53 protein-coding genes, 2 tRNA genes and 1 pseudogene (1 of these 56 running past the window's edge) are annotated in these 56,414 nt (G+C 70.8%); 37 read left to right on the top strand and 19 right to left on the bottom strand.

All coding sequences use genetic code 11. The annotated features are described in order from the left end of the window. Window positions 1-931 carry the 5' end (the start) of a transglycosylase domain-containing protein gene (locus ACLQ23_RS29045; RefSeq protein ID WP_355593936.1) on the bottom strand. It extends 1,202 nt beyond the left edge of the window, so the window shows 931 of its 2,133 coding nt (coding positions 1-931); its start codon is at window positions 929-931; its stop codon lies off the left edge, out of view. A gap of 122 nt (window positions 932-1,053) precedes the next feature. Here ACLQ23_RS29045 and cobC point away from each other — a divergent pair, with 122 nt between their 5' ends. From cobC to cobA, 3 genes are read left to right on the top strand one after another with little or no spacing between them, the layout of a single operon-like run. After that, window positions 1,054-2,151: an Rv2231c family pyridoxal phosphate-dependent protein CobC gene (gene cobC / locus ACLQ23_RS29040; protein ID WP_355630388.1), complete on the top strand. Its 1,098-nt coding sequence runs from the start codon at window positions 1,054-1,056 to the stop codon at window positions 2,149-2,151. Then, window positions 2,151-3,239: a nicotinate-nucleotide--dimethylbenzimidazole phosphoribosyltransferase gene (gene cobT, locus ACLQ23_RS29035; protein ID WP_355594018.1), complete on the top strand. Its 1,089-nt coding sequence runs from the start codon at window positions 2,151-2,153 to the stop codon at window positions 3,237-3,239. The genes cobC and cobT overlap by 1 nt, the downstream gene beginning before the upstream one ends. Window positions 3,240-3,267: 28 nt before the next feature. Then, window positions 3,268-4,500 carry a uroporphyrinogen-III C-methyltransferase gene (gene cobA, locus ACLQ23_RS29030; protein ID WP_355593938.1) on the top strand — a complete coding sequence of 411 codons (1,233 nt, stop codon included), beginning with the start codon at window positions 3,268-3,270 and terminating at the stop codon, window positions 4,498-4,500. Between the two features lie 317 nt (window positions 4,501-4,817). Here cobA and otsB read toward each other — a convergent pair whose 3' ends face one another. Beyond that, the gene (gene otsB / locus ACLQ23_RS29025) at window positions 4,818-7,379 is read right to left on the bottom strand and encodes a trehalose-phosphatase (protein ID WP_355594020.1); all 2,562 of its coding nucleotides are present in this window, start codon (window positions 7,377-7,379) and stop codon (window positions 4,818-4,820) included. Window positions 7,380-7,420: 41 nt separating this feature from the next. Next, a complete protein-coding gene (locus tag ACLQ23_RS29020; protein ID WP_053653015.1) occupies window positions 7,421-8,821 on the bottom strand; it encodes an alpha,alpha-trehalose-phosphate synthase (UDP-forming) in 1,401 nt (466 codons plus the stop codon). Window positions 8,822-9,185: 364 nt separating this feature from the next. Here ACLQ23_RS29020 and ettA point away from each other — a divergent pair, with 364 nt between their 5' ends. From ettA to ACLQ23_RS29000, 4 genes are all read left to right on the top strand, one after another. Further along, window positions 9,186-10,862: an energy-dependent translational throttle protein EttA gene (gene ettA, locus ACLQ23_RS29015; protein ID WP_355594022.1), complete on the top strand. Its 1,677-nt coding sequence runs from the start codon at window positions 9,186-9,188 to the stop codon at window positions 10,860-10,862. A 12-nt stretch (window positions 10,863-10,874) separates the two neighbouring features. Next, a complete protein-coding gene (locus ACLQ23_RS29010; RefSeq protein WP_053653013.1) occupies window positions 10,875-11,321 on the top strand; it encodes an acyl-CoA thioesterase in 447 nt (148 codons plus the stop codon). After that, on the top strand, window positions 11,318-12,049 hold the full coding sequence (locus tag ACLQ23_RS29005) for a hypothetical protein (RefSeq protein WP_425735707.1): 732 nt from the start codon (window positions 11,318-11,320) through the stop codon (window positions 12,047-12,049). Before ACLQ23_RS29010 ends, ACLQ23_RS29005 begins: the two co-directional genes overlap by 4 nt. Window positions 12,050-12,180: 131 nt before the next feature. Next, window positions 12,181-12,765, top strand: a complete 585-nt coding sequence (locus tag ACLQ23_RS29000; protein WP_355593940.1) for a YbjN domain-containing protein — start codon at window positions 12,181-12,183, stop codon at window positions 12,763-12,765. A gap of 33 nt (window positions 12,766-12,798) precedes the next feature. On the opposite strand, the gene ACLQ23_RS28995 is transcribed toward ACLQ23_RS29000, so the two are convergent. The 3 genes from ACLQ23_RS28995 to ACLQ23_RS28985 all read right to left on the bottom strand — a co-directional run bounded on the left by ACLQ23_RS28995 (window position 12,799) and on the right by ACLQ23_RS28985 (window position 16,197). Next, window positions 12,799-13,185: a globin gene (locus ACLQ23_RS28995; RefSeq protein WP_425735706.1), complete on the bottom strand. Its 387-nt coding sequence runs from the start codon at window positions 13,183-13,185 to the stop codon at window positions 12,799-12,801. 137 nt (window positions 13,186-13,322) lie between these two features. Beyond that, entirely contained in the window at window positions 13,323-14,783 is a 1,461-nt protein-coding gene (locus ACLQ23_RS28990; protein ID WP_425735705.1) for an MFS transporter, read from the bottom strand. 247 nt (window positions 14,784-15,030) lie between these two features. After that, window positions 15,031-16,197, bottom strand: coding sequence for a mechanosensitive ion channel family protein (locus ACLQ23_RS28985; RefSeq protein WP_355593943.1), 1,167 nt, complete (start codon window positions 16,195-16,197; stop codon window positions 15,031-15,033). A 158-nt stretch (window positions 16,198-16,355) separates the two neighbouring features. On the opposite strand from ACLQ23_RS28985, the gene ACLQ23_RS28980 reads away from it, so the two are divergent. Beyond that, window positions 16,356-16,892 carry an HNH endonuclease gene (locus tag ACLQ23_RS28980; protein ID WP_053653125.1) on the top strand — a complete coding sequence of 179 codons (537 nt, stop codon included), beginning with the start codon at window positions 16,356-16,358 and terminating at the stop codon, window positions 16,890-16,892. Window positions 16,893-16,931: 39 nt separating this feature from the next. Here ACLQ23_RS28980 and ACLQ23_RS28975 read toward each other — a convergent pair whose 3' ends face one another. The 3 genes from ACLQ23_RS28975 to ACLQ23_RS28965 all read right to left on the bottom strand — a co-directional run bounded on the left by ACLQ23_RS28975 (window position 16,932) and on the right by ACLQ23_RS28965 (window position 18,906). After that, window positions 16,932-17,708: a class F sortase gene (locus ACLQ23_RS28975; RefSeq protein ID WP_355594026.1), complete on the bottom strand. Its 777-nt coding sequence runs from the start codon at window positions 17,706-17,708 to the stop codon at window positions 16,932-16,934. Between the two features lie 75 nt (window positions 17,709-17,783). Further along, window positions 17,784-18,257, bottom strand: a complete 474-nt coding sequence (locus ACLQ23_RS28970) for a hypothetical protein (RefSeq protein WP_053653124.1) — start codon at window positions 18,255-18,257, stop codon at window positions 17,784-17,786. A gap of 184 nt (window positions 18,258-18,441) precedes the next feature. Beyond that, on the bottom strand, window positions 18,442-18,906 hold the full coding sequence (locus ACLQ23_RS28965; protein ID WP_053653008.1) for an Lrp/AsnC family transcriptional regulator: 465 nt from the start codon (window positions 18,904-18,906) through the stop codon (window positions 18,442-18,444). A 144-nt stretch (window positions 18,907-19,050) separates the two neighbouring features. Between ACLQ23_RS28965 and ACLQ23_RS28960 the strand changes: the two genes are divergently transcribed. From ACLQ23_RS28960 to ACLQ23_RS28895, 14 genes and pseudogenes are all read left to right on the top strand, one after another. Next, window positions 19,051-19,953, top strand: coding sequence for a tryptophan 2,3-dioxygenase (locus ACLQ23_RS28960; RefSeq protein WP_425735704.1), 903 nt, complete (start codon window positions 19,051-19,053; stop codon window positions 19,951-19,953). Between the two features lie 74 nt (window positions 19,954-20,027). Then, window positions 20,028-21,329 carry a kynureninase gene (gene kynU, locus ACLQ23_RS28955; protein ID WP_425881380.1) on the top strand — a complete coding sequence of 434 codons (1,302 nt, stop codon included), beginning with the start codon at window positions 20,028-20,030 and terminating at the stop codon, window positions 21,327-21,329. Further along, on the top strand, window positions 21,326-22,663 hold the full coding sequence (locus tag ACLQ23_RS28950) for an FAD-dependent oxidoreductase (protein WP_425735703.1): 1,338 nt from the start codon (window positions 21,326-21,328) through the stop codon (window positions 22,661-22,663). The genes kynU and ACLQ23_RS28950 overlap by 4 nt, the downstream gene beginning before the upstream one ends. Window positions 22,664-22,686: 23 nt before the next feature. Beyond that, the gene (locus ACLQ23_RS28945) at window positions 22,687-24,168 is read left to right on the top strand and encodes a 2-hydroxymuconic semialdehyde dehydrogenase (RefSeq protein WP_355594030.1); all 1,482 of its coding nucleotides are present in this window, start codon (window positions 22,687-22,689) and stop codon (window positions 24,166-24,168) included. 22 nt (window positions 24,169-24,190) lie between these two features. Next, on the top strand, window positions 24,191-24,988 hold the full coding sequence (locus ACLQ23_RS28940) for a 2-keto-4-pentenoate hydratase (RefSeq protein ID WP_425735702.1): 798 nt from the start codon (window positions 24,191-24,193) through the stop codon (window positions 24,986-24,988). Then, the gene (locus ACLQ23_RS28935) at window positions 24,985-25,980 is read left to right on the top strand and encodes an acetaldehyde dehydrogenase (acetylating) (protein ID WP_425735701.1); all 996 of its coding nucleotides are present in this window, start codon (window positions 24,985-24,987) and stop codon (window positions 25,978-25,980) included. Before ACLQ23_RS28940 ends, ACLQ23_RS28935 begins: the two co-directional genes overlap by 4 nt. Beyond that, window positions 25,977-27,029: pseudogene (gene dmpG / locus ACLQ23_RS28930) on the top strand (4-hydroxy-2-oxovalerate aldolase); the annotation flags it as partial. The gene ACLQ23_RS28935 and the pseudogene dmpG, both read left to right, overlap by 4 nt. A 125-nt stretch (window positions 27,030-27,154) precedes the next feature. Next, the gene (locus ACLQ23_RS28925; RefSeq protein WP_355593953.1) at window positions 27,155-27,928 is read left to right on the top strand and encodes a 2-keto-4-pentenoate hydratase; all 774 of its coding nucleotides are present in this window, start codon (window positions 27,155-27,157) and stop codon (window positions 27,926-27,928) included. Next, window positions 27,925-28,347, top strand: coding sequence for a RidA family protein (locus ACLQ23_RS28920; protein WP_053653000.1), 423 nt, complete (start codon window positions 27,925-27,927; stop codon window positions 28,345-28,347). The genes ACLQ23_RS28925 and ACLQ23_RS28920 overlap by 4 nt, the downstream gene beginning before the upstream one ends. Then, on the top strand, window positions 28,344-28,868 hold the full coding sequence (locus tag ACLQ23_RS28915) for a 3-hydroxyanthranilate 3,4-dioxygenase (RefSeq protein WP_355593955.1): 525 nt from the start codon (window positions 28,344-28,346) through the stop codon (window positions 28,866-28,868). The genes ACLQ23_RS28920 and ACLQ23_RS28915 overlap by 4 nt, the downstream gene beginning before the upstream one ends. Further along, entirely contained in the window at window positions 28,868-29,869 is a 1,002-nt protein-coding gene (locus ACLQ23_RS28910) for an amidohydrolase family protein (protein ID WP_355593957.1), read from the top strand. Before ACLQ23_RS28915 ends, ACLQ23_RS28910 begins: the two co-directional genes overlap by 1 nt. A 154-nt stretch (window positions 29,870-30,023) precedes the next feature. Further along, complete coding sequence (locus tag ACLQ23_RS28905) at window positions 30,024-31,490, top strand: amidase (protein WP_355593959.1); 1,467 nt, start codon at window positions 30,024-30,026, stop codon at window positions 31,488-31,490. A 72-nt stretch (window positions 31,491-31,562) separates the two neighbouring features. After that, window positions 31,563-31,853 (top strand): hypothetical protein, encoded by a 291-nt coding sequence (locus tag ACLQ23_RS28900; protein WP_425881379.1) that lies wholly within the window; start codon window positions 31,563-31,565, stop codon window positions 31,851-31,853. Further along, window positions 31,840-32,247, top strand: a complete 408-nt coding sequence (locus ACLQ23_RS28895) for a DUF5130 family protein (protein WP_167943004.1) — start codon at window positions 31,840-31,842, stop codon at window positions 32,245-32,247. Before ACLQ23_RS28900 ends, ACLQ23_RS28895 begins: the two co-directional genes overlap by 14 nt. A 70-nt stretch (window positions 32,248-32,317) precedes the next feature. Here ACLQ23_RS28895 and ACLQ23_RS28890 read toward each other — a convergent pair whose 3' ends face one another. Together ACLQ23_RS28890 and pepN are read right to left on the bottom strand one after the other, a co-directional pair. Then, window positions 32,318-32,881, bottom strand: coding sequence for a Uma2 family endonuclease (locus tag ACLQ23_RS28890; RefSeq protein ID WP_355593961.1), 564 nt, complete (start codon window positions 32,879-32,881; stop codon window positions 32,318-32,320). Between the two features lie 81 nt (window positions 32,882-32,962). Next, complete coding sequence (gene pepN / locus ACLQ23_RS28885) at window positions 32,963-35,512, bottom strand: aminopeptidase N (protein ID WP_355593963.1); 2,550 nt, start codon at window positions 35,510-35,512, stop codon at window positions 32,963-32,965. 220 nt (window positions 35,513-35,732) lie between these two features. On the opposite strand from pepN, the gene ACLQ23_RS28880 reads away from it, so the two are divergent. From ACLQ23_RS28880 to ACLQ23_RS28865, 4 genes are all read left to right on the top strand, one after another. Further along, window positions 35,733-36,359 carry a disulfide bond formation protein DsbA gene (locus tag ACLQ23_RS28880; protein WP_355593965.1) on the top strand — a complete coding sequence of 209 codons (627 nt, stop codon included), beginning with the start codon at window positions 35,733-35,735 and terminating at the stop codon, window positions 36,357-36,359. Between the two features lie 181 nt (window positions 36,360-36,540). Then, on the top strand, window positions 36,541-37,149 hold the full coding sequence (locus ACLQ23_RS28875) for a hypothetical protein (protein WP_425881375.1): 609 nt from the start codon (window positions 36,541-36,543) through the stop codon (window positions 37,147-37,149). Between the two features lie 89 nt (window positions 37,150-37,238). Beyond that, window positions 37,239-38,438 carry a DUF1015 family protein gene (locus ACLQ23_RS28870; protein WP_355593969.1) on the top strand — a complete coding sequence of 400 codons (1,200 nt, stop codon included), beginning with the start codon at window positions 37,239-37,241 and terminating at the stop codon, window positions 38,436-38,438. A gap of 88 nt (window positions 38,439-38,526) precedes the next feature. Beyond that, window positions 38,527-38,994: a ribose-5-phosphate isomerase gene (locus ACLQ23_RS28865; RefSeq protein ID WP_355593971.1), complete on the top strand. Its 468-nt coding sequence runs from the start codon at window positions 38,527-38,529 to the stop codon at window positions 38,992-38,994. 51 nt (window positions 38,995-39,045) lie between these two features. Here ACLQ23_RS28865 and ACLQ23_RS28860 read toward each other — a convergent pair whose 3' ends face one another. Further along, window positions 39,046-39,393 (bottom strand): hypothetical protein, encoded by a 348-nt coding sequence (locus ACLQ23_RS28860; protein WP_355593973.1) that lies wholly within the window; start codon window positions 39,391-39,393, stop codon window positions 39,046-39,048. Window positions 39,394-39,531: 138 nt separating this feature from the next. On the opposite strand from ACLQ23_RS28860, the gene ACLQ23_RS28855 reads away from it, so the two are divergent. Next, the gene (locus ACLQ23_RS28855) at window positions 39,532-40,080 is read left to right on the top strand and encodes a hypothetical protein (protein WP_425881374.1); all 549 of its coding nucleotides are present in this window, start codon (window positions 39,532-39,534) and stop codon (window positions 40,078-40,080) included. Window positions 40,081-40,241: 161 nt separating this feature from the next. On the opposite strand, the gene ACLQ23_RS28850 is transcribed toward ACLQ23_RS28855, so the two are convergent. From ACLQ23_RS28850 to ACLQ23_RS28840, 3 genes are all read right to left on the bottom strand, one after another. Beyond that, window positions 40,242-40,508 carry a hypothetical protein gene (locus tag ACLQ23_RS28850; protein WP_355593977.1) on the bottom strand — a complete coding sequence of 89 codons (267 nt, stop codon included), beginning with the start codon at window positions 40,506-40,508 and terminating at the stop codon, window positions 40,242-40,244. A gap of 95 nt (window positions 40,509-40,603) precedes the next feature. Further along, window positions 40,604-42,742, bottom strand: a complete 2,139-nt coding sequence (locus tag ACLQ23_RS28845) for a M14 family zinc carboxypeptidase (RefSeq protein WP_425881373.1) — start codon at window positions 42,740-42,742, stop codon at window positions 40,604-40,606. Window positions 42,743-42,832: 90 nt separating this feature from the next. Further along, complete coding sequence (locus ACLQ23_RS28840) at window positions 42,833-43,468, bottom strand: hypothetical protein (RefSeq protein WP_425881372.1); 636 nt, start codon at window positions 43,466-43,468, stop codon at window positions 42,833-42,835. Window positions 43,469-43,591: 123 nt separating this feature from the next. On the opposite strand from ACLQ23_RS28840, the gene ACLQ23_RS28835 reads away from it, so the two are divergent. Both ACLQ23_RS28835 and ACLQ23_RS28830 read left to right on the top strand, forming a co-directional pair. Then, window positions 43,592-44,134 (top strand): hypothetical protein, encoded by a 543-nt coding sequence (locus tag ACLQ23_RS28835; protein ID WP_355593983.1) that lies wholly within the window; start codon window positions 43,592-43,594, stop codon window positions 44,132-44,134. A 107-nt stretch (window positions 44,135-44,241) separates the two neighbouring features. After that, complete coding sequence (locus ACLQ23_RS28830) at window positions 44,242-44,688, top strand: hypothetical protein (protein WP_425881371.1); 447 nt, start codon at window positions 44,242-44,244, stop codon at window positions 44,686-44,688. 595 nt (window positions 44,689-45,283) lie between these two features. On the opposite strand, the gene ACLQ23_RS28825 is transcribed toward ACLQ23_RS28830, so the two are convergent. Next, complete coding sequence (locus ACLQ23_RS28825; RefSeq protein WP_425881370.1) at window positions 45,284-45,976, bottom strand: SIMPL domain-containing protein; 693 nt, start codon at window positions 45,974-45,976, stop codon at window positions 45,284-45,286. Window positions 45,977-46,118: 142 nt separating this feature from the next. Between ACLQ23_RS28825 and ACLQ23_RS28820 the strand changes: the two genes are divergently transcribed. Continuing rightward, window positions 46,119-46,991, top strand: coding sequence for a hypothetical protein (locus ACLQ23_RS28820; RefSeq protein WP_425881369.1), 873 nt, complete (start codon window positions 46,119-46,121; stop codon window positions 46,989-46,991). 1,263 nt (window positions 46,992-48,254) lie between these two features. Here the strand turns inward: ACLQ23_RS28820 and ACLQ23_RS28815 are convergent. Then, a tRNA-Gly gene (locus ACLQ23_RS28815) sits at window positions 48,255-48,328 on the bottom strand. A gap of 308 nt (window positions 48,329-48,636) precedes the next feature. Here ACLQ23_RS28815 and ACLQ23_RS28810 point away from each other — a divergent pair. The 5 genes from ACLQ23_RS28810 to clpX all read left to right on the top strand — a co-directional run bounded on the left by ACLQ23_RS28810 (window position 48,637) and on the right by clpX (window position 53,190). Beyond that, a tRNA-Pro gene (locus tag ACLQ23_RS28810) sits at window positions 48,637-48,710 on the top strand. Window positions 48,711-48,827: 117 nt separating this feature from the next. After that, window positions 48,828-50,174 carry a trigger factor gene (gene tig, locus ACLQ23_RS28805; protein ID WP_355593991.1) on the top strand — a complete coding sequence of 449 codons (1,347 nt, stop codon included), beginning with the start codon at window positions 48,828-48,830 and terminating at the stop codon, window positions 50,172-50,174. A 194-nt stretch (window positions 50,175-50,368) separates the two neighbouring features. Then, on the top strand, window positions 50,369-51,010 hold the full coding sequence (locus ACLQ23_RS28800; protein WP_053652979.1) for an ATP-dependent Clp protease proteolytic subunit: 642 nt from the start codon (window positions 50,369-50,371) through the stop codon (window positions 51,008-51,010). A 10-nt stretch (window positions 51,011-51,020) separates the two neighbouring features. Continuing rightward, a complete protein-coding gene (locus ACLQ23_RS28795) occupies window positions 51,021-51,683 on the top strand; it encodes an ATP-dependent Clp protease proteolytic subunit (protein WP_053652978.1) in 663 nt (220 codons plus the stop codon). Window positions 51,684-51,894: 211 nt separating this feature from the next. Next, entirely contained in the window at window positions 51,895-53,190 is a 1,296-nt protein-coding gene (clpX, locus tag ACLQ23_RS28790) for an ATP-dependent Clp protease ATP-binding subunit ClpX (protein WP_053652977.1), read from the top strand. Between the two features lie 25 nt (window positions 53,191-53,215). Here clpX and ACLQ23_RS28785 read toward each other — a convergent pair whose 3' ends face one another. Then, the gene (locus ACLQ23_RS28785; protein WP_355593994.1) at window positions 53,216-53,839 is read right to left on the bottom strand and encodes a helix-turn-helix domain-containing protein; all 624 of its coding nucleotides are present in this window, start codon (window positions 53,837-53,839) and stop codon (window positions 53,216-53,218) included. 41 nt (window positions 53,840-53,880) lie between these two features. Between ACLQ23_RS28785 and ACLQ23_RS28780 the strand changes: the two genes are divergently transcribed. Beyond that, a complete protein-coding gene (locus ACLQ23_RS28780; protein WP_355593996.1) occupies window positions 53,881-54,714 on the top strand; it encodes a DMT family transporter in 834 nt (277 codons plus the stop codon). Between the two features lie 39 nt (window positions 54,715-54,753). Further along, window positions 54,754-55,551 (top strand): carbon-nitrogen hydrolase family protein, encoded by a 798-nt coding sequence (locus ACLQ23_RS28775; protein ID WP_355593998.1) that lies wholly within the window; start codon window positions 54,754-54,756, stop codon window positions 55,549-55,551. Window positions 55,552-55,555: 4 nt separating this feature from the next. On the opposite strand, the gene ACLQ23_RS28770 is transcribed toward ACLQ23_RS28775, so the two are convergent. Further along, window positions 55,556-55,780 (bottom strand): hypothetical protein, encoded by a 225-nt coding sequence (locus tag ACLQ23_RS28770; protein WP_355594000.1) that lies wholly within the window; start codon window positions 55,778-55,780, stop codon window positions 55,556-55,558. Window positions 55,781-56,414: the final 634 nt, after the last annotated feature.

The raw sequence follows: 56,414 nt of genomic DNA, 5'->3' as shown, positions 1-56,414 counted from the left end.
AACTCCACCAGTTCTTCAGGTAGTCGCAGGCGAAGCCCCAGCTGTTGTACTTCTCCGGGATCGCCGCGCAGTCGTGCGGCGGGGTGGTCAGCTTCAGTCGGATCGGCTCGGACTTGGCGGCGGCGGCCGAGTCGGGGGAGAGGTAGCCGAGTTGGCTCATCCGGTCCAGCACGTAGTTGCGCCGCCCGGTGGCCTCCTTCTGGTCGGAGTCGGCGGGGTCGTACTCGGATGGGGACTTGACCAGGCCGGCGAGGGTGGCCGCCTCGACGGGGGTGAGGTCCTTCGGGGTCTTGGAGAAGAAGATCTCGCTTGCCGCGTAGATGCCGTACGCCCGGTGACCGAAGTACGCCGAGTTCAGGTACCGCTCCATGATCTGTTCTTTGCTCAGCTCCTTCTCCAGGTCCAGCGCCATCCGCATCTCCTTGACCTTGCGCAGGCTGGTCTGCTGGGTGGCTTCCTGGACCTCCTTGGGCGTTGTCGCGCTGTCCCGCAGGGCCATCCGGACGTACTGCATGGTGAGCGTGGAGGCACCCTGGGAGACCCCGCTGGAGCGGGCGTTGGACACGAAGGCGCGGGCCACGCCCTTCGGGTCGACGCCGTGGTGCTGGTAGAAGCGGGAGTCCTCGGCGGCGACGATCGCCTGCTGGATGTTCGGCGACATGTCCGACAGCTTCGTGTACTGCCGGTACTCCTCGTAGAACATGGTCAGTACGGTCTTGCCGTCCGGGGCGTAGAGGTAGGAGGTCTCGGCGGGCAGGGCGGTGGCCAGCAGCTTGGTCTTGTGCTCCACGGCGTGTGCGGTGGCCTTCGCGCCGAGCCCGGTCAGGGCGACGAGCGGGTACGCGGCGGCGGCGATCACGATGCCGGCGATGAGCCCGGCGCGCAGGAGAGGAACGAGTCGACCAGCGGCAGCAAGGGGTCGGTTGCTCACATGGCCAAGTTATGACATTTCAGAATCGAACATGAGAAAAACTCATAAACCAGCGCTGTGGTGATGTGCCTTACGCCGGGATCGACTGTCCCGCCGGCCGCCTTCCCGGCAGGATCGCGGGCATGCGTGATCAGCCGAGCGACGTACCGCCGGTCGCCGCGGCCGACCCGGCGCTGGCGCCCGAGCCGGATCTGGCACACCACGGGGACGCGGAGGTCGGCAACGGCCTCATCGACCTCGCCGTCAACGTCCGCCAGGCACCACCGCCTGCCTGGTTGGCCGAGCCGATCGCCGCCACCCTCACCGACCTGGCCCGCTACCCGGACCCGACGCAGGCCCGTGCCGCCGTCGCCGCCCGGCACCGGCGTCCCCCGAACGAGGTAGTGCTCACCGCCGGGGCCGCCGAGGGCTTCGTGTTGATCGCCCAGGCGCTGCGCGGCATCCGCCGACCGGTGGTCGTGCACCCCCAGTTCACCGAACCGGAGGCGGCGCTGCGGGCCGCCGGTCACCGGGTCGAGCGGGTGCTGCTCGACCCGGCCGACGGCTTCCGGCTCGACGCCTCCCGGGTACCCGCCGACGCCGACCTGGTGATGATCGGCAACCCCACCAACCCCACGTCGGTGCTGCACCCGGCCCAGACGGTGGCCGCGCTGGCCCGCCCGGGTCGGGTGCTCGTTGTCGACGAAGCGTTCGCCGACACCACCGGCGGGCACAGCGGCGAGCCGGAATCACTCGCCGAGCGGCGCGACCTGCCCGGACTGCTCGTGGTGCGCAGCCTCACGAAGACCTGGGGGCTCGCCGGCCTGCGGATCGGCTACCTGCTCGGCGCCCCGGAGCTGCTGTCCCGGCTGGCCGCCGTCCAGCCGCTCTGGGCCGTCTCCACGCCCGCGCTGGCCGCCGCCGCGGCGTGCGCCACGCCCGTCGCCGTCTCCGCCGAGCGCGCGATCGCCGTCGACCTCGCCGCCGACCGCGACCACCTGGTGGCACGCCTCGCCAGCATCCCCGGTGTACGCGTCGCAGGCCGCCCCGCCAGCGCGTTCGTGCTTGTGCACCTGCCCGGCGCGATGCGGGTGCGCTCGGCCCTGCGGGACCGGGGCTGGGCGGTGCGTCGCGGTGACACGTTCCCGGGTCTCGGCCCGGACTGGCTGCGCCTGGCGGTACGTGACCGAAACACCACCGACGCGTTCGTCGAGGTGCTGCGCGAGATCATGGAGGCATGATGCTGGAGACCACGATCGCGGCCATCGCGCCACTGGACGAGTCGGCGATGGCCGCGGCCCGGGAGATGCACGGCCGCCTGACCAAGCCGCCGGGCTCGCTCGGTGCGCTGGAAGACCTGTCGGTACGCCTCGCGGGGCTCGCCGGGGTCTGCCCACCGCCGTTGCCCGAGCCGGCCGCAGTGGCGATCTTCGCGGGAGACCACGGGGTGCACGCCCAGGGGGTGACCCCGTGGCCGCAGGAGGTCACCGGGCAGATGATCGGCAACTTCCTGGCCGGCGGCGCGGTCGTCAACGCGTTCGCCCGGCAGGCCGGCGCCTCGGTCACAGTTGTCGACGTCGGGGTCGCCAACCCGCTGCCCACCCCGGACGAGGTACCCGACCCGGCCGTGCACGATCCGGCCACGCCCCGGCTTGTCACCGCGTCAGTACGCAGGGGCACCCGGGACTTCACAGTGACCGCCGCGCTCACCCGGGACGAGGCGCTCGCGGCGGTGTGCACCGGCATCCGGATCGCCGACGAGTTGATCGATGCCGGCGCCGGCATCCTGCTCACCGGCGACATGGGCATCGGCAACACCACCCCGGCGGCCACCCTGATCGCCGCGTTCACAGGCGTCGACCCGCTCGACTCCACCGGCCGGGGCACCGGCGTCGACGACCCGACGTACGCCCGCAAGGTGGCAGTGGTGCGTGCCGCGCTGGCCCTGCACGAGCCCGACCCGGCCGACCCGCTGGGCGTGCTGGCCGCCGTCGGTGGCCTGGAACACGCGGCGCTGGCCGGGCTGATCCTGGGCGCGGCAGCGCGCCGCACACCTGTGCTTCTGGACGGCGTGATCGCTGTCTCCGCCGCGCTCGCCGCCGCCGCGTTCGCGCCGAACGCGGTCTTCGCCATGGTCGCCGGGCACCGCTCAGCCGAGCCGGGTGCCACGGTGGCGCTGCGCAGCCTGGGCCTTGACCCGCTTATCGACCTGGGGCTGCGTCTCGGCGAGGGCACCGGGGCGCTGCTGGCGCTGCCGGTGGTCACCGGCGCGGTGCGGGTGCTGCACGAGGTGGCCACGTTCGACTCCGCAGGGGTGGCCGAGAAGTGACAATGCGCGTCCGGCTCGGAGGTGCGCTGTGAGCGCCAGCCCGTACCCCCTCGGTCTGCGGCTCGACGGGCGTCGGGTGGTCGTGGTGGGCGGCGGCGCGGTCGCCACCCGGCGCGTCCCGGCGCTGCTGGACGCCGGCGCGGACGTCCTGCTCGTGGCACCGGAGCTCACCCCGGCGTTGCGTGCGCACGCCGACGCGGGGCGGCTGCACTGGGTGCCGCGCCGGTTCACGCCCGACGACCTGGACGGGGCGTGGCTGGTCCAGGTGGCGATCGACGATCCCCTCGCTGCGGCGTCGGTGAGCGCCGCCGCCGCCGAACGGCGGATCTTCTGCGTCCGGGCCGACGACCGGACGGCTGCCACCGCGTGGACCCCGGCGGTGACCCGGCACGGCCCGGTCACAGTAGCGGTGCTCGGCGGCGGCGATCCGCGACGGGCGATGAGTGTCCGAGACGCGATCCGCGACCTCCTCGGTGTAAGGAAGGGCCCCCTGTTAACGCCTGCGGTAGAGGAAGGGGCCCTTCCTAACGCGGGCGGCGGGCGGGTGGCGCTGGTCGGGTCCGGTCCCGGTGACCCGGAGCTGATCACTGTGAAGGGCTGGCGGCTGCTCACCGAGGCTGACGTGGTCGTCGCCGACCGGCTGGTGCCCGGGCTGCTCCTGGACGAGCTACGTCCCGATGTCGAGCTGGTAGACGCCTCGAAGATCCCCTATGGCCCGTCCCGGGCACAGGAGGAGATCAACCAGATCCTGGTCGACCGTGCCCTGGCTGGCGCCTTCGTGGTGCGGCTCAAGGGCGGCGACCCGTACGTCTTCGGCAGGGGCGGCGAGGAGTTGCTGGCGTGCGCGGCGGCGGGCGTACCGGTGACCGTGGTCCCCGGGGTGACCAGCTCGATCGCCGCTCCTGCGGCGGCCGGGATTCCGGTCACCCACCGGGGGGTGGCGCACGAGTTCACAGTGGTCTCCGGGCACCTGGCACCCGACTCGCCGGCGTCGCTTGTGCGTTGGGACGCCCTTGCGGGTCTGCGTGGAACCCTTGTGATCCTGATGGGGCTGAAGAATCTCGCCGCCATCACGGCAACCCTGATCGCGCACGGCCGACCGCCGCAGACGCCGGCCGCCGTCGTCCAAGAAGCCACCACGGGCGCCCAGCGGGTGCTGCGGTCGACGCTCGACGCGGTGGCTGCCGACGCGGTGGCGGCCGACCTCCGTCCGCCCGCCGTCGTGGTGGTGGGTGACGTGGTGGGTGCCCTCGACGGGTGACCGGTGGCACGGGTCCACGCGGACCGGAGCGGCCCTGGGCGGTGCGGGCGCGGAGCGGCCCCTGGGCGGTGCGGGCGGCAGAGACCGGCCGGTCCCTGCGGGCCCTTTGCTCTGCTTCAACCGACGCAACACGGAGACGTCGTTTGTGTTGCGTGGAGTGAAGCAGAGCAAAGGACGCGCGGAGGGCCCATGGCGAGGGCGGTGACGGCGGCGCTCGGGTGGCCGCTACCGCCGGTGCGGTCCACCGACCGACGCCGGCCGGAGCGACGACGGGCCGGAGCAGCGCTGCTCCGGCCCGTCGTCGAACTGCCTGTCGGCTACTGCTTGAGCATGTTGTCCAGCAGCAGGGCGCAGCGGATCAGCCCCAGGTGGCTGTACGCCTGCGGGTGGTTGCCCAGGCCCCGCTCGGCGAGCGGGTCGTACTGCTCGGGGAGCAGCCCTGTCGGGCCGGCCGTGAGCACCATCTGCGCGAACAGTTCCTCGGCGTCGGTGCGGCGGCCGGTGCGCAGGTACGCCTCGATCAGCCACGCCGTGCAGATGTGGAAGCCACCCTCACGGCCGGGCAGGCCGTCGTCCCAGTGGTAGCGGTAGACGACCGGCCCGCTGCGCAGGTCCGCCTCGATCCGCAGGACTGTGGACAGGAAACGCGGGTCGTCGCCCGCGAGCAGGCCGGAGAGCCCGATCCAGAGCGACGAGGCGTCCATGTCCTCGTCGCCGTAGGCGACGCTGTACGCCTCCACGTCGGAGTGCCAGCCGTGCTCCAGCACGTTGGCGCCGATCCGGTCGCGCAGGTCCGTCCACTCCGGCCGGTCCTCGCCGCCGTGCTGGCGCATCACGTGCAGCGCCCGGTCGACGGTCATCCAGCACATCACCTTGGAGAAGACGTGGTGCCGAGGTGGGAGCCGAGCCTCCCAGATGCCGTGGTCGGGCTCGTGCCAGCGGCGGCGGACCGCCTCGACCATGTTCTCCAGGACCCGCCACTCGTCGTCACGCACCGAACCGCGGGCGTCGGCGACGGCCGCGATGAGGTCGGCGATCGGGCCGAAGACGTCCAGTTGCAGCTGGTGGTTGGCGAGGTTGCCGACCCGGACCGGCCTGGAGCCGGCGTACCCGGGCAGCGTGTCGATGACCGCCTCGGCACCCAGCTCGTAGCCGTCGATCGTGTAGAGCGGGTGCAGCCGCTCCGGGTGACCGCCGGTGCGTTCGATGCAGCCGTCGACCCAGAGCAGCAGCGCTTCGGCCTCCTCGATGGAGCCGAGGTCGACAAGCGCGCGGGCGGTTAGCGCCGCGTCCCGTAGCCAGCAGTAGCGGTAGTCCCAGTTGCGGACGCCGCCCAGCTCCTCGGGGAGCGAGGTGGTGGCCGCGGCCAGGATCGAGCCGGTCGCCTCGTGGCAGAGCCCTCGCAGCGTGAGGGCGCTGCGGGCGACCAGGTCGCGGGCGGTGGACGGCAGCCGCAGCGAGGCCACCCAGTCCTTCCACGGCTGCTCGGCAGCGGCCTGCCGCTCGTGGACCGGCACCCGGTGGTGCTCCAGGCTGTTCGTGCCGAAGCGAAGCTCCAGCACGATCTGCCCGCCGGCTGCCGAGAGGTCGACGATCGCCTTGGCGGTCTCGTAGCCGCCGTCGTTCGTGACGTCCCACTCCACCCCGGGGGAGTAGAGGGCGATCGGCTCGTTCGAGCCGAGCACCAGGAGGCCGTCGCCGAGCGGTTGCAACTGCACGGCGACCTGACCGAATTCGGGTCGCGGCGCGAAATCCACCCGGACCCGGCCACTGCCGGTCAGCACCCGGACCAGCGTCGAGTCACCCGTGATCACCGCGGCGCCGTCCGGGATGGTCTCCCTGGTCGGCTTGTCCAGCCAGTCGGTGACGGTGAGCCCGGACCACCGGGTCTCCACTGTCATCGTGCCGGAGCGGTAGCGCTGGCCCAGAGGAATACCGCCGCGTTCCGGGGCGACGCTGAAGTGGCCGGCGGGGCTGCCGCCGACCAGGTCGGCGAAGATCGCCGCCGAGTCCGGCTTGGGGTGGCAGAGCCAGCTGACCTTGGCCTCGGGGGTGAGCAGCGCGACGGTACGGCCGTTGGCCAGCATGGAGTGCCGTTCGATAGGCACCGCCCGCTCACCGAACAGCCAGTGCCGACGGGTCTCCAGCAGCAGCCCGAGCGCGCGGGCCGCCTCGATCGGCTCGGCCACCCGGTAGTCGGCCTGCGTCTCGCCCGGACCGATCTTGATGCCGAGGTCCGGTCCGTGCAGGTTGCCGAACGCGTTCTCGTCGGTGACGTCGTCGCCGATGAAGAGCACCGCGCTTGCCGCGAGCTGGGTCCGGAGCTGGTCGATAGCGGTGCCCTTGTGGGTGGCCACCACTGACAGCTCGATGACCTCCTTGCCCTGCGTGACCGTGACGCCGTCGAAGGTCGCCGGGCCGCTCAGGGCCGCTTCGATTGCCGAGGCGGCGACCTGCGGGTCGACTCCCCGGGTGTGCATGGCGACGCTTGCCGGCTTGCGTTCCAGCCGGATGCCGGGGTGCTCGGCGGCGATCTCCCGCAGCGCGTTGCGCACCTGCTGGCGTACTGCCACCAGCTCGGGGGAGAGCCGCTCGACGAAGCCGATGTCGAACTCGGAGCCGTGGCTGCCGACGAGGTGCACCTCGCTGGGCAGCCGGGAGAGCGCGGCCAGATCGCGCAGCGCCCGGCCGGAGACCACCGCCACGGTGGTCTGCGGCAGCGCGGCGAGCGCGCGGATCGCGGCCACCGCCTCGGGCAGCGGTACGGCTGTGCTCGGATCCTCCACGATCGGCGCGATCGTGCCGTCGTAGTCGCAGGCGATGAGGAGTTGGGGAACCCGGGCGATCCGGCCGATGGCGGATCGTAGTTCCGGGTCCATCACTGCGGCGGCGATCGCCGCTCCGTCGGTGACGGACGTGTTCACGCGGCCTCCGCCTCGGACACTCCGAGCTCGGAGAGGAAAGACTTGGCCCAGTGCCCCACGTCGTGGGTGCGCAGGTGGCGTTGCATTGTCCGCATCCGGCGGCGTGCCTCGGTTTTCTCCACGTGCACTGCCCGGAGCAGGGCGTCCTTGACCGCGTCCGGGTCGTGCGGGTTACACAAAAATGCCTGGCGCAGCTCTGTTGCGGCGCCGGCGAATTCACTGAGCACGAGCGCGCCACCCTGGTCGGCGCGCGATGCGACGTACTCCTTGGCCACCAGATTCATTCCGTCTCGCAGCGGGGTCACCATCATCACGTCGGCAGCGACGTACATCGCGGCCAGTTCACTGCGACTGTACGACTGATGCAGATAATGCACCGCCGGCACGCCGACCCGGCCGAATTCGCCATTAATCCGACCAACCTCGCGCTCAACCTTGACTCGAAGTGCCTGGTAGTGCTCGACGCGCTCGCGGCTCGGCGTGGCCACCTGCACCATAACCGCATCCGGAACTGTCAACTTTCCGTCAGCAAGCAGTTCGCGGAAGGCCTTCAGGCGCAACTCGATGCCCTTGGTGTAGTCGAGCCGGTCCACACCCAGGATGATCGTCTTCGGGTCGCCCAGTTCGGCGCGGATCTGCTTGGCCCGGGCCTGGATCGCCGGGTCCTCGGCAAGCCGCTCCATCTCCTTGGTGTCGATCGAGATGGGGAACGCGCCCGCCTTCACCTGCCGCCCGTCGACCTGGATCATCTGACCCTCGTAGCGCAGGCCGAGCAGGTGCCGGGCCAGCCGGACGAAGTTCTGCGCGGCCAGCCGCTGCTGGAAGCCGACCAGGTCGGAGCCGAGCAGGCCGCGCAGGATCTCCGTACGGAACGGCATCTGCATGAACAGCTCGATCGGCGGGAACGGGATGTGCAGAAAGAAGCCGATCCGCAGGTCCGGTCGCAGCTCACGCAGCATCGCCGGGACCAGTTGGAGCTGGTAGTCCTGCACCCAGACCGTCGCGCCCTCGGCGGCCACGTCCGCCGCGGCCTCCGCGAACCGGGCGTTCACCAGGCGGTACGCCTCCCGCCAGCGACGCTTGTACGCAGGTGTCTCGACAGCGTCGTGGTAGAGCGGCCAGATCGTCGCGTTGGACTGGCCCTCGTAGTAGCGCTCCAACTCCTCGGCGCTCAGCGGCACCGGGTGCAGTCGGATGCCCTCAAGGTCGAAGGGCTCGGGGGCGGCGCCGGTGCCACCGGCCCACCCGACCCAGGTGCCCTGGTGTTCGGCGAGCACGGGGTGCAGCGCGGTGACCAGCCCGCCGGGGCTGCGTCGCCACTGCCGTCCCTCGGGTGTGCTCACCTCGTCGACCGGCAGACGGTTCGCCACTACGACAAAGGAGCTACGGACGGTCACGATCGGCCACCTCCGGGTACTGACGGGTCCACCGCGATGAGCGTACTGAGCGTAGCTGCGGTGTCTGGGCCCCCGTGCCGGAGTCTCCTACCCGCTCACGCTTCGGCGAATCCTCAAGGTGATCTTGTCGACAACCGGCAGGTCCAGAGGTCCGGCGAGCGGCTCGCGGCAGCCGGCAGCGGGTCCGGCCGGCGGCGCGCCGCGTACCCCGGAGGCGGGGTGATGTGGGCGAAGCGCGCCGTACCTGTCAGGATTGAGGGTGGCGTGCGCGTGGCCGGCTCCCGGCCGGCGGCGGCGGGTGGAGATTCGAGCCCGCGCCGCGCCGCCGATCAGCGACAGCAAACCGACGGAGGTAGCCCGCACCGTGGCCCAGTACATCTACGTCCTGGAAAAGGCGCGCAAGGCGCACGGCGACAAGGTCGTGCTCGACAACGTGACGCTGAGCTTCCTGCCGGGGGCCAAGATCGGTGTGGTCGGCCCGAACGGCGCCGGTAAGTCCAGCCTCCTCAAGATCATGGCAGGGTTGGACAAGCCGAGCAACGGCGAGGCCCGGCTCATGCCCGGTTACACGGTCGGCATGCTCGCCCAGGAGCCTCCGCTCAACGACGCCAAGACCGTGCTCGGCAACGTCGAGGAGGCGGTCGCCGAGACGAAGGCCAAGCTGGAGCGGTTCAACAAGATCGCCGAGCAGATGGCGACCGACTACTCCGACGAGCTGATGGAGGAGATGGGCCGGCTCCAGGAGGAGCTGGACCACGCCGACGCGTGGGACATCGACTCCAAGCTCGAACTGGCAATGGACGCCCTGCGCTGCCCGCCGCCGGACGCCGACGTGACCCAGCTCTCCGGTGGTGAGCGGCGCCGCGTCGCGCTCTGCAAGCTGCTCCTGGAGGCCCCCGACCTGCTGCTGCTCGACGAGCCCACGAACCACCTGGACGCGGAGAGCGTCTCCTGGTTGGAGCAGCACCTCGCCAAGTACGCCGGCACCGTCATGGCGATCACCCACGACCGGTACTTCCTGGACAAGGTGGCCGGCTGGATCCTGGAGCTGGACCGGGGCCGGGCCATCGGGTACGAGGGCAACTACTCCACCTACCTGGAGAAGAAGGCCGCACGGCTGGCCGTCGAGGGCCGCCGCGACGCCAAGATGAAGAAGCGCCTCACCGAGGAACTGGAGTGGGTGCGCTCCAACGCCAAGGCCCGGCAGACCAAGTCCAAGGCCCGCCTGGACCGGTACGACGAGATGGCCACCGAGGCGGAGAAGACCCGCAAGCTGGACTTCGAGGAGATCCAGATCCCGCCGGGCCCGCGTCTGGGCAGCACGGTGATCGAGGCGTCGCACCTCAGCAAGGGCTTCGGCGACCGGCTGCTGATCGACGACCTGTCGTTCTCGCTGCCCCGCAACGGCATCGTCGGCATCATCGGCCCGAACGGCGTCGGCAAGACCACGCTCTTCAAGACCATCGTCGGGTTGGAGGAGCCGACCAGCGGCGAGGTCCGGGTCGGCCCCACCGTCTCGCTGTCGTACGTCGACCAGAACCGGCAGGGCCTCGACGGCGACAAGACCGTCTGGGAGGTCGTCTCCGACGGTCTGGACTACCTGATGGTGGGCAAGGTCGAGATGCCGTCGCGGGCGTACATCGCCGCGTTCGGTTTCAAGGGACCGGACCAGCAGAAGCCGACGAAGGTTCTCTCCGGCGGCGAGCGCAACCGGCTCAACCTGGCGCTGACCCTGAAGATCGGCGGCAACGTCATCCTGCTCGACGAGCCGACGAACGACCTGGACGTGGAGACGCTGTCCAGCCTGGAGAACGCCCTGCTGGAGTTCCCCGGCTGCGCCGTTGTCATCTCCCACGACCGGATGTTCCTCGACCGGGTCGCCACGCACATCCTGGCCTGGGAGGGCGACGACCAGAACCCGGCGAAGTGGTTCTGGTTCGAGGGCAACTTCGAGGCGTACGAGAAGAACAAGATCGACCGTCTCGGCGCGGAGGCCGCCCGTCCGCACCGGGTGACCTACCGCAAGCTGACCCGCGACTGACCGGCCGAGAAGGTGTCTGACCGGTTCGTCTACCACTGCACACTGCGCTGGTCCGATCTCGACGCGTACGGCCACGTCAACAACTCGCGCTTCCTCACCCTGTACGAGGAGGCGCGGGTGGCGTTGATGTTCGCCGGCGGTCGGGCCTGGGGAGTGGGCTCGTTCGCCGACGGCGTCGTGATCCGTCGGCACGAGGTCGACTACCTGCGCCCCGTCGACTACGCGCTGGGTCGGGCCACCGCGGAGGCCGCGCCCACGGTCCGCATCGAGCTGTGGGTGGAGGAGATCAGGCCCTCGCGGTTCACCGTCGCCTACGAGCTGTACGACGGCGACGTGCTGGCCAGCCGCGCCCGCTCGGTGCTGGTGCCGTTCGACCTGACCCGCCAGGTGCCCCGGCGGATCACCGCAGAGGAGCGGGCGTTCCTGCTCACGTACGCCCCGCAGGGCGGTGACGGGTGACCCGGCCGGACACGGCGGGGCCGGACCGGGCGGCGGCGTCGCAGCCCGGTCACGGCCTGACCGGGGTGGCCGACGCGGGCGCGTTCCTGGCCCGCCTGGTCCGACTGGACCCGGGTGCGCTGGTCCGGCTGCGGCCGGGTGGCGCGCCCGGCCGGGTCGCACTCTGGGCCCGGTTGCCGTGGCAGGCGCTCGTGGTCCGTACGGTGGCCGGCGGTCCGACCGACGGCACCGCCGTGGACGTCACCGTGAGCGCCGCGCAACTGCTGGCGGAGCTGGAACGCGGTGGCGTGACGTTGCCGGCTCCCAGGGACGCGCAGTGGCAGTGGCCGTTGCCGCCGGCACGCAGCCAGCCGGTGGAGGTGTTGCCCACCGCGGAGCTGCGGCGGATCGCGGACGCGGCGGCAGGCGCTCTGCGTGCCGCGAGCGAGCAGGGTGTCGCAGGTCGTGCGGTGGGTCAGCGTGCCCTGCGTGACGCGCTTCTCGACCACGTGGCAGTGCTCGTCACTCCGGACGACCCGCCGGGCCCGCCGGTGGAGGTGTCGCAGCGGTTGGTGCAGGGGCTGGTCCGGATGGGCTTTCTCGGCCCGGCCGACGGCGCCGCGCGGTCGCAGGTGCAGGTGCGTGTCGCCGGCCGATGGGTCGGCCTGGTGGGACCATATGGAGCCACTTGGTTGCAGAAGGCCACCGATCTTGGCCTGACCCCCCTCAACACTCGTACGAACGGATGACCCTGGCTCATTCTTCTGGGTCGGTGCGGTCGTTGGGGGGGTGCTTCAACTCGGCTGTCCGGGTACCGTCCATCCTCGGATCCAACGCACCGTAGGCGGCTGGATCCGCTGGGGAGTGAGGTGCGCGAGCGATGCCGTGGTGGTCATGGCGCCCCGGTCCCGCCGACGGCGGGAATCCGGAAACCGGAAGCGGGATCACAGTCGACAGCGCGGTCCGGGTCGGGCCGCCCAGCCCTCGCCAGCCGGGGGACGACTGCCCGGGCAACGACAGGCCCGCGCTGGCCGACATGTCGGTCACCGTCGAGCCGGTGAGCCTGGGGCGGGTCTGTGACGCGCTCGATCTACTCGACGTGCGTTACCTGGCAGACGGCGACGGCAATCTCCTGGCCATGTGGGAGCGGCACGCGGTGCTGGTGACCCTCGAAGGCCCGGAGGACGAGATCCTGGTCATGCGGGCCCGCCCGCACGCCACGGTCCCGCCGGACTGGGCTGACCGGGCCTACCGGGTCGTCAACGAGTGGAACCACACCCGTCGGTTCTGCAAGGCGTACATCGGTGACCCGACCGAACGCGGTCAACTGCCGATCTACGCCGAGCTTCAGGTGCCGCTCGGCGCCGGCACCCACGACGCGCTGCTTGTCGAGATGCTCGACTGCGGCGCGGCGGTGGCCACCAGCTTCGTGGACTGGCTGCACGACGAGGGCGCGCTGCTCTGAGCCTCGCGCCTGCCGACGGCCCGGTGCGGGCCGTCAGGCGGGCTCGGCCGGGTCTTCCATGGCGTTGACCATGAAGTACGCGGCCCGCTCCAGGTAGTCCCAGAGGGCGGTGGCGACCTGCGGCTCCAGATCGAGCTTGTCCACCGCGTTGCGCATGTGCCGCAGCCAGGCGTCCCGTTCGGCAGCGCCGATCCGGAACGGGGCGTGCCGCATCCGCAGCCGCGGGTGCCCACGCTGGGTCGAGTACGTGTTCGGGCCACCCCAGTACTGCATCAGGAACAGGGTCATCCGGTCGGCAGCCGGGCCCAGGTCCTCCGGATACATCGGCCGTAGCAGAGGATCGCCTGCCACGCCGACGTAGAACTCGTCCACAAGCCGGCGGAAGGTGGGCTCGCCGCCGACCGCTTCGAAGAGGGTCATCGACGCACCGGGACGGTCGGATTCACCTGCGGGGTTCACCGTTCCATCCTGCCAGGTGCGGCCCGGCCCGGCCGGACCCGTAGGCCGTGCGTCGGGTCACGGCAGCTGGGCGCCGGCCCCCGGGGCTGGACCGACGGTCAGGTGACCGCCTGCCGGTGACGGTCGTCACCTGAGCGTGGATCGGTGCTCCGCGCCATGTCGCCGGCTGCGGGGCTACGCGGGCCGGGTGCGGGCGCGGCGCCAGACGAGGTGCCTGCCGCCGACGTGGCCGGTGCGGGGGTGGCCGGTGCGGGGGTTGCCGGTGCGGGGGCGGGCGTGGCATTGGCCGCGGTGGCCGCCGCGATCGTCGCGTCGATGGTCTGCTTGTCCGGCCAGCGCAACGCGGCGATCGTCATCAGCACCACCCCGACGGCGCTCCACACCCCGACCACCATCGGAATGGAGAACCGCTCGGAGAGCATTCCGGTGATCAGCACCGCGAGGCCCTGGATGACCTGGACGCCTGTCGCCATCACGCCGAAGGCGCGCGCCCGGAAGCCGGCGGGCAGCGCCTGGACGAACAGCCCGTTGGCCATCGGCAGCATGCCGGCGACCGCGAACCCGCAGAGGGCGGCCAGCAGCGCCACCACCAGCGGAGACGGATTCAGTAGTGCCGGCACCAGCACCAGCGGTGAGAGCACCGCGAGCGGGCGCATCAGGGCCAGCCGGCGGGCCGGGCCGAACAGCCGGCTCACCAGCAGCCCGCCGAGGATGAAACCCACCGGATTGGCGACCATGATCACCGCTTGCGCCGTGCCGGGGTTCATGTTGACGTTCGGGTGCTCGTTGGCCCAGGCGGCGGCCAGCCCTTCCGGAACGATCGAGAAGAGCATCGCGCTGAACACCAGCACCGCGATGGCCCGCAACACCGGTGTGCCGAACACGATCTGGAACCCCTGCGCGGTCTCCCGGAGCAGGTGGCTGCGGTGCGCGCTTGTCATCAGCGCCGGTCGGTTGCGCACCCCGAGGCGGACCAGCAGCGCGGAGACACCGAACGTGACCGCGTTGAACAGCAGCGCGGCCCTCGGATCGATCGAGGCGATGGCCGCGCCGAACAGATAGCCGACAACCTGGGCTGCCTGCCCGATGCTGCTGTTCAGCGACAACCCGACCACCAGCCGGTCCCCGGTGAGGATCTGCGGCATCAGCGCGGACTTCGCGGCCTGACTCGGTGGGTTGGCGAGCGTCGTGGCGAAGATGAGCACCAACAGCGCCGGGACCGGCAGGTTCGGAAGGGCGATGAGCAACATCAGCGCCATCCGGATCAGGTCACACAGCACCATCACCCGCCGGTACGGGTAGCGCTCGGCCAACGCCGCGAGCAGCGGGCCACCGACCAGCCACGGCAGGTAGCTGATGGCGAACGCGGCGGCGGAGAGCGCGACCGACTCGGTCTGCCGGTAGACGAGGAGGGTGACGGCGGCCTTGGCGACGTAGTCGCCGATCCAGGAGAGGGCCCCGGCTGCGAAGACAGCTCGGAACTCGCGCTGGGCGAACACTTCGCGAAAAGTGGCCGGGCCCTCCGCGGAAGGTCGCTCGTCAGGCACCGTCGCCTCCATCGGCCCCCGGAACAGCCGCTCGTGACAGCCCGGCCGGGAACACTCGTCAGATCTACGGGTCAGCGAGGATGTGACCACGTTCCGGCGGGAACGCGTGTTTCGGATTCTGCCCGATCGTCTGACAACTAGCTAGGGCGAACGGCTCGTTCGTCGCATCCCCGACTGAACGAACGGACGATACCTGAGGGGCCGGGCGGCTCGCGACCCCTGCATCGGCGGCCAGCGCTGCCGGGCCAGATCGCCGAGGTCAGGTGGCACCACCCTGACCCGTCTCACCTTCGGCCAACGGTCGGCTCGGCGCACCCTGATAGATGCGGGAGGCGGCGATCTGCGCGGTGATCCCCGAGTTCTCCAGCGCCTCCGCCAGCCTGCGGCGCAGCTCCCGGCCCACAGCGAACTGGCCGTCCGCTGTCGTCTTCACCACCGTACGGATCACCGCACCATCCACTGTCATCTGCTCGACACCGAGCACCTCGGGCGCCTCCACGATCTCCGGCGACAGCTCCGGGTCGAGCGCCACCGAGGCTGCCGCCGTCCGCAGTACGGCGCTCGCCTCCTCGGTGCCGCTGAACCCGATCGGCAGGTCCACGACCACAAGCGCCCATCCCTGGCTCTTGTTGCCCACCCGGATGATCTCGCCGTTGCGGATGTACCAGAGCACGCCCCGGCCGTCGCGGACCGTGGTGACGCGGAGCCCGACCGCCTCGACGACACCTGTCGCCTCTCCCAGATCGACGTTGTCGCCCACGCCGTACTGGTCCTCGATGAGCATGAACAGCCCTGCCAGCAGGTCCTTGACCAGGCTCTGCGCGCCGAAGCCCAGCGCGACGCCGGCGATGCCGGCGCTGGCCAGCAGTGGCGCGAGGTCGAAGCTGAACTCGCGCAGGATCATCAGCAGCGCGATGCCGAAGACGAACGCGGTGGTCAGGCTGCGCAGCACCGAGCCGATCGCCTCGGCCCGCTGCCGACGCCGTTCGGGTACGAACTCGGCCGGGTCGACAGCGGCGGTGGGCACCCGCTCGCGCAGCGGCCGCAGCATCGTCGGCACAGCGCCCTCGGCTGTGGTCCGGACCAGACGGTTGATCGTCCGGTGCAGCGCCCAGCGGGCCACCATCGCCAGCACCAGGATCAGCAGCACCCGCAGTGGCTTGAGCAGGATCCAGTAGCTGCCCTCCGCGAACCATTCCGACCTGGTCATGCGGTAGAGGAATTCGCAGGAGGTGCTGCCCTGGCAGTTCACCGATCCGACGGTGGGCAGGGCGAAGGGGGTCACGCTGGCGGCACTCACACTGCCTTCGTACCGCAAGGGGCCCGGCCGCCCATCGGCGACCCACCGGCCGGGTGAGATCCCGCCGAGGGCTGGGTCGGACCGGCCTGAACCGGCCATCGTGACAGGTGCGGTAAGGAGCTTCATGTCCGACCCCGGATTAGTACGTGCAATCCGGGGTCCGATCAGGGACGATTGGCGCAACGGACGTCGGTGATCGGACGGGCGTCGACCGTTCGGGCCGTCATGCCCGACCTCGGTCGGCGGTCCTCCGCAGCAGCCGCTGAACCGGGAGGGTGACCGCGATGCCTGACATACGACCCACTGTGGGCTCCGGCGCGCTTGTCCTCAACGCCACCTACGAGCCCCTGTGTGTCGTGTCGGTGCGTCGTGCCGCGATCCTCGTGCTGACCGCCAAGGCTGTCTGCGTGGCCGACGGCGACGGCATCCTGCACAGCGCCCGCGACGCGCTCCCGGTGCCGTCAGTGGTTCGGTTGACCCGCTTCGTCCGGGTGCCGTACCGCACTCATGTGGGGTTGTCCCGGCGGGCGATCTTCGCCCGGGACGGTTGGCGCTGCGCCTACTGCCGCGGGCCGGCCGAGACCATCGACCACGTGTTCCCGCGTAGCCGGGGCGGCCGGCACGCCTGGGAGAACGTGGTCGCCGCGTGTGCCAGGTGCAACCACACCAAAGGTGACAAGACGCCGGCGGAGTTGGGCTGGCGGCTGCACGCGCTCCCGGCCGCTCCGAAAGGCACCGCCTGGCGGGTCCTCGGGCACCGCGCTCCGGACCCCCGCTGGGCGGACTGGCTCGACCTGCGGGAGCCCGAAGCCGCCGCCTGAGCCGAGGCCTGGTCGCGGCAGGGCCTGCGTCTCCCGCCGTCAAGCGCCACGGGCCTTGACCAGCGACGCGAAGACCACCACGTTGTCCGAGTAGCCGGTCTCACCGCCGACCCATCGGCCGCCGCAGGTGATCAGGCGTAGGCCGGGGCGGCTGAAGTCGCCGTACACCTCGTCGACGGGCAGTCGCCCCTTGTCGAAGTGGTCCACCGAGTCCACCTCGAAGACCGCCACGCTGTGGTCGGAGCGGGTCACCTCGATCTCGTCGCCGGAGCGCAGTTCGCCGAGCTGGTGGAAGACAGCAGGCCCGCTCGTGGTGTCCACGTGTCCGACGATCACCGCCGGGCCGTACTGGCCGGGGGTGGGGCCCTGGTCGTACCAGCCGGCCTCCTGGGCGCGGGCGGCGTCCGGCACGGCGATGGTGCCGTCGGCGGCGATGCCCACGTCATGCACCGGAGCCCGTACGTCGATCTTGTTGATGGCCAGGTCGGTTGGTCGACTGGCCGGCAGCACCGGGAACTTCTTCGGCGGTGGCCGCAGGCCGGCGCTGAGACTGTCCGGCAGGACGTTGATCCCAGTGACCTGTTCGATGCCGAGCATCGTGACGATCAGCACCATCACGGCAGCGACGGCAAGCACCGGCAGCCCCGGCCCCGGGCCGAACCGGCGACCCGCCAGCGGCGACCCGACGGGACGACGGCGCGGCGGCAGCGGGCGGGCATCCGGGTCGGTGGTGGCGACGCTCGCTGCAACCGCCTGGCCGGCGACCCGACGCAGTCGGCGCGAGGCGCCGGCCACCAGCCGACCGGAGGCGCGCAGCGCCGTCCCGGCCCGCTGTCGGGCACGGCGCTCCGGCCGCGTACGCGCGGATCTGCGGGTCATGGCCTGCCCGGCTCAGGAGCCGGCTCCGGTCCGACGCCGGCTGCCCGCCATGCCCAGCGCGACTGCGACGCCCACCACTGCCACGCCGCCGAGCACGAGCATCGAGCCGGTGCCCCGGCCGCCGGCGGTGCCGCCACCACCGGTCGCCGGTCCCTTGCTGGGCGATGCCATGTTCAGCACTGTCAGCATGGTGGAGGCCGTCTGGTTGTTCTGGCACTTCAGGTCGACCGGGTAGTCACCGGGCTGCTTGTTGGCCGGCACTGTGACCTCCCCCTTGAGGAAGCCGTTGTCCGGCCTGAGCATCACGTGCCCGAACGCGTCGGAGTGCACGTTTGCCTGCCGGTCGTTGTTGTTGTCGCAACTCGCCTTGATGCTCACCCGGCTGCCGGCCTGGACGCTGTTGGGCGTCACCTCGATGAAGGTGTTCTCACCGGCTCGCGCCGGTGCCACCGACAACAGGACGAACGCCCCGACCAGCCCCAACAGTGTCAGTGCGGACGAGAGCGCGCGGTTGATCGTGCGAAGTCCCTGCATGATTTCCCCCTCCCGGCGTCGACCGCCGGAACCCTCCCCTGGGCACGCCGCTGAGTTCCCGCTGGCCCGGGGGCAAACCCGCGAACGAGCAGGGTCAGCGGCGGGGACGGCAGGGTCAGCGGCGGGGACGGCAGGGTCAGCGGCGGGGGACGGCGGGGTCGGCGGGCGGGAGTGGGTGGATCGGCTGCCAGTGCAGCGGCGACGAGAGGACCATCGTGCTCGACGGCTGGCCGTACGGGGCGAGCCGGTCGATGACCCCCTCGAAGTCGTCGATCGAGCCGGCGGCCACCTTGAGCATGCTGCACGCGTCCCCGGTGATCCGGTGGATCTCCAAGATCTCGGGCCAGCCGGCCACCTCCGGGTCGTGCAGGATGCAACGCGCCCCATAACAGGACATTCGGATCAGCGCGACCACCGTACGACCGGCCCGGGTCAGGTCGACGTGGGCGTGATAGCCGACGATCACCCCGGTCTCCTCCAGCCGGCGGACCCGCTCCGCAACCGCTGGTGGGGACAGGTGCACCCGTCGCGACAGCTCGCTGAAGGAGAGCCTCGCGTCGGCCTGCAACTCGCGCAGCAGCGCCCAGTCCATGTGGTCCACGCTGCGACCTTACTTTCGTGAAGCCGATTCGCCCACCTGCCTTTCGTTCGCCATCTCAGGCCGGGAAGTGCCGTTGATCAGGCATTCCATCTGCCGATCCAACCGCGGGATCATGTTGTCGGCACATCCGGAGGGAGACGACTGGTGGATCAGACGGAGCAGCGGGCGCCTAACCGCGGCGTCACGGTACGACCGGTGACCCCGCGTCAGCGGGCCGCGCGGGCCGCACGCAACGGCGGCGAGCCGACGCTGGAGTTCGCCGAGCTGGTGCCGTATGACGCCTACGTGCGGGCGAGCGCACTGCACCAGTTGCAGCAGCCACTGAGCGACGACCCCGGCGAGATGTCCTTCCTGGTGGTCAGCCAGATCATGGAGCTGTACTTCGGGCTTACCTGCCACGAGCTGCGCGACGCCCAGCGCCTGCTGCGCGAGGACCGGATCACGGAGGCCCTGGCCCCGCTGCGCCGCGCCACCCTGCACCTGGAGGGCCTCAACGCCTCCTGGAAGGGTCTGCGCTGGATGACCCCTGCCGACTTCAACAGGTTCCGCAACCTGCTCGGTGAGGGCTCCGGCTTCCAGTCGGCCATGTACCGGCATCTGGAATTCCTGCTCGGCCTGCGGGACCCGGCGCTGATCCGACCGTTCCGCCGGCAGACCGAGGTGTACGCGGCGCTGACCGCCGGGCTGGCCGCACCGAGCCTCTGGGACGACGTGGTGGCGCTGCTCGCCCGGAAGGGCTTCGAGATGCCCGCCGACCTGCTCAACCGGGACGTGGCTGTCGAGCACGACCCGCACCCGACGGTCGAGACGGCGTGGGTGCGGATCTACGCCGACGGCGACGCGGACAACGAGCTGCGGCGGCTGGGCGAGGCGCTCAGCGGTGTCGCCGAGGAGTTCGGCGACTGGCGCTGGAACCACGTGAAGGCAGTGCAGCGGACAATGGGCGCGAAGGTCGGCAGCGGCGGCTCGGCCGGCCTGGCGTGGCTGCAACGGAGCATGGCCCGGGTGGTCTTCCCGGAGCTGTGGTCGGCACGTACGGCGATGTGAATCGAGAGCGAGACACCCCTGTGGACACCCCTGCAACCGACCTCCTGGCCTTCGTCGCGGGCGAAGTCGACGGACTGGACGTCGCCACCGCCGAAGCGCGGGCGCTGCGTCTCGACGAGGCCGACCCGGGTCACCGGCACCTCTTCCACGTGCCGCCCGCCGACGGCGGCGAGCACCCCGAGTCGGCGTACCTGGCGGGCAACTCGCTCGGCCTGCAACCACGTGCGACCCGTGACGAACTCCTCGCCGACCTGGACGACTGGCGCCGGCTCGGCGTCGAGGGGCATGTGGAGGCGGGGCGGCCCTGGCTGCCGTACCACGAGCTGTTGACAGCGCCGGCCGCCCGACTGGTCGGCGCCCGGCCCGCGGAGACCGTGGTGATGAACTCGCTCACGGTGAACCTGCACCTGCTGATGGTCAGCTTCTACCGCCCGGCGGGGGAGCGCACCCGCATCGTCATCGAGGACACGGCGTTCCCCTCGGACAGCTACGCGGTGCGCAGCCAGGCCCGTTTCCACGGTCTGGACCCGGACGCCACGGTCGTGCGGCTCAAGCCCCGCCCCGGCACCGACACGCTCGGCACCGAGGACGTCCTGGACTTCCTGGCCCGCGAGGGGCACACGGTGGCGCTGCTGATGCTCGGTGGCGTCAACTACCTCACCGGCGAGTTGATGGACATCCCGGCGATCACCGCAGCCGGGCGGGCCGCCGGCGCGGTGGTCGGCTGGGACCTGGCGCACGCCGCCGGCAACGTGCCGCTGGCCCTGCACGACTGGGACGTCGACTTCGCCGCCTGGTGCTCCTACAAGTACCTGAACTCCGGTCCGGGCGCGCTCGGTGGCGTCTTCGTGCACGAGCGCCACCTCGGCAACCCCGATCTGCCCCGCTTCGAGGGCTGGTGGAGCACCGAGGCGGCCACCCGTTTCGAGATGACCCCGGAGTCCCGCCCACCGGCCACCGCCGACGCCTGGCAGATCTCCAACCCGCCGATCTTCGCGATGGGCCCGGTGCGCACCTCGCTGGAGCTGTTCGACTCGATCGGCATGCCGGCGCTGCGCGAGCGCAGCCTGCGGCTCACCCGCTGGCTGGAACTCCTGCTCGACGAGGTCACCGCCGACCGGCCGTTGCAGGTCGTCACCCCCCGTGACCCGGCCCGCCGGGGCTGCCAACTCTCCGTCCGGGTCGGTGCCGGCAACGCCGCCGAGCTGACCAAGCGGCTGCGGCACGAGCACGGCGTGATCGCCGACGCCCGGGAACCGGACATCGTCCGCTTCGCCCCGGTGCCGCTCTACTCCACCTACCACGACTGCTGGCGGGCCGCCGCCGCGCTCGCCGCGACGGTCGCGCAGTCCTCGACGAAGGGGCAACCGCGATGACCTCCCGGCGCGACGAGATCGCGATCATCGGCGCCGGGCTGGCCGGCAGCCTTGCCGCCTGCTTCCTCGCTCGACGCGGCTACCCGGTGGTCCTGTACGAGCGTCGGCCCGACCCGCGTGCCGGCACTGCCGAGCGTGGGCGCTCGATCAACCTCGCGCTCTCCGAGCGTGGCCTGGACGCGCTGCGCCGGGTCGGTCTCGACGAGCAGGTGATGGCCGACGCGCTGCCGATGCGTGGCCGGATGATCCACCCGGTCGAGGGGGAGCCGCAGTTCCAGTCGTACAGCGCCGCCGGTGACCGGGCGATCAACTCGATCAGCCGGGGCGCGCTGAACAACGCCCTGCTGGACGCCGCCGCCGCGCTGCCCGGTGTACGCGTCGTCTTCGACCACCGTCTCGTCGGGCTCGACCCGACGAACGGCAGCCTTACCTTCGAGACCCCGCAGGGCCAGGTCGCCGCCAAGGCGTCCGTGGTGCTGGGCGCCGACGGTGCGGGTTCCGCAGTACGCGGGCAGTTGCTCGCCGACGGTCTGCTTACCGAGAACGTGGACCTGCTCGACTACGGCTACAAGGAGCTGACCCTGCCGCCGCTGGGTGGGGACTTCGCGCTTGACCCCGACGCGCTGCACATCTGGCCGCGCGGCACCTCGATGATGATCGCCCTGCCGAACCCGGACCGGTCGTTCACCTGCACGCTGTTCTGGCCGAACGAGGGCGCGGGCAGCTTCGCGGCGCTTGACAACCCGGCGGCCATCGAGCACTACTTCGCCAGGCACTACCCGGACGTGGTGCCGCTGGCCCCGAACCTTGTCGACGACTACGAGAACAACCCGGTGGGTGTGCTCGGCACCGTCCACTGCGCCCCCTGGCAGGTCAACGGCACCGTCGGCCTGCTGGGCGACGCGGCGCACGCCATCGTGCCGTTCTACGGGCAGGGCGCCAACTGTGCCTTCGAGGACGTCGTCGAACTGGACCGCTGCCTCGACGAGTGCGCCGACGAGTGGTCGGAGGCGCTGCCGCTGTACCAGCAGCGGCGGCACGAGAACGCCGAGGCCATCGCGACGATGGCGCTCACCAACTTCGTGGAGATGCGCGACAAGGTCGCCTCGCCGGTCTTCCAGCTCAGCCGTCGGGTGGAGCACGCTCTGGAGCGGGCGCTGCCCGGCCGGTACGTCTCCCAGTACGAGCTGGTGTCCTTCTCCACCACCCCGTACGCCGAGGTTCGCCGTCGGGTCCGGCGGCAGCACCGGGTGCTCGGCGCGATCGCCGGTGGTGTCGCGTTGTTGCTGGCCGGCGCGGTCGGCACGGCGCTCAGCCGAGGACGGCGCGGATGACCGGCCACTGGGATCCCGAGCTGATGACCGGTCGGGCGCCGGCCGGGCCACAGCGGTTGCGCAACTTCGTCGGCGGTGAGTTCGTCGACGGCGGGTCGACGTTCGCCAAGGCCAGCCCGGTGACGGGTGAGCAGGTCTTCGAGGTGGACGAGGCATCACGATCCACTGTGGACGACGCGGTGGCCGCCGCCCGCGCGGCACTGCGCGGCCCGTGGGGCCGAATGGGGGAGCGGGAACGCGCCGAGGTGCTGCGCCGGGTCGCCGACGAGTTGGAGCGACGCTTCGACGACCTGGTCACGGCGGAGGTCGCCGACACCGGCAAGTCCATCTCCCAGGCCCGCACCCTTGACATCCCGCGCGGCGCGGCGAACTTCCGCGCGTTCGCGGAGATCGTGGCGACAGCACCCACCGAGTCGTTCACCACTGTCACCCCGACCGGCGGCCGGGCTCTCAACTACGCGGTCCGCAAGCCTGTCGGTGTGGTCGCTGTCATCGTGCCGTGGAACCTGCCGCTGCTGCTGCTCACCTGGAAGGTGGCTCCGGCTCTGGCCTGCGGCAACGCGGTGATCGTGAAGCCCAGCGAGGAGACGCCCGCCTCGGCGACAGTACTCGCCGAGGTGATGGCCGCGGCCGGCGTACCGGCGGGTGTGTTCAACCTGGTGCACGGCTTCGGGCCGGACTCGGCGGGCGAGTTCCTCACCCGCCACCCGGGGGTGGACGCGATCACCTTCACCGGCGAGTCGGCCACCGGCGGGGCGATCATGCGGGCCGCCGCCGACGGCGTGAAGGCGGTGAGCTTCGAGCTGGGTGGCAAGAACGCCGGCCTTGTCTTCGCCGACGCCGACCTGGACGCCGCGGTGGCCGGATCGGTGCGGTCCAGCTTCACCAACGGCGGGCAGGTGTGCCTGTGCACCGAACGCATCTACGTGCAGCGCCCGGTTTTCGAGGAGTTCACCGCCCGGCTCGCCAAGCGGGCCGGCGAACTGGCGTACGGCTGGCCCACCGACGAGGCCACCGCCACCATGCCGCTGATCTCCCGGCAGCACCGGGCCAAGGTGCTGAACCACTACGACCTGGCCCGCGCCGAGGGTGCCGAGGTGCTGGCCGGCGGGGGTGTGCCCACCTTCGGGGACACCCGTGACGGCGGATCGTACGTGCAGCCGACAGTGCTCACCGGCCTCGGCCCGGACGCCCGTACCAACCGTGAGGAGATCTTCGGCCCGGTGGTGCACGTCGCGCCGTTCGACACCGAGGACGAGGCGTACGCGCTTGCCAACGGCACCGAGTACGGCCTGGCGGCGACAGTGTGGACCCGGGACGTCGGCGTCGCGCACCGGGCCGGCGCCCGGCTGGACGCAGGCATCGTCTGGGTCAACACGTGGTTCCTGCGGGACCTGCGCACCCCGTTCGGCGGTGTGAAGGCGTCCGGCATCGGCCGTGAGGGCGGCGTGCACTCGCTGAACTTCTATTCCGAACTCACAAACGTCTGCGTGGATCTGTCGTGACCCGACGCAGCGAGGAGCGGGCATGAGAGCTGACATCGAGGGTGCGAACCGGGAGCTGGCCGAGGCCCGCAGCACCGGCAAACCGTGTCCGCCGCTGCGCGGGCGGCTGCTGCCGGAGGGGGACGTCGAGTCGGCGTACCGCGTGCAGCAGCTCCAGGCGCGGGCCTGGCAGGACCGCGGCGAGCGCCGGGTCGGCGCGAAGATCGGGCTCACCTCCCGGGTCGTGCAGGAAGCCTTCGGGGTGTTCCAACCGGACTTCGGCGTGCTCACCGACGTGATGGCTGTCGGCGACGGCGTCGAGGTGGACATCGACCGGCTGCTTCAGCCTCGGGTCGAGGCGGAGATCGCGTTCGTGCTCGACAGGGACCTCGACGACCCGCAGATCACCACAGTCGACCTGATCCGCGCTGTCGACCACGTGCTGCCGGCAATCGAGATCGTCGACTCGCGCATCGCCGCCTGGGACATCTCCATCGTGGACACCATCGCCGACAACGCCTCCAGCGGGCTCTTCGTGCTCGGCACCTCGCCGCGCCGGCTCGCCGACGTCGACCTGCGGCTGTGCGGGATGGTGCTGGAGCACGCCGGTGAGCCGGTGTCGGTGGGCGCGGGCGCGGCCTGCCTGGGCAACCCGTTGCACGCCCTGCACTGGCTGGCCGGCACGCTCGCGCGCGCCGGTGACCCGTTGCGTGCCGGCGACGTGGTGCTCTCCGGGGCGCTCGGGCCGATGGTGTCGGTCACCCCCGGCGCCGCGTACGAGGCACGGATCTCGGGGCTCGGCTCGGTGCGGGCCTGCTTCTCGCGAGGAGAGTCAGCATGAGTGGCGGCGTGGCGGTGCTCGGTTCCGGGAACATCGGCACCGACCTGATGATCAAGGTGTTGCGGCTGAGCAGTGCCGCCGATGGGTCGCGACTGCGGGACTCCGCTTCGCTGCGTTCCTCGCGCTCCCCGGCGAGCCTCCGGATGGTGGCGATGGCCGGCATCGACCCGGCCTCCGACGGCCTGGCCCGTGCCCGCCGGCTCGGCGTCGCCACCACCGCCGAGGGCGTCGACGGGCTCGTCGCGATGCCCGAGTTCGCCGACGTCGAGCTGGTCTTCGACGCCACCTCGGCCGGCGCGCACCGACGTCACGACGAGGTGCTGCGCGCCCACGGCCGTACCGTCGTCGACCTGACCCCGGCCGCCATCGGCCCGTACGTGGTGCCGCCGGTCAACCTGGACGAGCACCTGCACGAGCCGAACGTCAACATGGTCACCTGCGGCGGGCAGGCGACAGTGCCGATCGTCGCCGCCGTCGGGCGGGTCACCCCTGTGGCGTACGGCGAGATCGTCGCCTCGATCGCGTCTAAGTCGGCAGGGCCGGGCACCAGGGCCAACATCGACGAGTTCACCGAGACCACGGCGCGAGCCATCGAGGTGGTCGGCGGCGCCGAGCGGGGCAAGGCGATCATCGTGCTGAACCCGGCCGACCCGCCGCTGCTGATGCGCGACACCGTCTACTGCCTCTGCCCGGACGCCGACGCCGACACCACAGCCATCGCCGCCTCGGTGGCGCAGATGGTGGCGGCGGTCCAGGAGTACGTCCCCGGCTATCGGCTCAAGCAGGACGTGCAGTTCGAGCGGGTGCAGGCGTACCTGCCGACGCTCGGGCGGCAGCTCACCGCCCTACAGGTGTCGGTCTTCCTGGAGGTCTCCGGCGCCGGGCACTACCTGCCGGCGTACGCCGGGAACCTGGACATCATGACCTCCGCCGCGCTGCGCACCGCCGAGCGGCTGGTGGCCCTGCGCTCCTCGGAGGTGGCTGCGCGATGACCGACCTGTACATCCAGGACGTGACGCTGCGCGACGGCATGCACGCCGTCGCCCACCAGTACACGGTCGACCAGGTGCGGACGATCGCCGCCGCGCTGGACGCCGCAGGGGTGGCCGCGATCGAGGTGGCGCACGGCGACGGGCTCGCGGGGTCAAGCGTCAACTACGGTCACGGCGCGGCAAGCGACGCCGAGTGGATCTCGGCAGCCGCCGAGGTGCTGACGACGGCGAAGCTCACCACCCTGCTGCTGCCGGGCATCGGCACCATCGCCGACCTGAAGGCCGCGAAGGCGCTCGGCGTGACAAGCGTGCGGATCGCCACCCACTGCACGGAGGCCGACATCTCCGCCCAGCACATCTCCTGGGCGCGGGAGAACGGCATGGACGTGTCCGGCTTCCTGATGATGTCGCACATGAACGATCCGGCCGGGTTGGCCGGGCAGGCCAAGCTCATGGAGTCGTACGGGGCGCACTGCGTCTACGTCACCGACTCCGGCGGCCGGCTGCTGATGTCCGACGTGGCGCAGCGGGTCGACGCGTACCGGCAGGTGCTGGAGCCGGAGACGCAGATCGGCATCCACGCCCACCACAACCTGTCCCTCGGCGTGGCCAACAGCGTGCTCGCCGTCGAACACGGCCGGATCTCCGGGTCCGCAGCCGTCGGCGCCGACGCGACACACGGGCGGACCGTCCGCGTCGACGCCTCTCTCGCCGGCATGGGCGCGGGCGCCGGCAACGCGCCGCTGGAGGTCTTCGTGGCGGTCGCCGAGTTGCACGGTTGGAAGCACGGCTGCGACGTGTTCGCGCTTATGGACGCGGCGGACGACCTCGTCCGCCCTATTCAGGATCGGCCGGTCCAGGTGGACCGGGAGACGCTCTCCCTGGGCTACGCGGGGGTCTACTCCAGCTTCCTGCGGCACGCGGAGCGAGCTTCGGAGCGCTACGGCGTCGACGTCCGGTCGATCCTGGTCGAGTTGGGTCGCCGTCGGATGGTCGGCGGCCAGGAGGACATGATCGTGGACGTGGCACTCGACCTGGCCGCTAAGCAGCCTGCGGGCGCGAGGAGTGAGCCGGGTCTGCGAGCCCCGCAGTCGCGAACGAAGGATGAGTCCGTGAGCGCGAGGAGTGAGCCGGGTCTGCGAGCCCCGCAGTCGCGAACGAAGGATGATGCAGCATGATCGGCGTGGACACCCTGGGCGTCGCGGCGAAGCTCGGCGAGGCCGCCGACACCGCCACCGCGATCCCGCAGCTCGCCGCCGAGGTGGGGCTCGACGTGCCTACCGCGTACGGCGTGCAGGCCGCGCTCGTGCAGCGCCGGCTGGAACGCGGCGAGCGGCTCATCGGGCTGAAGATGGGGCTTACCAGCAGGGCGAAGATGGCCCAGGTCGGTGTGGACGAGGTGATCTGGGGGCGGCTCACCGACGCGATGCGGGTGCCCGACGGCGGTGTCGTGGACCCGGCCGCGTACATCCATCCCCGGGTCGAGCCCGAGGTGGCGTTCCTGCTCGACCGGCTGCCCGAGCCGGGCGAGCCGGTGGGCGACTTCACAAGCGCGGTCCGCGCGGTGGCGCCGGCCATCGAGCTGATCGACTCCCGGTACGCCGACTTCCGCTTCTCGCTGCCGGACGTGATCGCCGACAACACCTCGGCCGCCGCTTTCGTGATCGGGCCGTGGTCGCCGGTTCCGGCGGGACTTGACAACCTCGGCGTGCTGCTGGAGGTCGACGGCCGGGTGGCGCAGGTCGGTTCGACGGCGGCGATCCTCGGCGACCCGCGTCGGGCACTCGACGAGGGCATCCGGCTGGCCGGCCGGCACGGCGTACGCCTGCAGTCCGGCTGGGTCTTCCTGGCCGGCGCTGCCACCGCTGCCGTCCCGCTGCGTCCGGGCGCCCACGTCCGCGCTGTTGTGGAGAAGCTGGGCACCGCGTCGCTGAGGGCGGCGTCATGACGGCGCGGGTCGTGGCCGGCAAGGCCGTGCCACGCGGCGCGTTCCCGCACGTCAAGGTCGCGGGCGGGTTCGTCTTCGTCTCCGGTACGTCGTCACGGCGGCCGGACAACACGTTCGCCGGAGTCGAGGTCGACGAACTCGGCACCACGAACCTCGACATCCGGGCACAGACACGTGCGGTCATCGAGAACATCCGGGACCTGCTGCGGTCGGTCGGCGCAGACCTCACCGACCTGGTGCAGGTGACGTCGTACCTGGTCAACATGAATGACTTCGGTGGCTACAACGAGGTGTGGGCGGAGTTCTTCGACGCGTCGGGGCCGACCCGCACCACAGTGGCGGTGCACCAGTTGCCCCACCCGCACCTGCTCATCGAGATCCAGGCCGTGGCCCTTCTTCCCTCGGGAGGTCAGTCGTGAGTGAAATCGCCGAACCGTTCAGCTTTCCGGGCTGGATCGCTGACAACCAGCACCTGCTGAAGCCGCCGGTTGGCAACAAGGAGATGTTCCCCGGCGGCGACGACTTCATCGTGATGGTGGTGGGCGGCCCCAACCAGCGCACCGACTTCCACGTCGACCCGTACGAGGAGTTCTTCTACCAGGTCAAGGGCAACATGCACATCAACCTCATGACCCCGGAGGGTCCGCGTACGGTGCACGTGCGCGAGGGGCAGATGTGGATGCTGCCGCGCAACACCCCGCACTCCCCGCAGCGCCCCGAGGCCGGCTCGATCGGTGTGGTCGTCGAGCGGGTCCGCGAGGAGGGCACCCTGGAGAAGTTCCAGTGGTACTGCCCGGAGTGCGGCAACAAGGTGCACGAGGTGGAGTTGCAGGTCCGCGACATCGCCGCCGACCTGCCGCCGGTGTTCCAGGCGTTCTACGCCGACGAGCAGGCGCGTACCTGCGCCAACTGCGGCACCCTGCACCCGGGTAAGGGCTGATGGCGGCAGGCGTCGTCGACGTGCACACGCACGTCGTACCGAAGGGTTGGCCGGATCTCGGCGCGGCGTGCGGCGGGTCCGGCTGGCCGTGGCTGCGTGTCGACTCCGAGCGCGCCGCGATGATCATGGTGGGGGAGACGGAGTTCCGCCCGATCGGCGCCGAGTGCTGGGACGCGTCCCGGCGGCTTGCCGACATGGACGCCGACGGCGTTGACGTGCAGGTGGTTTCGCCGACCCCGGTGTTCTTCAGCTACGACCGCCCCGCCGACCAGGCGGTGAAGATAGCCCGGATCTTCAACGACCTGACACTTGAGGTCACCGCTGCCGGCGGCGACCGGCTCGTGCCGTTCTGCCAGGTGCCGTTGCAGGACCCGGACGTCGCCTGCGCCGAACTGGACCGCTGCCTGGCCGCCGGGCACGTCGGCGTGGAGATCGGCAACCACGTCGGCGACATCGACCTGGACGACGCCGGCGTGGTCACCTTCCTGCAACACTGCGCCGAGGTGGGCGCTCCGGTCTTCGTCCACCCGTGGGACATGCCGAACAGCCCTCGGCTGGATCGGTGGATGGCCCGCTGGCTCACCGGCATGCCCGCCGAGACGCATCTGTCGGTGCTGGCGATGATCCTGGGTGGCGTCTTCGACAAGGTGCCGGAGACGCTGCGGATCTGCTTCGCGCACGGCGGCGGCAGCTTCCCGTTCTGGCTCGGCCGCGCCGACAACGCCTGGCACCGACGGGGTGACCTGGTTCGTGGCGCGTCCGCAGGCCCGCCCAGCAGCTACCTCGACCGCTTCCACGTCGACTCGGTGGTCTTCGCGCCTCCGGCGCTGCGGCTGCTCGTCGACACCATGGGGTCCGACCGGGTGCTCGTCGGCAGCGACTACCCGTACCCGTTGGGCGAGCGCCCGGCCGGTGCGGTGGTCCGGGCCGCCGACTTCCTGACCGACGACGAGCGCCACAAGCTGCTGTCCACAAACGCCCTGCGCTTCCTGTACGGCTGAGCGTCCGCCCGGCCGGGGCGCGCCGCCGTCCCCACGGGCGCGAGCAGATCTTGGACAGTTTCCGTTCGGGGCGGACGGAAACTGTCCAAGATCTGTTTGGTCTGCGGTCCGAGTGTCGGGTACGGCGGGTGGCGGCGGACGGCAGGATGACGGGATGGTTGAGCCGCACGACCTGACCGCGTTGGAGCAGGCAGCCGCCATGGCCCGTGGCGAGTTGTCAAGCGTCGACCTCGTCGAGCACTACCTGCACCGGGTGGCGGCCCTCGGCGACACCGTGGGCGCGTTCGTCACTGTCACCCCGGAACTCGCCCGCGAGGCCGCCAAGGCCGCCGACGCCGCACCGGCCGAGGCGCGCGGGCCGCTGCACGGCGTACCGACCGCGATCAAGGACCTCACCCTCACCGCAGGGGTCCGCACCACCTTCGGCTCGGCTGCCTTCGCCGACTACGTCCCGCCCGTCGACGCCGACGTGGTCCGGTTCATCAAGGCCGCCGGCCTGGTCAGCCTCGGCAAGACGACCACCTCCGAACTGGGGTGCTCGCTCTACTCCGAGGGCCGCGTCGCGCCGCCGGCCCGCAACCCGTGGCAGTTGGCGTACACCGCAGGGGGTTCCAGTGGCGGCGCGGCGGCGGCGGTGGCGGCCGGGCTGGTCCCGGTCGCACAGGGCTCCGACGGTGGCGGCTCGCTGCGCATCCCGGCGTCGCTCTGCGGCCTGGTCGGCTACAAGCCCAGTCGCGGCGTGGTGTCCGGCGGACCGCTCGGCTCCGGTGCGTTCGGCCTGCCCACGAGCGGCCCGCTCGGACGGACCGTCGCCGACGTCGCCGCGCTGCTCGACGTGCTGGCCGTGCCGGTGCCCGGCGAGCCCTACCTGGCGCAGCCCGCCCCGCCCGGGGGATACCTGGCCGCCGCCCGCCGGGCCGACCCCGGCCGACTGCGGATCGGCCGTTTCACCACGCCGATGCTCGCCGACGAGCCGGTGCACCCCGACTGCGTGGCCGCCGTCGACCGGGCCGCCGCGCTGCTCACCGCCGCCGGCCACGAGGTGGTCGAGGTGCCACCGCCGCTCGGCCCCGAGGCGTGGCCGCTGTTCGAGACCATCTGGTACGTGCTTGCGCTCTCCCCGGTGGACCCGCAGCGGGAGGCGGAGCTGCTGCCTCTGACCCGGCTGCTGCGTGCCCGGGGCGCCGAGATCTCCGCCGGCACGTTGGCAGCCACCCTCGGCGAGTTGCAGGCCCAGGTCCGCCTCGGTGCCCGCCGTACCGCCGGATGCGACATGCTGCTCTGCCCCACGCTCGCCGCACCGCAGGCGCCCATCGGCTGGTTCACTGCCGACGGTGACCCGGCAGCCGACTTCGACAGGCAACGCCGATTCTCGCCCTACTGTGCCATTTTCAATGTCACCGGTGACCCCTCGGTGTCCCTGCCGGTGGGCACGACGGCCGCCGACGGGCTGCCCGTCGGCGTGCTGCTCACCGGCCGGTACGGCCACGACGCGCGGCTTCTCGAGACTGCTGCGCAACTGGAACACGCCAGTGACTGGTGGGATCGCCACCCCGCAATCTGGCGGGCGGTCGACTCCGCTAACGTGAATAGCGACGGAATCGGCCGGCCACCATTGTGACCGTCCATCCGGCCCGGTTGTTCGAGGTCCTTCTTCCGCCTGGGGGCGTTGGGATTGTCTGTTACCGAGACGTTGCTGGTCTTCGTCGGCATCCCCGTGGCTGCGGTGTTGGTGATCGCCGGCCTGGCGTACGCCGGAAGCCGCGGCGGTGGCGGTGGCGGTGGCGCCAAACGCTACCGGCCCGGCCGGCCCTTCGACTTCACCCCGGTCTGGTTCCTGGGCCGCCCGGGGCAGCTGGCCGACTCGGCCGGCACCGCGCTGGCAGCGGGCGCGCAGGCACCCGCCCTGACCAGCCACAAGCTTGAGCAGGCCAGCGTCGAGGCGCCGGCCGGTGGAACCGGAGGCGCAAGTGACCGTTGGTGAGAAGCAGACCGGGACGGAAAACCCGCCGGAGGTGCTTGACGGGCCGTTCTCGACCCGCCAACTGCTGCGCATCGACGAGGCCCTGCGCCTGGCCGACCAGGGCACCGGCCTGGTCTTCTCGATCTTCGTCGGCGGCCTCGACGAGCCGGTCCGTGAGCACGCCCAGCGGCTGCACCGCCAGCTCGCCGACCCCGACCGGTCGGTGCTGATCGCGGTGTCGCCCAACCAGCGCCAGTTGGAGATCGTCACCGGGCGGCACGCCCGCAAGCGCATCCCCGACACGTACGCCAAGCTGGCCGCGCTCTCCATGGTCGGCGCGTTCAGCGGCGGTGACCTGGCCGGCGGCATCATCAACGGCCTCGACCAGCTGGCCAGCCACGCCGGCAAGGGCTGAGCCCTCCTCGTACGACGAAGCCCGGTCCCGCTCTCGGCGGGCCGGGCTTCGGCCTGTCCAGAGCTGCCGGTCAGCGCGGCCAGGCGGACGGGTCGAGTCGCATCTCCCACGGCTCGTCAACGGTCACCGGGTCGTCCGGGCCCACAGTGCCCAACAGCTCGTAGTGGTCGCCCTTGCCGAGCCGATAGCGGTAGACCACCGGGCCGAAGTCGCCACGTTCCACACGCCAGTAGTGCGCGATGTCCGCCTCGGCGTAGAGCGCCGGCTTGGTGAACCGGTCATGCCGGCGGCTGCCGACCGACTCGACTTCCAGGACGAGCGCGATATCCGCCGGCTCGGCCCACATCCGCTCGCGCGGTGCGCCTGGGCGCAACACCGTGAGGTCGGGGATGAGGTTGGCGCCGGGCACCCGCACGCCGATCTCCCGGATGACCCGCCAGCCGGTGGGTGCCGCCTGGCGCAGCGTCATCCGTACCTCGTCGGCCAGCTCGTGGTGCTCGGGACCGGCTGGAGGAGTCACGTGCAGGCTTCCATCGATGATCTCGTAGCGGTTGCCGTCGGTGGGCAGGTCGAACAGGTCCTGCTCCTGCCAGCCCCGATCCGGTGGTTGCCACTGGTAGATCGGATGTGCCATCTCGTCCACCTCCTCCCGTCACGATAACGCCGGGGGCCGGCGCGGGTTCACACCCACGCCGACCCCCGACGGTAGTAGCGGTCAGGCGCCCTGGGCGTCCTTCGCGCGTGCCTTGAGCGCCCGCACCACACCGTCGCGGCCCTCGGCGACAAGGCGGCGCAGCGGAGCGGGGTGCCCGTCCTCGGCCAGCCACGCGTCGGTGGCCGCCACCGTGTCGTCGTCCACCAGGTAGGTCGGGTACGCCAACTGGGCGAACTCCTGCGCCGGCTCGCTGTCCCGAGTTGCCCACACCTGACCCACCGCCGCGAAGTAGCGCTCCCGGTAAGGGGTGACCAGCTCCACCTGCGTCGGGTGGGCGAAGCCCTGCAACAGCGCCCGGTGCCGCCAGTTCGGCAGCGCCTCCGGGCCGGTCAGCAGATCCCACACGGCCGCCTTGTTGGCGGCGGTGGACACCAGCGCGTGCACGTACGCGGCCTCCCGCTCGCCACTTGCGGTGCGGTCACCGGCCAGCTCCGCCTCGATCTCGGCCGGGCCGGCCGCGCCGTTGGCCACGAGCGCGCCGAGAACCGCCCAGCGCAACTCCGTGTCCACGGTCAGCCCTTCGGGTGCGCCGGAGCCGTCCAGCCAGCCGCGCAGCGTCGCCAGGTCCTCGTCGGAGCGGGCCGCCGACGCGTACCCCCGAGCCCAGGCCAGCTGGAAGCCGCTGCCCACCTCGGCAGCGGCGAGCGCGTCCTTTGCCGTGCGGGCCAGGTCGGCCCAGCCGGTCGGCGCCCACGCCGGGTCGGCGTACAGGGTGAGTGCGGTGGTGGCCTGACGCAGTGTGGCGGTGACCAGGTTGATGTCGGTCTCCGCGGGCAGCCCCGCCAACACCAGCGCCACGTAGTCGCGGGCGGCCAGCTCGGCGTCACGGGTCATGTCCCACGCGGCGGTCCAGCACAGCGCACGCGCCAGCGACGAGTCGAAGCCGCCGATGTGCTGCACCACAGTCGACATCGACCGGTCGTCCAGGCGCAGCTTGGTGTAGCTCAGGTCGTCGTCGTTGAGCAGCAGCACGTCGGCCGCCCGCACACCGCGCAGCTCGGCGAGGTCGGTCCGCTCGCCGGTCACGTCGACCTCGTACCGCTCGCGGCGCACCAGCCGGCCGTCGGTCAGGTCGTACAGGCCCACGCCGATCCGGTGCGTACGCAGCGTCGGGTACGCCGCCGGCGCCTCCTGCCGGACCACCACCTGCTCGTACGTGCCGTCCGCGCCGATCGTCAGCTCCGGCCGCAGCGTGTTCACCTGCGCGGTCTCCAGCCACTGTGCCGCGAACTTGCGCAGCTCCCGCCCCGAGGCCGCCTCCAGCTCGGTGAGCAGGTCGTCGAATGTGGCGTTGCCCCACGCGTACTTCGCGAAGTACGCCCGCAGCCCGGCCACGAACGGCTCCTCACCCACGTACGCGACGAGCTGCTTGAGCACGCTCGCGCCCTTGGCGTAGGTGATGCCGTCGAAGTTGACCTCGACGGCCTCCATGTCCGGCATCTCGGTGTAGACCGGGTGGGTGGAGGAGAGCTGGTCCTGCCGGTAGCCCCAGTTCTTCCGGATGGACAGGAACGTCGTCCACGCCTCGGTGAACCGGGTGGCGTGGGTGTTGCACCAGTGGCTGGCCCACTCGGCGAACGACTCGTTGAGCCACAGGTCGTTCCACCAGCGCATGGTGACCAGGTCACCGAACCACATGTGGGCCATCTCGTGCAGGATCGTGTTGGCCCGCTGCTCGTACTCGAAGTCGGTGACCTGCGAGCGGAACAGGTAGTGCGACTCGGCGTGCGTCACGCAGCCGAAGTTCTCCATCGCGCCGGCGTTGAAGTCGGGCACCCACAGCTGGTCGTACTTCGGCAGCGGGTAGCGCACACCGAACTTCTCGTGGAAGAAGTCGAAGCCCTGCTTGGTGATCAGGAACAGGTCGTCGGTGTCCATGTGCTGCGCCATCGACGCCCGGCAGAACGCACCCAGGTCGATGCCGTCGTGGGTGTCGCGCACCTCGTGGTACGGCCCGGCGCACATCGCCGTGATGTAGGTGCTCATCCGGGGCGACTCGGCGAAGTGCAGCGTCTTGAGCCCTTCACCCGCCGGCTCCTCGCGCTGCACTGGCATGTTGGACACGGCCCGCCAGTGCGCCGGGACCGTGGCGTGCCAGGTGTAGACGCTCTTCAGGTCGGGCTGGTCGAAGCAGGCGAACACCTTCTGTGCGTCGGCCGTCTCGAACTGGCTGTAGAGGTACGTCTCGCCGTCGACCGGGTCGACAGTGCGGTGCAGCCCCTGGCCGCTGTTGGAGTAGGCGAAGTCCGCGTCGACGACCAGGACGTTCTCACTGGCCAGGCCGGACAGCGTCAGGCCCTTCTCGGCCGACCAGTCGGACAGGTCGACGGGAGCGCCGTTCAGGGTGGCGGATCGCACCGACTCGGCGGCCAGCTCGATGAACGTGCTCGCCCCCGGCTCGGTACAGCCGAACCGGACCTCGGTTGTCGACCGGAACGTGCGGCCTTCGGCCGCCAGCACGGCGGTTGACAGGTCCAGACTGATGTCGTACCCGATCACGTCGAGCAGGCTGGCCCGCTCGGTCGCCTCCACCTGCGTCAGGTTGCGCACTCCCGGCACTGTTCGTCTCCATCCCACATTTCGCCGTACGCCCGGCGGCGCCCGTCTGCCGACCACTTGTGGCGCCGGCCCGGCCCCGAGTCTTCCACGTACGGGCAGCCCGCGGTGGCCGAGGTCACGCTCTCACTCAGGTGCCGGTCGATGGGCTGCGGGGTGAGGATCGAGGGTGCGGCGTCGCACACCTGACGCCACCGTCATGAAGGGACTCACCGTGACCGATCGTGTCACCGCCGACATGTGGTTCGACCCGGCCTGCCCGTGGGCGTGGATCACGTCCCGCTGGCTGCTCGAAGTCGAGCAGGTCCGAGACGTGGACATTCGTTTCCACGTGATGAGCCTGGCCGTACTCAACGACGGCCGGGACGAACTGCCCGAGGAGTACAGGGAGTTCCTGAAGACCGCGTGGGGGCCGGTGCGGGTCTGCATCGCCGCCGAGCAGCGGTACGGCAACGACGCCCTGCGCCCGCTCTACACCGCGCTCGGCACCCGGATCCACCTCGGCGGGGAGGAGCGGGGCCACGACCTGTACGTCGCCGCGCTCACCGACGCCGGCCTGGACCCGGCGCTGGCCGCGGCGGCCGACAGCACCGAGTACGACGAGGCGCTGCGGGCCAGCCACGAGGCCGGTATGCGTCCGGTCGGCCAGGACGTGGGCACCCCGGTCGTCCACGCGCCCGGCCCCGACGGCTCTCCTGTCGCGTTCTTCGGCCCGGTGATCACGCCGGCGCCGAAGGGCGAGGCGGCCGGTCGGCTCTGGGACGGCGTGCTGCTGGTCGCCGGCACTCCCGGCTTCTACGAGCTCAAGCGCACCCGCGAGGAGGGCCCGATCTTCGACTGATCCACGCCTACCCGCGCCCCCGCCCGGTCAGCCTCGGTTGCCCTGGCGGGGGCGTGCCGCGCCGGACGACGGGTACGCCTCGCGGTCACGGCGTCACCGGTAGGCGGGCGGCGTCGTTTCCCTCGGTGTCCGCCGCAGCGACCCGCAGGGCCGCACACCGCAGCTCGTGGAGGCAATCCCGATGGCGAAGCACCGTGCGACCGGTGACGATCAGTTGACCCGACAGGGGGTGATCGAGACTCCCGACCCGGCGTACTGGTCGGTCGACGACTCCCGCTGGCCGGTGGTCCGGCCCGACCTTCCGGCCCACCTCGTGGACCTGCTCGCGCCGCCCATCGTGGTCGGCGTGGCCCGGGTGCCGGTCACCTCCCGCCTGACCCCGCCCACCCCGCCCACCGGGAGCGCACCCGTCGCGCCGTCCGGCAGCGCGCTGGTGGTGTCGACCACGTCGGCCGCCGAGCTCGTGTCGGCCGTTGCGCCCGTGCCGCCCCCGGCACCCGTGCCGGCCGCCGTGCCCGCGCCCGTCGTGCCCGTGGCGGCGGCTGCTCCGGCTGAGCCGGCCCCGCCTCCGCCTGCGCCCACCGCTCCGCGTCCCGTGCCGACACCGCCGTTGAGCCCGCGGCCGGTTCCGGCGCCGCCGCCCGAGCGTCCCGTGCCGGGGCCGCCCGCGTCGCCCCGCCGCAACGCGATCGGCGGCCCGGTCGGGACCGGCCGGCGAGGCAACAACGGCGGTCCGGTCGTCGCCGGCCGGCACCGCCGGCACAACGGCGCGTCCGGTCGCGCCGGCTGACCTCGCAAGCCCGGTACAGCACTTTCATCTGGTGGACGCCGCGCGGGTCCCCGCCGGTGGTGCCGCCAGCGCCGGTAGCGTCAGTGGACATGACGGTCGTGCATCCGATCGCCCGGGCCTGGATCACCACTGGCGGCACCGGCGCGCAGAACTATGACGAGTTCGCTGACGACGCGGAGATCACCTCGATCATCGAGGCGAACCCGCACAGTGCCCTCGGCATCGAAATGCCGCACCGGGCGCCGGGCAGCCTGGGCAAGTCCTTCCTCGACGCGCTGCCGGACTCGGTGGCCCGCCTCGCCGAGGCCAAGGCCGACGGCAGCTACACCCCCGCCGAGCAGGTGGTGGTGCTGTACCGGATCAGCGCCCCCGACGAGGCCCCGGCGTACGGGCTGTTCGCGATGGTGGACACCGACCAGATCTCCACCCGGGCCGACGAGCCGGGCCTGGTCATCCGCAACGAGGACGTCTTCATCGCGAAGGTGCGCGAGCGGGTGGCGCTTGCCGAGGCGCTCGGTCACCTGCTCTCACCCGTACTCCTGTTGCAGACCGGAAGCGGCGACGAGCTGCACACCGCGCTCGCGGCGGCGACCGAGACGGCCGGCGTGCCCGCCGCGACGGACACCGACCAGGCGGGGCGCACCCACGCCATCTGGCTGATCGGCCCTGGGCCGGAGCAGGACACGCTCACCGCCCTCGCCGGCGGGGGCGAACTTGTCGTCGCCGACGGCAACCACCGCAGCCTGGCCGCCCAGACCGGTGGGCTGCCGCGCTTCCTGGCCGTGGTGACCACCCCCGCGTCGGTGGCCATCCAGCCATACAACCGCCTGGTCAGCGAGCTGACCACCACCTCCGCCGAGCTGCTCGACCGGCTGCGCGCAGCCGGCGCGGAGGTCGAGCCGATCGACGGCCCGGTCGAGGTCCCGGCGGCCGGCGGCACCGTCCATCTCCGGCTCGCGGGCCAGGGGTACGCGGTGCGGCTGCCCGCCACCGCCGCCGACCGGCTGGAGAACCTGGACCACGCCCAGGTCGAGCGACTGCTGCTGCGCGACGCGTTGGGGCTGGAGCCGGGCGACAAGCGGATCACCTACGTCGGCGGTGACTACCCGGCGAGCTGGCTCACCGGTGAGGTCGACGCCGGCCGGGCCGAGCTGGCCATCCTGATCGCACCGGTGACGGTGGAGGACTTCGTCGCGGTGAACCTGGCCCGGGAGAAGATGCCCCGCAAGAGCACCTGGTTCACCCCGAAGGCGCGCGGCGGTCTGGTGGTCGCGGAGCTGCCGCACTGAGCGGTGACCCGCGCACCCGTGTGACATACCCGGCTCGGGGACGCCGCCCATGCGGCGTCCCCGACACCGGCCTGACAGACTGCGCGGTATGCGCGTCTACCTGGGATCCGATCACGCCGGTTTCGAGTTGAAGGTGCACCTGGCCAACTACTTGGCCAAGCAGGGGTACGACGTGGTCGACGTCGGCCCGCACAACTACGATCCCGACGACGACTACCCGACCTTCTGCCTGCACACCGGCGACCGGGTGGTGGCCGACGAGAATTCTCTCGGCGTTGTCATCGGCGGGTCCGGCAACGGTGAGCAGATCGCCGCGAACAAGATCGCGGGCGTACGCGCCGCACTGGCCTGGAGCGTCGAGACCGCGGAGTTGGCCCGCCAGCACAACAACGCGAACGTGGTAGCCGTCGGTGCCCGCCAGCACACCCTGGACGAGGCCACCGCCATCGTCGAGGCGTTCCTGAACACCCCGTTCTCCGGCAACGAGCGGCACGCACGGCGTATCGACCAGGTCGGCGAGTACGAGCGGACCCGGCAGCTGCCCGACCTGCCCTGACCTGCTCGCGGGCTACCGCTGACCGTGCCTGCGCTGACCGGCTCGGCGCGGTCAGCGTGGCGCGCGGGGGAGGTCCTCGCGGGGCACCCAGTTCCGCCGCACGACCACCACCCGGGCTTCCGCCTCGGCGAGGTCGGCGTCGGTGGGCCGTGCCGCGTCCCGGGCCCGCAGCGCGGCGCTCAGCCCCACCTGGGACGAGCCGGAGCCGACCAGCCCGCGCAGGCCCCGCTCCCCGTCACGCTCGTCACCGTTGCCGTTGCGGCGGCGCGGTGGCGGTGGCGAATCCACGCCGTCGTGCACACCGGCCGTGCTGACCGTCGAGCCGTCGACGCCCGGCCCGGCCGGGTCGGGGGCGATCTGGTGCCGCAGCCGTCGCCTGCGTCGGTCCGGGTCACCCATCAGTCGACCGTACCCCGGCCGGAGGCGTATCCGACACCTGGTGCCGGTCCGCGACGTACGGGATTCGGCGACCGATTTGCCGGCTGGCTACCCTCGGGTTCAGGCGGTGTTGGTGCCGCCGGTCAGGGGGAGGACAAGATGGCAGACCAGACGCAGCCGTGGGCGGAGCGAACCGTGGAGGTGCCACCGCAGGCCGGCGTCGGTGTGCCGCCACAGCGGGACGGTTTCCGCCGTGGTGTGGCGCCGGTGGGTCAGCCCGCCAACCCGCGTACCGTGCCGTTCCCGGTTGTCGGGCAGGAGCCGACCGGGACGGGCTGGCCGGGTGAGCAGGCACCGCGCCGGCCGTTGAGCTGGCGGCTGGCGCAGCTACGTCGCGGCGGCGAGTGGAGCGCGGCGGGTGGCCTGTTCGCGTTCGTCTGCTGGGGGATCTGGGCGCTCTCCGGTCAGGGTGACCTGTCGGGCCCGCTGCTGGTGCTGGTGTTGAGCCTGCTGGTGGCTGTCGGCCTGTTCGCGCTGTTCCGGTTGATCGGCCGGATCGTGCTGGAGCGGCAGCTCGGACGGGTCCGGCGTACCGCTCGGGGTGCCCATCTGGCGACCGCCGTCTTCCTCGTCGGTCTTGGCGTGGCGTGGCTCCAGCAGACCGAGTGGGTCGTCTCCGCCTGGAACTGGATCTCCACGAACACCTGATCCGGCGTACGCCCGGGCGGGCGGGCTCTCGCCGCCCGCCCGCGCGACACCGGTCGTCTCCCCACCAGGCAGTGCGGCTGCTTACCCGGCCGGCCACGGTTCATCCGTGGCCGGCCGGTCCGATTGGTGCCGTCGATGTGTCGGTCAGTGGCTGCCGTCGGTCAGTGGCTGCCGCCGTGCCCCTCGGCGTCGGCGCGGGGCGAGACGACCCGGGCGGCCGGGTCCTCGACGCCGGGCTCGCCGCCGTCGGGCGCGACCATCCCGTCGTAGTTGTAGAGCGGCCCACCGTCGTCGTGCTGCTTGGTGGTCCGGATGTAGCGGTGCATCATGCCGTCGATTTCGATCTCTACGAGGGCGTCTCCACCGGTGTCGTGGGTGCTGCCGTCCCGGGGGCCGCCGATCAGGTGTGCGGTGCTCTTCGTCTCCATGAGGACAGGCCGTACCCGACGGCAACCAGCCGGAAACAGCCGAAATGCCACCAGGCGGTGCCGCGCCCACTGTCGGACGCGGCACCGACTGAGGCTCAGCCCTGGGCGGCTGCGTAGTCGCGGGCCACCCGGACCAGCTCGACAAGCCCGCCGGCGTACTCCTGGGATTCGCCGTGTGCCTCGTCGAACGGCGGCTGGAAGCCGACGCCCTCCCACTCGCCTGTCGTCGGGTTCCACCTGTCGTTGCCGACCTCGAAGTCCCAGGCGAAGATGCCCAGCTCGTAGTAGAGCTGGTCGGCGGAGTTGCCGGCGGCGGAGTAGAGCACGTCGGCGACCGGGCCGGTCTGCGACGGCCAGGTCACGGTGCCGCGTTCCTGCGCGATGGCACCGACGATCCGTCGGGCGCTGTTGAGGAACAGCGTCGACTCGTCGATCGACGGCCGGGGAAGTGTGATCCGCCCGTCGGCCCGGTACGCCCCCGGCGGCCACATGAAGTACCCGCCGTAGGAGTGCACGTTCATCGCGAACTTGATGTTGGTGTGGGCCTTGGCGAGCGCGATGACGTTGCTGCTCTCGGCCTCGGACAGCTCAGCCGTGCCGGCGTAGGTGCCGGACAGGCAGTTGGCGCTGGCGCCCACGTACCCGTCGAAGTACGACCCGACCGTGTAGTTGCGGTTGAGGTCGACGCCCCACGAGTTGCGGTTCTTCGGGTCGCGCGCCGGCCCGGTGCAGTGGTTGACCAGGTTCTTGCGCTGGAAGTTGTAGTCGTTGAACGAGTAGTTCGCGCCATCCGGGTTGACGGTCGGGATGACGAAGATGTCCACCTGTTCCAGCAGTTCACGGGTCGCCGGGTCGGTGCGGTAGTTGGCAAGCATCCGCTCGGCGAACTCAAGCGTCACAAGCGGCGTGGCCCACTCCCGGGCGTGTTCCTGGGAGTACGCGAGCACGCCGACCCGGGAGCCGTCCCGGTGTACGCCGAGGCGCAGCGCCTGCACCGTCCACGGCTTCGCCGGCACCTCGGTGCCCTGGAGGCCGTCGTCGAGCCGGGCGGGGCCGGCGACCGGCATGGGCAGCCCGGCCGAGCCGTCCTCGACGGTGGCCCGGAACCGGTTCGGTTGCCGGGCGTTGATCGCCGCAGCGACCTCGTCGGTGGTGCTCACCGTCTTGCCGGCGGTATCGGTGGCGAGTGAGACCGTGAGGACCCGGTCGCGGTAGCCGACCGTCAGCGGCCGGTTCCGCCGGCCCGGGTCGACGGTCCGCACCTGCACGCCGTTCATGTTCTGGTCGCCGAAGCGGACCGACTCGACGACCACGGCGGCGACCGCCGGGTCACCGAGGTACGCGGCGGCGGTGCGCCGGTAGCCCTGGGTCTTGTTCGGCAGGTCGATGACGTCCACCAGGTCCCGGTACTGGCGGGCCAGCCGCTTGATCCGCGCCTGGATGTCCACAGGCGTCAGGTACGCGTCGATGAAGTCCTTCTGGTAGCCGGCGGGCAGCGGCGGCGGGGTGGCGTTCGGCCAGAGCGCCGGAGTGACCATCCGGCTGACCCCGCCGAGGCTGGAGGTGGCGGTCAACTGGACCGGGCGGCTCGGCACCGGCTGGGGGAGGTTGTAGTGGTACTGGTACTCACCCGAGTCCTCGAACCGGTAGAGCGGAAACGACCCGGTGGCGCCGTCGGCCGTCCGCCAACTGACGGTGATCTCCACGTCCGGGTCGTCGGTGGCTGTGGTGGCCACCTGGGCCTGCAGGAACGTCTGACCACCGGTCGTCCACCAGTACGCCTGCTGTACCTGGAGGGTGTCGACGGCGGCGGCGGTGGTCCGCTCGCCCGCGGTGGCCGACGGTGCGCGCAGCCCGGCGGCGGTGCGGGCCTGTGCCGCGCGGACGCTGTCGGCGAAGTGCCGACTGCCGTCCCCGGCGCGCTGCACGATCTGCACGGCTGTCGCGCCCTGTGCGGTCAGGTCGGCGAGCTGCGCGCCGGTGAGCACCAGGTCGGCGAGGATCCGCCCGTCGCGGGCCCTGGGCCGGTTGGCGAGGTCCGCGCCGCTGGCGACCAGCCGGTCGAGTTGAGCCTGATCGCGCAGCTGCACCCGTACCAGAGCGGTTTCGGTGGTGGTCAGGGTGATGGGTGCGGGCGCGGTGGGTGCCGCGGTGGCCGGACCGGGGTGGGACAGTGCCGCGCTGATCAGGATCGCTGTGGTGGCGGCAGCTGTCCACCGTCGTCGGACGATCATGTGCCCTCCTGACGGACGTCGATGTCACTGTTCCTCACACCAGTGCACGGATCGACACCTGTCAAGTGATCTGGGGGCACCCGCAGCGGGTCAACCGCCCTGTGCGGCGGTGGGCTGCGGGTGGAGGCGGGCGCGGTGCATGCCGCGTCGGACCGCCACGACCACCGCCAGCACCAGGCCAGCGACCACACCGGTGCTGGTCACACCTAATGCCGCAAGGCTGCCCATAGCGGTGTCCTGGGGACCGTAGAAGCGTGGCGGATCACCGATCGAGAGGGCCGGTTGCGGGCCGGCCCCGGCCGCCGTGCAGATCACCTCGTACCTGCCGGCTGGCCTGGCGTGAAGCGTGAGCAGGCCGCGCCACTGGCCGTCGTCCACCTTGGCGCCCGCGACCAGCACCTTTGTCTGTCCGAATTCGACCATTTTCCCGCCGTCCTTCGGGGACGCCGCACATTCGACGTCAGGAGGTCGCCCATCGGCCGTCCTGAACCACACCATCTTTTCGTCAGAGAGCTGCACAGTGACAGGCTGGCCGAGCGTGAGGGGCTGTCCCAGGTCACCTTCGGAAAGAAAGACGAACAGCAACACCCCGACGGCGGCCACCGCGCCACCAACGGGAATCAGTGCCGCGATGAAGAACCAGATGCGGCGGGGCCGCAGTTCTACGGGACTGATGACCGGAGCGGGAGTCATGGCGAGATCATGGACGATGAGCGGGCGCAGCAACAGGGGGTGTGCTGGCGGCCGCGGTGAAGGCCGTGACTATCCCGAAGCGGGGATCGAAGGCCCGAACGAGCGGTTGCGACGCGGCCCCTCACCGGCCTGCTGCGCCTCGGGGAGCAGGCGGAGGTGGCCACCCGCCTCGACGACACCGCGTCGCTGGTGCGGGCCATCGCCCGGGAGGCCGTTCGCCGCGTCGGCATCGACGCCCGGGCGCGGTACCAGGCGTCGATCAGCGACCCGGAGCCCACTCCGGGTGCGATCGCCGGGTTCAGCGAAACCGCGTCGGAGTCCGACGCGCACCTGCTCGACGGACTTCTCACCCACCCGGCCGCGAAGATCCGCGCTGCGGCCGTACGCGGCCACCGCCAACTCGGCGTGGTGGACGCCCACCAGCTCACGCCACTGCTGACGGACCCGTCACCGTCGGTCGTCCGCGAGGCCGTCAACGCCCTACGACCCGTCGCGGCAACCCTTGCGGCGGAGCTGCCCTGGCAGTTGCTCGCCGGGTCGCGCGTGGAGTTGCGGCGCGCGGGCTACCGGCTGCTCGGCACCCGGGACGTACCCGAGCGGTTGCGTGCCGCCCTGCTGCTGGCCGTCGACCCGGATCCGGGGCTGGCCCCGACGGGGCCGCGCCGAGCTCACCCGGCTCGTGCGGGACGCCGCGGATGACCGGACCCCGGCGGCACTGATGTCGCTCCGGCGGACGCTGACCGGCACACGCCTCGGCTCCTGTCGATGCCCCGCGTGGTGGCATCGACTGTTGTAGGGTGCGCGCCGTGGGATACCTGGTGACGCCCTCGGGCCGTCTGCACCTCTCGCAGTCGGACGACGCCGCCGCGGTCGGCGCGGCCGGGGCGGCGATGGCTGCCCGAGACGGCTGGTTTGCGCCGGACGCGGCTCCGTCAACCACCACACTGGCCGACCTGGCCGAGGCCGCCGGAGCGTCGATCACGCGCGACGGAGACTGGATCGAGTTCGGCCACGACGACGCGGGAGACCCCAAGTGGTCGGCCCAGGCCACGGCCTTCTACGTCGCGATCGCGCCGTTCGTCCGCCGAGGTACCGTCCACATCGAAGGTGAGGACGGCGCTTCCTGGTCCTACACCTACGCTGACGGGCAGGTCACTCAACAGGGCTGGAACGGTTGGGACGGATCGGTCGAGCCGTTCGGCGAGAGTGTCGACCCTGGAACGTCCGCAGACCCGTCCCGGTCCGACCGCTGATTGGTCCGTTCGTGGTACGCGCCGAAGTCGAAGAAGCACCTACCGTCCACCGACAACTCGTCGGCGATCTCCTCTCGCGTCCACGGATGGTCGGAGTAGTCGTCCATTGCGAAACCGCCCCGAGCGAGCAGCGCCAACGTCAGACGGCGTACCTCCGCTGTCCCGTCGACCCGGCCCGAGACATCAACCTGAACCGCCCACCCGGGTAGCCGGCCGCACGCTTGACTCAGCCCTCGCACGGCCGTCGGCTCCCAGTCCGCGTACAGGTGTTCGCCTGCACTGGTCAGCTCCCCGTACAGGCACCCGTCCACCAGCCACGGATTCCTCTGGCCCGGAGACAACCGGTCGAGCAGAGCGACGACGGAAGCCTGCTCCGATTCCGGAAAGACGAAGACGGTACGCACGGCAGGAGCGTCGCACACGTCAGCCCATCCGACGGGACGGGTCTGCACGACTGCCGGCTTCGCGCTCGCCACGGCAAGATCCGCAGCGGGGGAGAAGTAAACGGGCCGGCGGGTAACCCGAGCCCTGATGATCTCGCGCCTCGCGGCAGCTGCACGCACATGATGTTGAGCGTCCGCGCTTGCGGGTTTGGTCAGGCACAAGCTACGGCATAGCCAAGGACCACGGCGGCGGACACGACGACGTGGCCTGGGGCGAGGTCCTGGGCGCTCGTCGCGGCGGCCTCGGCGTGGCCGCGGTAGCGGGCAGCGCCCGGCTGTTCCGGGTCGATGTCCTCAATGTGCAGGACCGCACCGATGCGTACGCTGGCGGCCTCGGCGTACAGCTCGGCCTTTGCCCGGGCCGCCGCCACTGCCTGGCGCCGAGCCTCGGCCCGCAGTTCGCGCTTGCCTGTGACGTCGAAGTCGACGCCCTCGATCTCGTTGGCACCCGCCGAGACGATGTCGATCAGCAGTGGTTCGACGTCGTCCAGTACGCCGGACTGGACCGCAAAGGCCGCCTGGCACTGGTAGCCGATGAACCTGCGTGACCCGTCCGCGTATTCGGTGGCTGTCTTCAGGTCCAGGCGCGAACCCTCGACCGCCGCGTCGGCTATTCCATGCTCGCGCAGTGCGCCGCGCACGGCCCGCACGGCTGTACGGGCCGCCTCGAACGCGGCGGCCGGGGTCTGCTCCAGCCGTACGATCTTGAACCTTACGCGCACAAGATTCGGTAGCGCCTTCACGCTCGCCGCACCGAACGCGGTGATGCCCCAGGGGCGTTCCACCATCTGCATGAACGTCGATCCAACCAGACTGTCTTCCGCCCCGTGCTCCCGGTACGCCAACCACCTGACCGACTGCGCGGACGCCAGGTACACGACGTCCCCCAGGGGATGTCGGCCTTACGCGATATGGGGTTCGCGCGGGCCGCGGATGTCACCCGACACCTCATACTCAACGTGACTCGACGGCGACGAGGAGGCTCGCGTGGGGGAGCTCAACACCCAGGACGTCAACGTCGTGAAACGCCTCGCCACCGTCGCCGCCATCGTCGGCATCGTAATGGTCGGCTGTGGGGTGGGAACCCTGCTGATACCCCTGTCGGGTGCCGACTCTCCTGAACCAGGGGCTCCGGTGCCGCCGGAACGACCTGAGGGCCTGGACCCAGGGGCACCAACGGCGAAACCCACGCCGGAGCCAAAGCAGAGCGAATACCTGAACGCCCTCCTCACCGACCGGGCCGCCCTCTACAGCGGCAACGCCAGCGCCCGCCTGCGACAGCAGGTCGAAGTCGGTGAATCATTCCCCGTCGCCCTCGCCGTGTGCGCCCCCGGCGACATCCCCTGCACCGTCAACCCATTCGAACCACCACAGCAACCGCCCAAGAACCCCACCCGTCCAGCTCAGGCGGAGGAGTTGGGCAGCGTGCCGGTCGGCGGCCGAGTGCAGGCGGAACTGTCCTGGTACGGCAGTGACGCAACAGTCAGAGCCAGCAGCCCACCGGAGCAGGTCATAGCCGCCCCCGGTGATGTTGCTGAGTGGCGCTGGTCGGTGCAGGCCGGCGCGAACCCGGGGCGGCTGATTTTCCAGATCAGCGTGACAAGCCTGAGGGGCGACAGCAACGTACCGCTGTTCCCCACCCGCTACTTCGACCTTGACGTGGAGGTGACGGACACGGTCCAGAACCGCACCAGCGTGATCGTGGCCGCGCTGAACCGCTTTGTGGTTGGTGCAGGGTCGGGGATGGCCGCGCTGGGCGCCACGATCGTCGCCTATCTGACGTATCGGCGTGCGCGGCAGGAGCGAGATGGCAAGCGTGCCGCCGAGCAGGGGTCGGGCGATGACGGGGGCGGGCGATGACGGGGGCGGGCGGGAGGCCGGTCTATCGCTGCGGAAGCGCCGCCGCCGGCCACGAAAGCCTGGCCGGGGCGAGACCTGATCCCAGCACCGCCGCAGCAAGCGCGCGGATCGCCGCCCGCCGCGGGCGCGACGTTGACCCAGGCGCTCGCGGGTGCGCGTCCGGCGTGATGTGACACCGCGTGTGATAGATCAGCGGCACGAAGGCCGATCGCCAACGACCACGGTTGAGCCGGCGGTCGCCCAGCTGCGTCTCGTGCCCGCTCGTGACCGCTACGTGCCCCGGTTACTGGCCCATGGATGGCCCATCCTGGGCATGCTCCCGGCGCGGTTGCGGGATCTCCTCGCGCAGCCCTCGTGGTGTCTGACCGAGGAGATCCCGCTACCCCCGTCCGTTGCTGATCTCTGAGGGAAGGCCGGGGTTCGGGGCGGAGCCCCGAAGGTCTAACCGCCCGCTAGGCTCCTCGCCTCAACATCAGAGCGCGGGAGCGTGCGTGATCAAGCTGGTCAGGACCAAGAAGTCCGCGTGCCGCTGTCGGCCCCGGTGGCCGGCTCTCGTTACGGAGATGAACGGTCATGTCATGCCGTGCCAACCATCCGAGCACGGCAGTCCGATGACCAGGCTCTTGGAACTGTCAGCCCGGTGCGCCGAATGCTCCGCGACCTACCCGGGCAACTTCATCATCGAACCAGGCACGCCGCCTCCGTTCGAATGGGCGCACGAGCCTGAGAACACCGTGTGCTCCTGCGAGCCGCGGTGGCCGAAGCTGATGGTCAAGCTGCGCGGCCAGTGGTACCTCGGCTACCCAGGTACGGACGGCCAACTGGTAGTTGACGGCGCAGAGGGAGCCTTCTGTGATAGCTGCGGAGCCCGCTTTCTGGGGGCCATGGTGGTCGACCTCGATGATAGGTCGCACCTCGAAGATCCTCACGAGACGTAGCAAGTGTGGCCAGCCGGCCCGGCCGATGCCGGCCGGAGGTCGCCAGCAGGCCGGGGCCGGGCCGGCGCGGCCCGCTTGCGGGCCGCCTTGACCGCCGCCGCCGCTGACGCCCTGGTCTTCACCGGCGACAAGGGCGCGCTGCGGCGATCCGGCAACTTCGGCCGTGCGGTCAAGTGGCCATGGACCGGCGGATCGCCCGGCAGGTCCGGCGCAAGGGCAGCCAGAACAGCTAATGGCCCACGGATGGCCCGCAAGATCGAAGCGGGGGAGTGGTCGACCGGCCCAGGATCGGGGGATATCGCCCCTGGCCTGGGCCGGAGGACATTGGAGCGGGCGACGGGAATCGAACCCGCACCGTCAGTTTGGAAGACTGAAGCTCTACCATTGAGCTACGCCCGCGCACACCCCGCCGAAACGGGGCGCGCCGACAGCGTACCCAATGCCTGAGACCCGCGTGCAGCCGCGCCACCGCGTTGCGGCGGTGCATGGTGGCCGCGTCGCGTCTCCATCCACGCCCAAGATCCGCGCAACTTCAGGGATGTAGGGGCCTCCGCGCGCCGCGAGGCCACACTTTCCCCGAAGTTGCGCGGATCTTGCGCCCGCGCCCCGCGCCCCCGGGTGGTTCGCGATCTTTTGGGGAATCTGTCCCGGTGGGGACGCCCCGGCACCGCTCGCGGGGCGGCGACGGCATAGACTGCACGTCGCCACGGGGTGTGGCGCAGCTTGGTAGCGCACTCGCTTTGGGAGCGAGGGGCCGTGGGTTCAAATCCCGCCACCCCGACTGTCGTCAGCGCCTGGGTCGCCCCGGGCGCTAGTGGCCGGCCGCGCCGGCTCGCCTACACTCGATGGGCCAATCGAAGGCCCAGACTAAAACCAAGATCCGTCAAGGAGTACGCCTGTGAAGAGCACCGTCGAGACTCTGAGCCCGACGCGCGTGCGGCTCGCCATCGAGGTGCCGTTCGTCGAGCTCGAGCCGAGCCTCAAGAAGGCGTACCGGGAGATCGGTTCGCAGGTCCAGGTTCCGGGCTTCCGCCGGGGCAAGGTGCCGACCGCGGTCATCGACCAGCGGGTGGGCCGGGGCACCGTCCTCAACGAGGCGGTCCAGGACGCCATCCCGGAGAACATCCTCGCCGCCGTGCGGGAGCACGACCTGAAGACGCTTGGTCGTCCGGAGGTCGAGATCACCGAGTTCAACGACGGTGACTCGCTGAACTTCACGGCCGAGGTCGACGTCCGCCCGGAGATCACCCTGCCCGACGCGAGCACCATCGAGGTGACCGTCGACGAGCTGCAGATCGACGAGAGCGAGATCGACGAGCAGGTGAAGAACCTGCGGGAGCGGTTCGCCACCCTCAAGACGGTCGAGCGGGCCGCGGCCGAGGGCGACTACGTGCAGATCGACCTGAACGCGACCGTCGACGGTGAGGACGTGCCCGGCGGTCAGGCCAGCAACATCTCCCACGAGGTGGGCAGCAAGCAGCTCCTGCCGGGCCTGGACGAGGCAGTGGTCGGCCTCGCTGCCGGCGACAGCACCACCTTCACCACCCAGTTGGTCGGCGGCGACTTCGCCGGCCGGGACGCCGACGTGGCGGTGACCGTGCGCACGGTCAAGGAGAAGGAGCTGCCGGAGCTGAACGACGACTTCGCCCAGATGGCGAGCGAGTTCGACACGATCGAGGAGCTGCGCGGCGACCTGCGGGCCCGGGTCACGCAGGGCAAGCAGGTCGAGCAGATCTACGCCGCCCGGGACAAGGCGCTGGCGCAGCTGGTCGAGGCCGCCGAGGTGCCGGCGCCGGAGGGTGTCATCCGCGAGGAGGTCGCCAGCCGCAAGCAGGCCATGGTCGACCAGCTGGAGCGGATCGGCGCCTCCCTGGAGGAGTACCTCGCCGCCGAGGAGAAGACCGAGGAGCAGATCGACGCCGAGCTGACCGAGGCGGCCACCGAGGGCGTCAAGGTGCAGCTCCTGCTGGACACGCTTGCCGACGCCGAGGACGTGCAGGTCTCCGACGACGAGTTCGGTCACGAGATCGTGCACCGGGCGCAGCGCGCCGGGATGGCTCCGCAGCAGTACTACGACCAGCTGGTGCGCTCCGGCGCTGCCGCCGCGGTCTTCGGTGACGTGCGCCGGGGCAAGGCGCTCGCCGCCGTCATGGAGCGGATCACGATCAAGGACTCGGCCGGCAACGAGGTCACCCTGGACGCGCTGCGCGCAGCCAACGAGGCGGAGCACAACCACGAGCACTGATCGTCGGGTGCGGCCGCCGTCCGCCGCTGCGCGGTGCACGGCGGCCACACTTATTCCGGGGTACGCCCGGAAGCCCGCGCCGCGGGTGCGCCCGACCCAACTGCGCTGAGAGCGAACAGTGCCCCGACCGGGACTCTGCCGCCTCTGGTAGCGGTTAGTGTCGGGAAAGACGGTACGGAGAGCGAAGGGCTGCCATGACCGACATGCACATCCCAACGACGTCGCGCCGGGCGATCGATGCCCGCGGTGGCGACTCGATTGGCAACCTCGACGACTCGGTCTACAACCGGTTGCTCAAGGAACGCATCATCTTCCTGGGCAGCGAGGTGACCGACCAGGTCGCCAACCGCATCTGCGCGCAGCTGCTGCTGCTCGCCGCGGAGGACCCGGACCGCGACATCAACCTGTGGATCAACTCGCCGGGTGGCTCGGTCTACTCCGGCATGGCGATCTACGACACCATGCAGTTCATCGACAACGACGTGTCGACCGTGGCGATGGGCATGGCTGCCTCGATGGGCCAGCTGCTGCTCTGCGCGGGCACCAAGGGCAAGCGGTACGCGCTGCCGCACGCCCGGATCATGATGCACCAGCCGTCCGGTGGTCTGGGCGGCACGGCGTCCGACATCGCCATCCAGGCGGAGCAGATGCTCTACACGAAGCGCATGTTCCAGGAGCGGGTCGCGCACCACACCGGCCAGAGCCAGTCGCAGATCGAGGCGGACTCGGACCGGGACCGTTGGTTCACCGCCCAGGAGGCCATGGACTACGGCTTCATCGACAAGGTGATCATCGGGGCCGCTCAGGTTCCGGATGGCGCCGGGACCCTGAGCTGAGGAGCTGACGATGACCGATCTGAGCTTGCCGCCCCAGTTCGCGGCCGTGCACAACCGTTACGTCCTCCCGTCGTTCGTCGAGCGCACGTCGTACGGGGTCAAGGAGTCCAACCCGTACAACAAGCTCTTCGAGGACCGGATCATCTTCCTCGGTGTGCAGGTGGACGACGCGTCGGCAAACGACGTGATGGCCCAGCTGCTCACGCTGGAGGGCACCGACCCGGACCGCGACATCATCATGTACATCAACTCGCCGGGTGGCTCGTTCACGGCCATGACGGCGATCTACGACACCATGCAGTACGTCCGCCCGGACATCTCCACGGTGTGCCTCGGGCAGGCCGCCAGCGCGGCTGCGGTGCTGCTGTCGGCGGGCACCGCTGGTAAGCGGATGGCTCTTCCGAACTCGCGGATCATCATCCACCAGCCGGCCACCGAGGGCGGCTACGGGCAGGGCTCGGACATCGAGATCCAGGCTCGGGAGATCCTGCGGATGCGGACGCAGCTGGAGGACATGCTGTCCCGCCACTGCAACCGCCCGATCGAGCAGGTTCGCAAGGACATCGACCGTGACAAGATCATGACGGCCGAGGAGTCCAAGGAGTACGGGCTGGTCGACACCATCCTGACCAGTCGTAAGAAGGGCCTGCTGGCTGCCAACGCGGCCAGCTGACTCAGCACCGGGTCAGAGGTTGGCCGGGGCACCCGTTCCCGGCCGACCTCTGACACACCCGTTTTGGGGGTCGGAGAATGCCCCGTCAGCGGGTAACGTCGGGTCCGTACCGCTTCGCCGGTTGGGCCGGTGAGGTGAACCAAGCCGGGCGGCGCGCAGCGTCCGCAGGTCAGGGCCGGGTCTCCGGCCGATGAGTGCAGGGAGAACGTAGGTGGCACGGATCGGTGACGGCGGCGACCTACTGAAATGCTCCTTCTGCGGCAAGTCGCAGAAGCAGGTAAAGAAGCTCATCGCGGGCCCAGGGGTCTACATCTGCGACGAGTGCATCGATCTCTGTAACGAGATCATCGAAGAGGAGCTGGCCGAGTCCGGCGAGGTGAAGTGGGAAGAGCTTCCCAAGCCGATGGAGATCTGCCAGTTCCTCGACAACTACGTCGTGGGGCAGGACCAGGCGAAGAAGGCGCTCGCCGTCGCGGTCTACAACCACTACAAGCGGATCCAGGCTGAGGCGGCCGGTGCGCCGGGCTCCGGCAATGATGCCGTCGAGCTGGCCAAGTCCAACATCCTGCTACTCGGCCCGACGGGTTGCGGTAAGACCCACCTGGCGCAGACGCTCGCGCGGATGTTGAACGTCCCGTTCGCCATCGCCGACGCCACTGCGCTGACCGAGGCGGGTTACGTCGGCGAGGACGTGGAGAACATCCTCCTCAAGCTGATCCAGGCCGCTGACTACGACATCAAGCGCGCCGAGACCGGCATCATCTACATCGACGAGGTCGACAAGATCGCCCGTAAGTCGGAGAACCCGTCGATCACCCGGGACGTCTCCGGCGAGGGCGTGCAGCAGGCACTGCTCAAGATGCTCGAAGGCACTGTGGCGAACGTCCCGCCGCAGGGCGGTCGTAAGCACCCGCACCAGGAGTTCATCCAGATCGACACCACTAACGTGCTGTTCATCTGCGGTGGCGCGTTCGCCGGCCTCGACCAGATCATCGAGTCCCGCACCGGGCAGGGCGGCACCGGCTTCGGTGCCCGGCTGCGGTCGGTGTCCGAGCGGTCGACCGATGACATCTTCAGCCAGGTCATGCCGGAAGACATGCTCAAGTTCGGGCTGATCCCCGAGTTCGTCGGTCGTCTTCCGGTGATCACCAACGTCCGGAGCCTGGACCGCAGCGCCCTGGTGCGGATCCTCACCGAGCCCCGCAACGCCCTTGTGCGGCAATACCAACGCCTCTTCGAGTTGGACGGCGTCGAGCTGGAGTTCGACGAGCCGGCCCTGGAGGCGATTGCCGACCAGGCCATGCTGCGCGGCACCGGCGCCCGTGGCCTGCGGGCCATCATCGAGGAAGTGCTTCTCTCCGCGATGTACGAGGTGCCGAGCAACCCCGACGCCGCCCGGGTGCTGATCACCCGCGAGGTCGTCCTGGAGAACGTCAACCCGACGATCGTTCCGCGCGAGTTCACCGGGCGTCGTGCCCGGCGGGACCGCGAGGAGAAGTCGGCCTGATCCTCCCCGCGTCACGCCGGTCGCGTCAGTCCTGACGCGGCCGGCGTGATCGCGTTCGGCGGTCCCACTCGCCCGACGGGATGACCACCACCATCATCAGTTTCGCTGGCTCGTCGCCGTCGTTGCGGTAGCCGTGCTCCCGGTCGGCGTGGAACTCGATCGTCTCGCCGGCCTGGACTGTGTGGTCCTGCCCGTCGACCCGGACGACAACGGTGCCGGTCAGTACGTGCACCACCTCGCGGGTGCCGCGTGAGTGGTCGGCGGAGCGGTGCGCCTCGCCGGGCTCCAGCCTCCAGTCCCAGAGCTCGACAAGGTCCGGTTCGCCAAGCCCACTGAGCAGGTGGGCGGTACCGCCGTGCTCGCCCTGCCACAGCACCGGCGCCTCCGCAGCGGTGGTGATCTTCACGGCGCGTTCCTCGTCGGGCTCCAGCAGCCGCGCGATGTTGACGCCGAACGCGTCAGCGACCCGGCACAGTGTGCCCACGCTCGGATTGGTGCGCGCGTTCTCGATCTGCACGAGCATCGCCTTGCTCACCCCGGAGCGACCGGCCAACTCCTCGAAGGACCAGCCCCGGGCAGCGCGTAGCTCACGTACCTGCCGGGCCACAGCGGCTGTCACCGCGCCCACCCGGCCTGCGGCCTCGGTCATCAAACTATCCTTCACGGTCACTATTATGGTACGACTGACGCATGCTGCCCATTGTCCTCGCCGCCGTGTCGGCGGTCGCGTTCGGCGTCGCCGACTTTTCCGGTGGAAAGGCGTCCCGCCGGGCCGACCCGATCGCTGTGACAGTGGTCTCCCAACTGCTTAGCGTCCCGCTGCTGATCGTTCTGGTGCTCGTCGTACCCGGAACCCCGACCGTCGGCGACATCGCCTGGGGCCTGCTCGCCGGCGTTGCCGGCGCGGGCGGCGTCATGCTGCTGTACCGGGCGCTCGCCGGCGGGATGATGGCCGTCGTGGCACCGGTCACCGCGATCACCGCCGCCGTCGTGCCGATCGTCGCCGGCCTGTTCACCGCGGCCTTCCCAGGTGCGCTGGCGCTCACCGGCGCCGGTCTCGCGGTGGTGGCGATCGCGCTTGTCAGCCTGGGTGAGCGCGGCGGCGGAGCTGCCGTCCCGGTACGGCTGGTCGGGCTCGCGCTCGCCGCTGGAGCGCTGTTCGGCGTCTTCTTCACACTGCTGGGCCAGGCCGACGAGAGCGCCGGCATGTGGCCGGTGGCGGCAGTGCGGGCCAGTTCGATCGCGTTCGGCCTCGCGCTGGCCGCCGGCACGGGGGTGCGGCTGCGACTCGGGCGACGGGTGCTGGTGTGGGCTGCCGTCGCCGGCCTGCTCGACAGCGCCGCCAACGCGCTATTCCTGGCTGCCGCCGGCCGTGGGCACCTCAGCATCGTGGCGGCGATCGCCGCGCTGTATCCGGCCAGCACTGTGCTCCTCGCGCTCGCCGTCGACCGGGAGCGCCTGCGGCCGATCCAGGTCGCCGGCCTCGGGTTCGCCGCCGGGGCCCTGGTGCTCGCCAGCATCTGACGCTGTCCGTACCGGCCGTCCCGGCCGTACTCTGGGGTCATGCGCGTCGCAGTCTGCCAGCTGAACGCCCGGGACGACCGCAAGGCAAACCTGGCCGCCGCCGAGGTTCTGCTGGAACGCGCCGCCGCCGGCGGCGCGGACCTGGCCATCCTCCCGGAGTACGTCGACTATCTCGGCCCCGCCGCGCGGATGCCCGAGCCGGAGCCGGTCGACGGCGAGGTGGGCAGCTTCTTCGCCGAGGTCGCGCGGCGGCTCGGCATCTGGGTGGTGGCCGGCTCGTTCCACGAGGTCGGCCCGGACCCGGCGCACACCTTCAACACCTCGCTGGTCTTCGACCGGACGGGCAGCCTGGCCGCGAGCTACCGAAAGATCCATCTGTACGACGTGGAGATCCCCGGACGCGTCTCCTATCTGGAATCCGCGAGTGTCGCGCCCGGCGCCCAACCCGTCGTCGTGGACGTCGAAGGGCTCCGGGTCGGGCTGTCGATCTGCTACGACCTGCGTTTCCCCGAGCTGTACCGGCAGCTCGCCAGCGAGGGCGGCGCCCAGTTGCTCGTGGTCCCGGCGGCGTTCATGCTGCACACCGGCCGCGACCACTGGGAGGTGCTGTTGCGGGCGCGGGCGATCGAGAATCAGTGTTTCGTGGCGGCGGCCGGTCAGACCGGTGACCACGACCCCGGCCGCACCTGCTTCGGGCGCAGCATGGTGATCGACCCCTGGGGGACGGTCCTCACCCAACTGCCGGACGGGTCCGGAGTGGCATTCGCCGACCTCGATCTCGATAGGCTCGCCACGATCCGCGCCGAACTGCCCAGCCTGGCCAACCGCCGACTCTGAGCGGTCACCCCTCCAGCAGGACGCCGATCGTCGCGAGACCGACGATGACCCCGCCGGTCACCAACAGGGCGGTGGTCATCCGGGACCTGCCGCGCCGGGCCAGCTGTCGTACCGAGAGCAGCAGGACGACAAGCACGACGGTGCCGATCACCACCTGCCAGAACGGCAGAAGGAGGCCGAGCAGCGCTTCCTCGGCGAGCACCGTGGCGTCCGGCCCGGGTTCATCCATGCCTGACACTCTGGCACGCCGTTGCGCTCCGCGTCGGGCACCACTCGGTCCTGTGGCCCAGAACCCACGCCGCACTGTGTGCCGTCCGTTGGAGCCTGTGTTCTTTCGGTGGAGAGCAGAGCCCGCGCCGGACGTCGTGAGGTCTTGCGGTCAACCAGTGATGAACCCTGATTTGCCTTCTCGGGACGGCCCGCGTAACTTTCTCTCTGCACGGGGGAGGCCGGACAAACGGGCCAAGACCGGGCGCCAGGCTCGTGGCGGCAACGCCGAGCGAGGCTGGAGATTCGGGCGGTGCGGAACACTCCGGATACGGGGTTGCGGACGCGAAGCCGACCGGGTAGAGTGCTGAAGCCGGCAGGAGCCGGGCGGAGAGCCGCGAAGCGGTGATCGGCCGGTCTGCGGCTTCCCACGACAGTAACGACCACCGGGTACGGTGTGCGTCATCGTGGGTCCCGGACGAACCACAATTGATCGCCTCGGACACGAGGTTGACAATGAAAGTTCGACCAAGTAAGTTTGAGCGGTTGCCCCGAAACGGGAGCCTACGGGTTTCCGGTCGGTGTGTGGTTGTTCTTTGAGAACTCAACAGGGTGCTTTGTAAAGCCAGTGCCAATTATGATTTATACCCCGGACT

This window comes from Micromonospora sp. DT41 (genome assembly GCF_049841715.1).
Classification (GTDB): domain Bacteria; phylum Actinomycetota; class Actinomycetes; order Mycobacteriales; family Micromonosporaceae; genus Micromonospora; species Micromonospora profundi.
Note: the sequence above shows the minus strand (reverse complement) of the source record. Positions and strands in the feature narration are given on the sequence as shown.

What these genes read in the sequence shown, in the direction of transcription:
- ACLQ23_RS28935 (WP_425735701.1), top strand. Translation starts at nt 24,985, where the DNA reads ATGAGTGGCGGCGTGGCGGTGCTCGGTTCCGGGAACATCGGCACCGAC.
- cobT (WP_355594018.1), top strand. Translation starts at nt 2,151, where the DNA reads ATGCTGGAGACCACGATCGCGGCCATCGCGCCACTGGACGAGTCGGCG.
- ACLQ23_RS28940 (WP_425735702.1), top strand. Translation starts at nt 24,191, where the DNA reads ATGAGAGCTGACATCGAGGGTGCGAACCGGGAGCTGGCCGAGGCCCGC.
- ACLQ23_RS28770 (WP_355594000.1), bottom strand. Translation starts at nt 55,780, where the DNA reads ATGGATGAACCCGGGCCGGACGCCACGGTGCTCGCCGAGGAAGCGCTG.
- ACLQ23_RS28855 (WP_425881374.1), top strand. Translation starts at nt 39,532, where the DNA reads ATGGCAGACCAGACGCAGCCGTGGGCGGAGCGAACCGTGGAGGTGCCA.
- ACLQ23_RS28850 (WP_355593977.1), bottom strand. Translation starts at nt 40,508, where the DNA reads ATGGAGACGAAGAGCACCGCACACCTGATCGGCGGCCCCCGGGACGGC.
- ACLQ23_RS28950 (WP_425735703.1), top strand. Translation starts at nt 21,326, where the DNA reads ATGACCTCCCGGCGCGACGAGATCGCGATCATCGGCGCCGGGCTGGCC.
- ACLQ23_RS28785 (WP_355593994.1), bottom strand. Translation starts at nt 53,839, where the DNA reads ATGACCGAGGCCGCAGGCCGGGTGGGCGCGGTGACAGCCGCTGTGGCC.
- ACLQ23_RS28860 (WP_355593973.1), bottom strand. Translation starts at nt 39,393, where the DNA reads ATGGGTGACCCGGACCGACGCAGGCGACGGCTGCGGCACCAGATCGCC.
- ACLQ23_RS28795 (WP_053652978.1), top strand. Translation starts at nt 51,021, where the DNA reads ATGACCGATCTGAGCTTGCCGCCCCAGTTCGCGGCCGTGCACAACCGT.
- ACLQ23_RS28990 (WP_425735705.1), bottom strand. Translation starts at nt 14,783, where the DNA reads ATGGAGGCGACGGTGCCTGACGAGCGACCTTCCGCGGAGGGCCCGGCC.
- otsB (WP_355594020.1), bottom strand. Translation starts at nt 7,379, where the DNA reads ATGGACCCGGAACTACGATCCGCCATCGGCCGGATCGCCCGGGTTCCC.
- ACLQ23_RS28945 (WP_355594030.1), top strand. Translation starts at nt 22,687, where the DNA reads ATGACCGGTCGGGCGCCGGCCGGGCCACAGCGGTTGCGCAACTTCGTC.
- ACLQ23_RS28845 (WP_425881373.1), bottom strand. Translation starts at nt 42,742, where the DNA reads ATGATCGTCCGACGACGGTGGACAGCTGCCGCCACCACAGCGATCCTG.
- ACLQ23_RS28905 (WP_355593959.1), top strand. Translation starts at nt 30,024, where the DNA reads ATGGTTGAGCCGCACGACCTGACCGCGTTGGAGCAGGCAGCCGCCATG.
- ACLQ23_RS28985 (WP_355593943.1), bottom strand. Translation starts at nt 16,197, where the DNA reads ATGAAGCTCCTTACCGCACCTGTCACGATGGCCGGTTCAGGCCGGTCC.
- ACLQ23_RS28870 (WP_355593969.1), top strand. Translation starts at nt 37,239, where the DNA reads ATGACGGTCGTGCATCCGATCGCCCGGGCCTGGATCACCACTGGCGGC.
- ACLQ23_RS28995 (WP_425735706.1), bottom strand. Translation starts at nt 13,185, where the DNA reads ATGACCCTCTTCGAAGCGGTCGGCGGCGAGCCCACCTTCCGCCGGCTT.
- ACLQ23_RS28925 (WP_355593953.1), top strand. Translation starts at nt 27,155, where the DNA reads ATGATCGGCGTGGACACCCTGGGCGTCGCGGCGAAGCTCGGCGAGGCC.
- ACLQ23_RS28775 (WP_355593998.1), top strand. Translation starts at nt 54,754, where the DNA reads ATGCGCGTCGCAGTCTGCCAGCTGAACGCCCGGGACGACCGCAAGGCA.
- ACLQ23_RS28910 (WP_355593957.1), top strand. Translation starts at nt 28,868, where the DNA reads ATGGCGGCAGGCGTCGTCGACGTGCACACGCACGTCGTACCGAAGGGT.
- ACLQ23_RS28980 (WP_053653125.1), top strand. Translation starts at nt 16,356, where the DNA reads ATGCCTGACATACGACCCACTGTGGGCTCCGGCGCGCTTGTCCTCAAC.
- ACLQ23_RS28890 (WP_355593961.1), bottom strand. Translation starts at nt 32,881, where the DNA reads ATGGCACATCCGATCTACCAGTGGCAACCACCGGATCGGGGCTGGCAG.
- ACLQ23_RS28780 (WP_355593996.1), top strand. Translation starts at nt 53,881, where the DNA reads ATGCTGCCCATTGTCCTCGCCGCCGTGTCGGCGGTCGCGTTCGGCGTC.
- ACLQ23_RS29000 (WP_355593940.1), top strand. Translation starts at nt 12,181, where the DNA reads ATGCCGTGGTGGTCATGGCGCCCCGGTCCCGCCGACGGCGGGAATCCG.
- ACLQ23_RS28875 (WP_425881375.1), top strand. Translation starts at nt 36,541, where the DNA reads ATGGCGAAGCACCGTGCGACCGGTGACGATCAGTTGACCCGACAGGGG.
- ACLQ23_RS28800 (WP_053652979.1), top strand. Translation starts at nt 50,369, where the DNA reads ATGACCGACATGCACATCCCAACGACGTCGCGCCGGGCGATCGATGCC.
- ACLQ23_RS28920 (WP_053653000.1), top strand. Translation starts at nt 27,925, where the DNA reads ATGACGGCGCGGGTCGTGGCCGGCAAGGCCGTGCCACGCGGCGCGTTC.
- ACLQ23_RS28865 (WP_355593971.1), top strand. Translation starts at nt 38,527, where the DNA reads ATGCGCGTCTACCTGGGATCCGATCACGCCGGTTTCGAGTTGAAGGTG.
- cobC (WP_355630388.1), top strand. Translation starts at nt 1,054, where the DNA reads ATGCGTGATCAGCCGAGCGACGTACCGCCGGTCGCCGCGGCCGACCCG.